Source organism: Nonomuraea helvata (genome assembly GCF_039535785.1).
GTDB classification, from domain to species: Bacteria; Actinomycetota; Actinomycetes; order Streptosporangiales; family Streptosporangiaceae; genus Nonomuraea; species Nonomuraea helvata.
This window is the reverse complement of record NZ_BAAAXV010000012.1, coordinates 112,291-167,185: the sequence shown is the minus strand read 5'-3', so window position 1 is coordinate 167,185 and position 54,895 is coordinate 112,291. Positions and strand designations below refer to the sequence as shown.

Here is a 54,895-nt window from a genome sequence, read left to right as displayed (position 1 = left end):
GCAGCTGGAACTGGGAGAACTTCGCCGTGGTGTTCGAGAAGTCGATGCTGCTGCGGTGGACGGCCAACACCCTCATGTACGCGGTGCTGGGGACGGTCTTCACCGTCGTGTCGTCCGTTCCCGTGGCGTACGCGCTGGCCCGGTTCCGCTTTCCCGGCAGGCGCCTGGCGTTCCTGCTGGTGATCACCGCGATGATGCTGCCGCCGCAGGTCATCGCGGTGCCGATCTACCTGGTCTGGGCGCGGCTGGGGCTGACCGACAGCCTGTGGCCGCTGATCCTGCCGCTGCTGTTCGGGGACGCGTTCTCGATCTTCCTGCTCCGGCAGTTCCTGGTCACGATCCCGCGCGACTACACCGACGCGGCCAGGGTGGACGGCTGCTCGGACCTCAAGACCCTGGTCAGGGTGATCCTACCGATGGCCCGCCCGGCTGTCGCGGCGGTCGCCCTGTTCCAGTTCTTCTACTGCTGGAACGACTACTACGGGCCGCTGCTGTACGCCGGCGTCGAGCAGGACCACCTGACGCTGTCGCTCGGCCTGGCCACGTTCAAGGCGTTCCACAGCGTGCAGTGGAACCTCACCATGGCCGCCACACTGCTGGTGACGGCACCGGTGATCATCGTGTTCTTCTTCGCCCAGCGAGTGTTCATCGAGGGCGTGACTTTGACGGGGGTGAAGGGTTGAAAATCGCCGTGGTCGGGGGCGGCTCGACGTACACGCCTGAGCTGGTGGACGGGTTCGCGCGGCTGCGCGAGGAGCTGCCGGTGACCGAGATCGCGCTGATAGATCCGGACGCGACGCGCCTGGAGCTGGTGGCGGGCGTGTCGCGCCGGATGCTGGCGCACGCGGGGCACCCGGCGCGGGTGCTGGCCACGTCCTCGGTCGAGGAGGGGGTGGCGGAGGCCGTGGCGGTGCTCTTCCAGCTCAGGGTGGGCGGGCAGGCCGCCCGGGAGGTGGACGAGACGCTGCCGCCGCGCTGCGGGTGCGTGGGGCAGGAGACGACCGGCGCGGGCGGGCTGGCCAAGGCGCTGCGCACGGTTCCGGTCGTGCTGGAGATCGCCTCCGTCGTACGCTCGCTGGCACCGCAGGCGTGGATCGTCGACTTCACGAACCCCGTCGGCATCGTCACCCGGGCCCTCCTCGACGCCGGTCACCGGGCGATCGGGCTGTGCAACGTGGCGATCGGCTTCCAGCGCACCTTCGCCGCCGGGCTCGGGGTGGCGCCCTCGCGGATCTCGCTCGGCCACGTCGGGCTCAACCACCTGACCTGGGAGCGGGCCGTCTACCTGGACGGCGAGGATGTCCTGCCCTCCATCCTGCGCACGCACGGCCAGGAGATCGCCGACAGCCTCGGGCTGCGGCCGGGGCTGCTGGAGCGGCTCCGCGCGATCCCCTCGTACTACCTGCGCTACTTCTACGCGCACGACGAGGTGGTGCGCGAGCAGCGCTCGAAGCCGTCGCGGGCGGCGGAGGTGGCGGCTCTGGAGCGGCGGCTGCTGGAGATGTACGCCGACCCGGCCGTGGTGACGAAGCCGGAGCTGCTGTCGGAGCGGGGCGGGGCGTTCTACTCGGAGGCGGCCGTGGCGCTGATCGCGTCCCTGCTCGGGGACCGGGGCGACACCCAGATTGTTAACGTTCGCAACGCGGGCACGCTGCCGTTCCTCGACGACTCGGCGGTGATCGAGGTGCCGGCGGCCGTCGGGGCGGGCGGGGCGGCGCCGCTGCCGGTGCCCGCCGTCGAGCCGCTGTACGCGGGACTGATCGCGCACGTGTCCGCGTACGAGACGCTCGCCCTGGAGGCGGCCCTGCACGGCGGGGCGGACCGGGTGCGGGACGCGCTGCTCGCCCATCCCCTGGTCGGGCAGGACGAGATCGCCGAGGAGCTGACGGGCCTGCTGCTGGAGGCCAATCGCGCGCACCTGCCGTGGACGGTGGGCCGGTGACGCGGCTGGTGCTCGCCGTGGACGGCGGCAACAGCAAGACCGACGTCGCGGTGGTGGCGGAGGACGGCGAGGTGCTCGCCACGGGCCGCGCGGGCGGGTTCGCGCCGCAGCGCGACGGCGTGGCGGCGGCCGTCAGTGTGGTGGAGCAGGCGCTCGCGACGCTGCCGCGGCCCGCGGGCGGGTTCGACCATGTGTCGGCCTGCCTGGCGGGGGCGGACCTGCCCGTCGAGGAGGAGGCGCTGGCGCGCGAGCTCGCGGCCAGGGGGCTCGGCGGGGACGTGGTGGTGCGTAACGACACGTTCGCGCTGCTGCGTGCCGGCGCGTCGGCCGCGTGGGGGGTGGCGGTGGTGTGCGGAGCCGGCATCAACGCGGTCGGCGTCTCCCCCGCCGGCGCGGTGGCCCGCTTCCCCGCGCTCGGCCGCATCAGCGGCGACTGGGGCGGCGGGCAGGGCCTGGCGGAGGAGGCGCTGTGGTACGCGGCCCGCGCCGAGGACGGGCGGGGCGTACCGACCGCGCTGACCGGCCTGATCACCGCCCACTTCGGCACGGCGACGGTCGAGGAGCTCGTGCTGGAGGTGCACTTCGGCCGCCTGTCCGAGGACCGGCTGCACGAGCTCTCGCCGGGCGTGCTCGCCGTGGCCGCGGACGGTGACGCCGTGGCCAGGGCGCTGGTGGAGCGGCAGGCGGAGGAGGTGACGGTGCTGGCCGAGGTCTGCCTGCGCCGCCTCGGCCTGCTGGAGACGCCGGTCGAGGTGGTGCTGGGCGGGGGCATGCTGACGGCCAGGGACCCGCTGCTGATGTCGCTGCTGGACTCGGCCTTCGCGGTACGGGCGCCGCGGGCCAAACTCGTGCTGGCCGACGTGCCCCCGATCGTGGGCGCGGCGCTGCTCGGCCTGGAGCACCTCGGGGCCGCGGAGACCGCCAAGACGCGCCTGCGCGCCCGCTACGCGCCGGCCGGGGGCTGAGTCCTTGGCTCGGGGGCTCAGCCGGTGGCGGTGGTGCGGGGCAGCAGCCGGACCAGGGCGGCGATGAGCACCAGCAGCGCCGCCAGGGCGGCTGCCCGCGTCAGGCCGCCCAGGGCGATCAAGTACGCGGCCATGCCCCTGGTCAAGGCGGGCTGGGTGAGCACAACACCGCCGGGTGTTGTTCCAAGTCGACGGCCCTGGTGAGGCGTCCGACACGTCGGCAGGCCGACGGCAGCCAGGAGACCGCCGGTCTGCCGCGTCGCGTCTGCTCGACGTGCACTCTGTCCCACCGGCTGTCCCACCGGCGTTGGGGTGCCGGCCGGTGGGACGTCTCAGGCTGTCATCGATGAAGCGGCCACGAAGTCAGTGGGGAACTGGCGTGCGGCCGCCAGGTACGACTCGTCCGGGAACGGGGCGTTGTACGCAGCCAGCACCGCGGAGTCGACATCGCCCACGGCGTTGCGGGCGACCGTCGCGCCCGGCTCGAACGGGTGGGCGCGCTGGCTGAGCTGCAACCACTTGACGAAGAACGGGCCCATCGCCGCCCTGGTCACCGTCATCTGCCTGGCCCTGCTCATCTTCTGCCTCATAGAACGCCAGGTCAGACACAGCCTCGCCGGACAAGGCCACACCAAGATCGAGGGCCTGTACGCCGGACGGCCCGCGATCCCCAAACGCCGCCGGCGCCAGTCACAAGGCTCGCGGCTCAGCGTCCAGTTCTGCCTGCCTCGGCGAGGATCTGCACGATCTCCCTTCCGTCGGCGGTCGCGAAGTTGGTGACCAGCTCGGCGGTGATCATCGGCGTGGTGGTGAGCTTGACGCCCTCGCTCTCCAGCCGCCGCAGCACGATGTCGTGGTAGAACTCGGTCAGCGTGCCGCAGGCGTCGGCGGCGAACTGCACCTCGTACCCTTCCTGCCGGGCGCCGCGTGCGGTGTTGAGCCCGCAGACCTCGGAGCCGATCGCGGCCATCACCAGATGAGTGCGGCCGGTGGCCCGGACCGCTGCCGACACCCGGGGATCATCGAAGGCGTTGACGGTGCCCTGCCGCTCGACGCGCTGGTGATACTCGTCGGGAGCCGCCTTCTCCAGTTCGGGAATCAGAATGCCGTTGTCCTGTTCGATGTTGCAGCTGAGCACGATCGGTACGCCGAGCCGCCGCGCGGCACGCGCCAGCGCGACCGTATTCGCCTTGACGTCCTCCAGCGGAGGTACCTTGACCAGCCGCTCCATCACGGCAGTCTGGTGATCGACCAGCAACAGGACCGTGTTGTCCCTGGTGGACGAGGTGGTCATGCCTTTCTCCTTCTCATGGTGAATGAACCGGGATGTTCTCGGAGCCGGCCCAGGCTCGTGTCTGCCGCTGGAGCGTGCGCCTCGGTCATCGCAGGTTGGCGAAGAACGCCCGTACGTCGGCGGCGAGCAGGTCAGGAGCCTCCAGCGCGGCGAAGTGGCCCCCGCGGTCGAACTCCGTCCAATGCGTGACGGTGTAGGCCTGCTCGACGACGGCACGCACGGGGAGGACGACCTCGTGCGGAAAGACGGCCACGCCCAGCGGTGGCGTACAGGTTGGCGGTGGTCCGGCGTTCTCGCGGTGGAGACGAGCCGAGGAGCCTCCGGTGCCGGTGAGCCAGTAGATCGCCACGTTGGTGAGTATGCGATCGACGGCGATCTCGGATCGCGGGTCGGCCCACTCGCCGAACTTCTCGGCGATCCACGCGAGTTGACCGACCGGCGAGTCGGTCAGTGCGTACGCCAAGGTCTGCGGCCGGGTGCTCTGCAGGAGGCGATGTGCCGACGGCTGAGTGAGGAAGCGCTTGGCCCGTTCCAGCCGGGCCAGATCCTCAGCGGGCAGCCCGTCCTCGGTGTAGCCGGCGGGCAGCGGGGACAGGAAGTTGACATGGATGCCCGCCACGTGGCCGGGGTCGGCGGCGCCCAGCGCGAGGGAGATCCCCGATCCCCAGTCGCCGCCCTGGGCGCCGTAGCGGTCGTAGCCGAGGCGGCGCATCAGCTCGGCCCAGGCGCGGGCGATGCGGTGAATGTCCCAGCCGCGATCGTGCGTGGGACCCGAGAATCCGAAGCCGGGGATCGACGGGATCACCAGGTGGAATTCCTCCGACAGCGGACCGATCACGTCGAGGAACTCCACGATGGAGCCGGGCCAGCCGTGGGTGAGGATCAGGGGGAGCGCGTCCGGCCGGGGTGAGCGAACGTGCAGGAAGTGGATGTTCTGCCCGTCGATCTCGGTGGTGAACTGCGGATAGGCGTTGAGCTCGGCTTCGTGCTCGCGCCAGTGGTAGCCGGTGCGCCAGTAGTTGGCCAGTTCGCGTACCCGGCCGAGCGGGATGCCGTGATCCCAGCCCACGCCGGGCAACTCGTCGGGCCAACGGGCCTGGCCCAGCCGGACGGCCAGGTCATCCAGCTCTGCCTGGGGAACCTCGATACGGAAGGTCTTGATCACGGTTGCCTCCTGGCGTCATCGACATTGGTCGTGCTACCTGCGGGGGGCCGGATTCACCGCCGACGTGGCCACGTCCGGCATATGCCGTCGGAGGGCCCTCACGGGTTCTGCCGCTGCACGTCACTTGGGCCGATGATCAAGAAGACCGCGGCCGTGGCCAGGGCGAGGAAGCCCGCCGCCGCGAGGCCGGCCACGTTGAAGCCGTGGACGGTCGCGGCGGCGGCGGACGCCGGATGTGCGCGGAGGTAGTCGGCGGTGGACGTGCCGGCGATCGTGCCGAGCAGGGCAGTGCCGAGGGACCCGCCGATCTGCTGGGAGGTCTGGACCATGGCGCCTGCCACGGCCGTGTCGGCCCCCGCTCCGAGGGTGGCGGTGCTGTTGGCGGTGACCAGCACCCAGCCGGTGCCGAGGCCGACCAAGGCGAACACGGGCAGCACGTGCAGCCAGTAGCCGCTGTCGACCTGGACAAGGCCGAGCAGCGCGAGCCCGGCCGTGATGGTCAGGAGCCCGGGTGCCAGCAGCAGGCGCACCGGCGTGCGGGCGATGAGAGGGCTCACCAGGCGTACGCCCAGCATGAGCCCGCCGGTGAGGGGCAGGAAGCCGAGACCCGCCATGACCGGCGAGTAGCCGAGCACGTCCTGCAGATAGAAGGTGAGGAAGAACAGCGCGGCGAACATGCCTGTCGCCAGGCTGAACACCGCCAGGTAGGACCCGCCCCGACGCCGGTCGAGGACCACCCGCAGGGGCAGCAGCGGCCCTGTGCTCCGGCGCTGGACCCAGACGAACGCGACCAGCACGAGGACACCGCCCACCAGCGCCCCGGCGCTGGTGGGCGCGCTCCAGCCGTCGGGTTCGGCATGAGCGAACCCGAAGACCAGGGCCATCAGGCCAGTGGTGGCGAGCAGGGCGCCGATGACGTCGACCCGTACCCCGGGGGCGCGAGGCGCGGGACGGACCGCGTACAGCACTCCGGCTGCCGCCGCGATCGCGAGGGGGAGGTTCACGTACATGCACCAGCGCCAGTCCAGGTAGTCGGTGAGCACTCCGCCGAGCGCCACGCCGAGGCCGGAAGCGCTGCCCAGGACGGTGCCGTAGATCCCGAACGCCTTGCCGCGCTCGGCGGGCCGCGGGAAGGCGACCGCGAGCGTCCCGAGCACGGACGGAGTGACCAGCGCTCCGAAGATGCCTTGCAGTGCCCGCGCGGTCAGCAGCATCGCCGGATCGACGGCCGCACCGCCGAACGCGGAGGCCAGCGCGAATCCGGACAGCCCGATCAGCAAGCTGCGCCTGCGGCCCATGAGGTCCGACATCCGCCCGCCCAGGAGCAGGAAGCCGCCGTACCCCAGAGCGAAGATGGTGATCACCCATTGGCGAGCGGGATCCGACATCTCCAGCGATCTCTGCGCGGAGGGTAGCGCGATGTTCATGATCGTCGAGTCGAGACCGATCAGCAGCTGTGCCGTCGCAACGGCGACCAGCGCCCACCAGCGCCTGGGGTCAGGGATGGTGGGCTCGTATGGGAGCCGGTGGGAGCCGACTGATGTGGTCATGGCATGCCTCAGAGATTCGATCGGCCGACAGTCAGAACATGCCGTTCTCGTTCTCGGCCTTCTCCGGAATGTCCTGCATGACGTCCCAGTGCTCGATGAGCTTTCCGTTCTCGTCGAGCCGGAAGATGTCGACGATGGCCGTCCCCCGCTGGCCGGGCACCCGTACGCCGTGAACGTGCGCGATGACGAAGTCGCCGTCGGCGAAGATGTTCTTCACCTCCGCGCGCAACTGCGGAAAGGTCTCCTTGATGAAGTCGACGCGGCTCTTGAAGCCTTCTACGCCGTCGGCGATGGCGGGATTGTGCTGCACGTAGCGCTCGCCGATGAGTTTCGTGGCGGCGTCGAAATCCTTGCTGTTGATGCCGGCCTCGTAGAAGGCCAGGACGTTTCGCTTGTTCCGGTCAAGCTTCGAACCCGTGCTCATCATGCACATCCTTATGTGAACGCCTGTTGTGTTACGACCGTAGCGCAACAGGCGTTCACATACAACTCGGCTCAGGCCGTCAGGCCGCCGTCGACGGCGATCCTCTGGCCGATGACCCAACGGGCCTGGTCAGAGGCGAGGAAGGCGACGACGTCCGCGATGTCCTCGGGCTCGCCGATCCTGCCCAAAGGAGTCCGCCTGATGGCGTCCGCCAGCATGTCCATGACGTCCTGTACCGAGTCGGTGTTGGTCGGGCCGGGCAGGACGGCGTTGACCGTGATCCTCCGCGGGGCCACCTCGCGGGAGAAGGCCCGTACCAGTTGCTCGCCCGCCGCCTTGCTCGCCGAATAGAGGGGCTCGGACGGGCTGCTCGCGCGGGTGGCACTGGAGGAGATGTAGACGATCCTGCCGTCGTCGCGCATGCGCCCGGCCACCTCACGGAACGCGACGAACGTGGCCTGGGAATTGGCCGTGAAGGTGTGCGCGTAATCCTCGTCGGCGGCCCGGGCGAGCGGGCCGTGCGCGAACCCGTAGGCGTTGTGCACGAATACGTCGAGGCCGCCGTACTCGCGTTCGGCCGCGTCGAAGAGGGAACGCAGCTGGGCGGGGTCGGTCACGTCCGCTTTCACCACCGTGGCCCCGCGACCTGGCCGGTGGCGGCGTCCTGTCCTTCGACATCGACGTCGACCAGCGGCTCTTCCCCGCCGTCGCCCCATGGACCCGTGCCGTGGCTGTCCGTCGAACCCGCGGCGCTCGAAACGGTCGGCAACGCCCTCGCCCAGCATCCCGAAGTCGGCTACGCCGCGGCCGCCACCGGCCCCACCAACCTCTACGCCAGCGTCGCGGGCCCCGGCGCGGCCGCCCTGTACACCTATTTGACCCGCCGCATCGCCCCTCTTCCCGGTATCCGGCTCATGGAGACCGCACCCGTGCTGCGCAACATCAAGGGGATTTACTAGGGCTTCAATCCCACGCTGGTGGGGGCGCAGATTCACGTCCGTGCATCCATGGACAGCTGTAGCCGAACGGTCATAGCGCTACGAGTAGCGCAACGTATGTTCCAATACGATGACGCTCATGGACACGACCACCCCGGCCCAACGTGGCGCCCGCGGCCGCAACCGGCGGGGCCAGGGCGAACGGCTGCGCGAGGAGATCATCGAGGCCGCTCTGCGGCTGCTCGACGAGTTGGCCGACGACCAGGCGCTGTCGCTGCGGGCCGTGGCACGCGAGATCGGCATCGCCGCCACGTCCGTCTACATCCACTTCGCCGACCGGGACGCCCTCGTGCTGGCGGCGATGGAGCGCTGCCACACGGACCTGATCGACTCCATCGACCGGGCCGAAGCCGAGTCCGAGGACCCGGCGGCCAAGCTGCGCGCCCGGGTGCTGCTGCAGGGCAAGTGGGCCTACGAGCACGCAGGGCTGTACAAGGTGCTCCACGAGAGCACGCTCAACCAGCGCACGCGGATGCCGTTCAAGACGGTGCTCGGCGAGCGCACCACGGCGGCGATCCAGCGCTGCATGGACGCCGGACTCGCCCCCGCCGGCGACGCCGCCGCGGTCTCCCTGGACCTGCGGGCGGCCGTCCACGGCGCGGTCTCGATGCGCCTCAACTCAGCCGACCTGCCGATGCCGCCACTGGAGGAGCAGGTCGACCGGTTCCTCGTCAAGTTGGTCGGCCTCTCCCCAACGACGGGATAGCCGCAGCGCGTCACCGGATCGTACTCGCCGAACGTGTTGAGACGGGGTCTCCAGCCGGTCCAACACGACCCGGGCGTCACAGTTCGGCGAGATGGCCTCGTCCCGTCCGGACAGAGGTACGAGCAGCGAGAACTGCCGCGCGCCCGCGAGATACGATCTCGCCGGGGAAGGGCGCGTCAGAGCTGGGGGCGGACCTGTCGGTGTTCCCGCACGATCCTGCTCGGCGGCCCCCGCCCTGGCCTGGTGGAGCAGGCTCGATGCGAGTCCGTCAGCCGGTCACGACCACACCCCAGTCCTGCTCATCACCGTTGGTGGCGGGCCACTGGATGACCTTGGCGCCCGCGGTGAAGCTGCCGGCCGCGACAGCCATATACATGCGGCTGTGGTCGTTCTGCAGCCGGAAACCGCTGCCAAGAATCCAGTACTGGTCGTCGTTCTGGTTGCACGTGTAGATGATCAGCTGCTTGCCTTCGGTGGTGCTGCTCGCCGGATCGGCCAGGCACTTGCCGGACTTCTTGTTGATGAGGTAGCCACGCGCTCCCACCTCGATATCACCCGTCCAAGACCATTTCTGGTCGTCACCGCTGCCGCAGTACCACTGGATGGTCGGCGCCGAGTTGGCGGTGCTGCCGCCCGCAACGGTCAGGCATTGGGCGCTGCGGGAGTTGACCCACATGTGAGCCATCTCACACGCTGGTCAAAAGACCGAGCGGCCAAGGGCGCTGAGGCCACGCCGGTGCCCTTGAAAGCCACAACGCACCGGCGGAGTCGCGGGCGATCAAGTCGGGCTTGCCGTCACCGCTGTTGTCGCCGGTGGAGACCAGCGCGGTGTAGGCGCCCCAGCCGGTGCCCTTCGCAGGCCGGTCAGCTCGGTCGGCCGGGACAGGATCCTGAATGATCTGAGTGCCCGATCAAGGTGGTCAGGTGTCCTGGCCGGAGGGTCCCTCGCCGGCCACCTCGGGGGCGCGGTGCTCGTACGGCGTGCTCAGCACGACCGTCGTGCGAGTCGAGACGTTGGCCGAGGCGCGGATCTGCTGCAGCAGGTCCTCCAGCGCCGCCGGTGAGGCCACGCGTACCTTGAGGATGTAGCTCTCGTCGCCCGCCACACTGTGGCACGCCTCGATGGCCGTCAGGTGGGCCAGCCGCTCGGGGGCGTCGTCGGGGGCGGCCGGGTCGATCGGTTTGATCGACACGAACGCGGTCAGCGGCAGCCCCACCGCGTCATGGTCGATGATCGCGGCGTATCCGCGCACGACTCCGCGCTTTTCCAGGCGGCGTACGCGCTGGTGCACCGCTGAGACCGAGAGCCCGGTCTCCCTGGCCAGGTCCGTGAAGCTCATGCGGCCGTCGCGCGCCAGCAGCGTGACGATCCGGCGATCGATCTCCTCCATCGGCCAAAGGTTAGCCGGTCATGGTCACGACATGGTCCCGACGGGCGAGGCGCCCATGCGCATCGCGTGCTCCATCAGGGTGATGAGCACCTGTCTGCCCGAGTCGCGCCTGCGGGCGTCGCAGAGCACGATGGGGATCTCCGGCTCCAGGCCGATCGCCGAGCGGACCTCGCCCACGGTGAACGGCCGGGTGCCGTCGAAGCAGTTGAGCGCCACGATGAACGGCTGCTCACGCTTCTCGAAGTAGTCGACGGCCGGGAAGCAGGCGTCGAGGCGGCGGGTGTCGGCCAGCACGACGGCGCCGAGCGCGCCCAGAGCCAGCTCGTCCCACACGAACCAGAAGCGCTCCTGGCCGGGCGTGCCGAACAGGTAGAGCATGTAGTCGTTGGCGATGGTGATCCGCCCGAAGTCCATGGCGACGGTGGTCGTGAACTTCCTCTCGACGCCTGACAGGTCGTCGACGTTGGCGCCCAACTGAGTGAGCGCCTCTTCCGTGCGTAGCGGCCGGGTCTCGGAGACGGCGCCGACCATGGTGGTCTTGCCCGCGCCGAACCCGCCGGCGATCAAGATCTTGATCGCCGTCGGCAGCCGCCAATGGTCAGAGCGACCGAATTCCATCCAGCACCGCCTGTACATCTCCCGCGCATGCACAACCCGCCCCTGAGGTGCCGTGGTCAGTGGTACCTGTCAAGGTGTGTTGAGAAGGTCGCTCCACATGCCTGGCATCGAGACACCCTAGCAACGCCACATTTTCCACTCAAGCCGCACTCTTTTACAAGAAACCAAATGTCACGGTTTGTCGCTTAGCGCACCCTTATTCGTCTGACCCACCGGCACTCTGTCAAGGAAGCCTGTCATGGAATCCGACACGTCCCTTAGCATGCCGGCCCACGGCCCGAAATACCGAAGAAACCGGCGTTGAATCCGAGCCGTCCTCGCAGGTAGACGGCCGTGCGGGGGCTGCGGGCCCGTACCGGCTCGATGAGGGCGGCCGCCTCGCGCGCCAGCTCGGCCATCGCCTCGGTCACCTCGGCGCGGCTGACACCGAGCGCCAGCACGTTCAGGTCGCCCCAGCTCATGTCCTTGCGGTACGACGCCACGTCGCCGAGCAGGTGCAGGTAGCGCTGGACCTGCCGGCTGACCGCCCGCAGCTCCTCCAGGTGAGCCTTCGCCCAGTCGTCGGCCGTGTAGATCCAGTGCGACACGTCCACGAAGCACGAGCCGCGGCTGTCGGCGTTGTCCAGGTAGCCGTCCAGCGTCAGAACGGTACGTGTGTCACGCCACACCCACGCCCTGGCCATGCCCGCCAGCATCCTGGCGAGCTGGTCCCGCCAGAGCCGGCGCAGGTCGTCGAACCCCTTGACGGTGGCCAGCTCGTCGCGGAGGTCGGCAAGGAACCGCGTGACCGCCGACCGGGGCACGGCGCCGTCGGCGACGGACAGGCATTCGCCGGCCAGGCGGTTCACCTGCTCGCGGGTGGTCGCGGTGTGGTCCACGAGCCGGTCGACGGCCAGGACCCACAGGGCGGCCCGGTTGGCGACCTTGAGGCGCGCGGCGGTGGCCCAGGGGGCGCTGAAGGCCGTGGAGAGGGTCAGGGCGCTGTAGTCATCGGCGCTGAAGGCCGTCGCGGGGAAGAGTCCGCTGTACATCTGGGCGCAGCGCCGCAGGTCCCTGCCGCACTCCGCGGCCAGCGCGCACGTCCTGCCCAGCTCGAACGCCTCGTCCACCTCATGGTCGGGCATCCTAGGGCCGCTCGATGAGCTCGCGGATCATGGGCGACCGTCCCCGATAGACGCAGCTGTCAGCGAATTGTTTCATGATCGCGTACTTACGATCCAGGTATCAGCAGCGTGGCCGATCAGCCTGCTCCGATGGCTATGAACGACACGTCGTCGCCCCTGGCCCGGCAGAGCGCCTCGGCCAGGCCGAGGCCGCGGCGCAGGCCGTCGTGCAGGCCGACCATGACGGGCACGGCCGTCTCGTCGTTCACGGGGACGACGCTGGCGACGATCGCGGCGGTGCCGAGCCGGAGCAGGGCGGTGGCCAGGCCCAGCAGCTCGTCGGCGCCGACGGGGGCCATCTGGCCGGAGTCGCAGCTGGACAGGACGAGGTGGTGGGGGGCGCGGCGCAGGCGTTCGAGGTCGTAGCCGGTCAGGGGGCCGTCGTCGAGGTGGAGGGAGGAGAACAGCGGGCTGTCGGCCCGGAACGTGCCGTGCGCGGCCAGGTGGGCGAGCGGGCTGCCGTCGATGGCGGCCAGCACGCCGGGCGCGGTGGCCCGGCCTCCTGCCAGGACGGTGACGTCGCCGTCGCCGCCCGCCCCGATCTCGGCGGGTTCCCCGTACAGGCGGGCGATCTGACGTATCTCGCCGTCGGCGTGGGGGACGCCGGGGCCGCGTACGAGGACGATGCGGCCGGCGTCGGGACGGCGGGCGGCCCTGGCTCGCAGCCATGCCCCCGCGGAGGGAGCGACCGTGAAGGGGCGGCGGCGCAGGGAGGGCAGCAGGGCCCAGGGGGTGGTGTGCAGGGTGCTCGGCGGCACGACGACCAGCGGCCCGTCGCCCAGCCGGTCGGCGGTCGGGCCGAGGAGCGCCTGCTGCAGGCGGGCGCCGAGGTCGTGGAGCTCGCGCTGGTCGGGGTGGCGTTCGTAGGCGAGGCGGCGGAGCCTGGAGCGGGCGAACTCGACCTCGGCGACCGCCCGGTCCATCGGCCCCGCGACATGACGGCGCACGGTGCCGTCGCCGCAGACCAGCACGTGCAGGGTGCCGTCGATCACGACCAGCTCGGCCAGCCGCCCCTCGTCCAGGTCCGCCAGGAGCCGCTCCGTCCGGTCGTCGTCGCGTTCCCTGCGCTCGCGGCCGCCGCGGGTGCGCAGCGTCGTCGCCCGTACGCGGGACTCCAGGCGGCTCCTGTCACGCTCGAGGGCCGGGGCCGAGGCGGCGCCGTCCTGGCGGGCCTGGGCCAGCAGGTGTTCGGCCTGCCGCAGGGCGGCGAGCTGGGCGAGGAGCCGGTCGTCCTCGGGCGGGCTCACGGCGGGCACGGCGAGTTCGGTGGCCCGCCACCGCTCCGTCCAGGCCAGCAGGCGGCGCGGGCGGCCGGCGCGCAGGAGGTGCCGCTGGGCGAGCGTCACCAGCTCCGCGCCCTGGGCGGTGGCGAGCGCGCGTAACTCGGAGGAGCCGAACGTGAGGCGATGCTCCTCGATGAGCGCCAGCCCGGCGCGGCACGCGTGCAGCAGGCGGCGCGGCTCCCCTGCCGCCTCGGCCCTGAGCGCCTCCGCCAGCCAGCCGCCCACCCGGGTCGTGGCGGGCCCCTTGTGCCTGACGTCCGCCGCCCTGGCCAGGTGCCGCTCCGCCACGCCCGGCTTGCCCAGGACGAGCGCGACGCGGCCCGCCAGCAGCTGCGCCTGCCAGACCTCCGGCGACCCCAGCGCCGCCAGCCGCCCGGCCAGCCGCCGGGCCTCCCCCAGCGACCTCTGCCACGCGGCACCGCCTCCGGCCTGCTCATCCTTCGAAGCGGCCGCGCCTTCCGTCAGGGTGGCGTGCTCGGCTTGGAAGAGGATGAGGCGGGCGTGCTCGGACCACCAGGTACGGTGCTGGCGGGCGAACAGCCGCCGCGCCTCCCCCGCCCGTTCCATGGCCGTGACCGGGTCGGCGCTCTGGAGAGCGGCTCGGGCGGCGATGAGCAGGAGCTCCGCCCGCCGGGTCGCCTGCCCGCGCAGCCGCGCCAGCAGGCGCAGCCCGCCGTCCGCCTGCTCCAGGGCGTCCCGGGCGAGCCCTGCGGCGAGCAGGACCGCGCACCGGTCGGCGATCAGATCGAACATCGGCGTGCCCAGCGCGCTGAAGCGCCGCTCCGCCTCCTCCAGCAGGTCCAGCGCCGCGGGCAGATCCCCGGTGCGGAAGGCCGCCACCCCGCGGTTCTGCACGGCCACGGCCGAGTCGTGCTCCTGCCGGGTCGTGCCCAGCATGTCGTGAGCCGTACGGAAGTCCGCCTCGGCCGGGGCGACGGAGCCCAGGGCCAGCTGGACGTGCCCGCGCAGGGTCAGCGCCCGCGCCGCCCACACCGTGTCGCGCGCCGTCAGCAGGGCGGGCACCGCGTCCCGCAGGTCCTCGAGCGCCTCCGCGTGCCGCCCCAGGATCCAGCGGGCCCCCGCGCGGCGGAACAGCACCCGCGCCCGCGTCGCCCCGCCGGACCGCGCCGCCGCCGAGTCGAGCGCCGACAGCCCGGCTCTGGTGCGCCCGGCGTGCAGCAGCGCGATGCCCAGCGTGGCCAGCACGTCGGCCTCGCGGTCGGCCGAGCCGGAGCGCCGCGCCAGGCGGACGGCGTGGCGCAGCTCCCCGATCGCGGCCTCGAGGTCGCCGAACTCGCGGTGCAGGATCCCGAGCGCCTGCCTGGCGATCGAGGACTCGTACGGCCCGCGCCCCTCGGCCAGCACCTCCTTGGCGGCGGCCAGGGCCTCCCGGGGTCTCGCGAAGACCATGGCCAGCAGGTCATGCGGATCTTCACGGGACACGAGTCGATCGTAGTCCCGCGCGGTATCAACCGGCTCTGTATCAACCGGCCCGGTGGCCGCTCATACACACGTACACGCGAAGAGAGACGGAGAACATGGCCACCTCGGACACCCGATTCTGGGAGCAGCTGGAGATCCTCAACGCCGCCCTGCCGCACGGCATGCGGGCGGCGGCGGGCCCGGAGGGGGCCGCGCCCGGCTCCGGGGTCCAGCCGCGCTTCGCCCACCTCGACGGCCACGTCCTGGTACGCGACGCCGACGCGGACCGGGCCGTCGCGGCCGTCCAGGACCTGCTGCCGGGCCCCGACGCGGTCCGCGTGACCGGAGCGAGGCACGCGGGCCGCGGCTCCGTACGCAGGCTCGCCGTCGGCTCCAGGGACCTCCACCGCACCGTCGAGCACCTGGCCGGCGAGAACATCGCGTCGAGCCTCGTCCACTTCGTGTCCGTCGCGGGCGTCAACCTCTGTCCGGGCGACGAGCCGGTCCCGAGCGCGGGGCCGCTCAACCCGCCCCTGTCCGGCCGCGACCGGGGCGAGAACGTGACAGTGGCCGTCCTCGACACCGGCCTCGTCCACGACTACCTCGACCACCAGTGGCTGGCCCAGAGCTCGGGCGTGCCCGACATCCCCCTGGTGACCGGCGACGTCACCGCCGCCGGCGACGAGCTGGACGCCGACGGCCTGATCAAGCCGTACGTGGGCCACGGCACGTTCATCGCGGGCGTGCTGCGCTGCGTGGCCCCCGCCGCCGACGTGCGCGTCCACAACGTCTTCCCGTACGCGGGCGCCGCCCTGGAGGACGAGCTGGGCCAGACCCTGCTGCGGATCATGGACACCCACGGCTGGCCCGACATCATCTCCCTGTCCGCCGGCACCAGGACCGGGAACGCCGGCGAGCTGCTCGGCCTGGCCGCCTTCATGGACGAGCTGGCCGCCCACCCGGGCACCCTCCTGGTGGCCGCGGCGGGCAACGACGGCGAGACGCTGCCGTTCTGGCCGGCCGCGTACGCCGCGGAGCCGGTCAACGTCTCCGGCGACGTGGTGATCTCGGTGGGCGCGCTGCGCGAGGACGGGCTCGGCCGGGCCTGCTTCAGCAACCACGGAAACTGGGTCACGGTGTACGCGCCGGGCGAGCGCCTGGTCAACGCCTTCACCTCCGGCCCCTACCAGTACGGCTACCCGCACCGCACCACCTGCCGCTTCTCCGACCAGGGCCTCTACCCGGGCTGCAGCTGCCTGGCGACGCTGCAGGACGGCGACAAGGCGACGTTCACCGGGCTGGCGGAGTGGAGCGGCACGTCGTTCGCCACGCCGATCGTGGCCGGGCTGGTCGCGGCGCGCATGTCGCAGGAGAAGGTGTCGTCGCGGGCGGCCGCGGCGGACCTCATGGCGGGGCGGCTGGCCGTACCGGATCTGAGCGGTTTGCTCAGATGACGGCGAGTTCGCGCTCTGGTGGCGGCGGGCCAAATATATTGGGCATCCGCCCGAACCCAGGGAGCCGCCGCCGTGGACGACACCGCAGCTCTGGTCGTCGCTGCCGCGGACGGCGACGCGGGCGCGTGGAAGGAGCTCTACCAGCGCTTCAGCGGGCTGGTGTGGGCCGTGGCGCGGAGCTACCTCGTGAACGCCGCCGACGCGCAGGACGTGTGCCAGACGACCTGGTACCGCTTCGCCGAGCACCTGACCAGGCTCAGGGATCCCGCGCGGGCCGGTTCCTGGCTGGCCAGCACCGCCAGGCACGAGGCGCTGCGGGTCCTGCGCACCAGCGGCCGGGCCCTGCCGGTCGGCGACCTGGAGCTGCTCGGGATGGACGTCGACGAGCGCTCGCCCGAGCTGCTCCTGCTGGAGGCCGAGGAGGAGGACGAGCGGGCCGCGCGGGAGCGGGCACTGTGGAGCGCGTTCGAGGAGCTGCCGGAGCGCTGCCGGCGGCTGCTGCGCGTCCTCATCGCCTCGCCGCGGCCGAGCTATCAGGAGATCGCGGACGGGCTGGACATGGCGGTCGGCAGCATCGGGCCCAACCGGGGGCGGTGCCTCAAGCGGCTGGCCGCGCTGATGAACCGGCGCGGCGTGAGCGACATCCGGGGGTGAACGGCATGGACTCCATGGACGACCGCGAAATGGAGCTCGAGGAACGCCTCCGGGCGGCCGCCGAGCGGCTCGACCCGGTCCCGGCGGAGCTGTTCGAGGAGGCGATGCGGGCGTACGCGCTCAGGTCCCTGGACGCGGAGCTGGCCGAGCTGACGTTCGACTCGTGGGACGAGCTGTCGGCGACCCGGGTCCGGGGCGGGGGGCGGGCGCGGCTGCTGACGTTCGCGGCGGGCGAGGTGGTGGTCGAGCTGGAGGTCGCCGGGGGGCGGCTGGTGGGGCGGCTGTCGGGTGGCGGGGCCGCGGACATCGTGGTGCAGCGGCGCGACGGCGGTACGCGCGTGCGCGCCGACGAACTGGGCCGGTTCACGACGGGTGAGCTGGCACCGGGGCCGCTGCGGCTGCGGGTCAGCCCCGAGGGCGGCGGCCCGGTCGTGACCACCTGGATCCTGGTCTGATCCGTGGCTAAAGGCTCTATCTGCCGGTTCGTCAGGCCGCCAGCCACGAGCGTGGCGGTGCTGAGCTCCTGCGGCGTGAGGCCGAGCCGTACCGTGGCCGGGGGTTCCAGCCCGCAGGCCTCCAGCTCGTGCGCGGACGCTTCACGGCTGTGCCGCCTGTCCGGCGTTGTCGCGTGTCCGATGGGAACGTGTCGCCCGCGAGGGTGGGCTCGGCACCGAGGAAGGCCAGGGCCAGGTCCGCCTGACGGCGTTGGGCGCGGCGGCGAGCTCGGCGGCGCGGAGCACATCGCCCCCGATGAGGACGTGCTCCAGCACCGCCGTACGCAGCTCGTCGCGGCGCGCGGCCGACTCCGTGAGCCCGGCGGCCAGGTCGAGGTGGGCGGCGGCCTCCTGCCACTGCCCGTGTTGCGCGGCCTTGGCGGCGACGAGCCGGCCGGCGGCGGGGGTGCAGGCGCATCGCGACCGCAGCCGCCGTCACATGTGGCCGACCCGCCCCCAGGCGGCGGTGGCGTCGTCATGCCGTTTGCCGCGTACCGGTCCCCGGGTCCTCTCGAGCTCCCGTACCGCCCGGATCACCGCCTCCGGCCCCTTCCCCTCCAGCGCCGCCACGAGGTCGCTCCAGCTCCACCCGTACCACTCGACGAGCCGCGACACCCCATCGGTGAGCAGCCCCACCCCGCGCACGTCCGTCACGGCGCCGCACACCCCTTGCCGGGCCGCCTCGGGGCGGCTGCCCGCCACCCAGAACCCGCCGGGTGCGTTGCGCATCCGCCGCACCAGCTCCACCGTGTACGGCCGTCCGCCCGGCAGCCCCTCGAGCCGGTCGTCACTCACCACCCGGACCCCGCCGTCCGCCAGTGCGAAGACGACCGGCGAGTCCCCCAGCACGAGGTACTCCACACGACCTTCGACGCTGCGCACCATGGCCACCGTCGCGGACGGCGAGTCGGGATTGCCGAGATCGCAGGCATCGGAGTGCGCCGCGATGACCGTCTCGATGGCCGCCTCCAGAATGCCGGAGAGCGACGTCTCCGACCGCGACAGCTCAGCCGCCAGCGCGCCCCCGAGCCTCGCCACCAACCACGGCACATCATGCACGCACCCGCTGTCCACCCCAGTCGCCGCCGTGGCACCGTCGAGCACGACGATCCACGACGGCCCCGCGATCATCAGGTCCTCGTTGGGGCGTTCGGATCCTGGCCTGCTGGCGTGGGCGACCTCCGCGAACATGACAGCGACTGTGCCACACCAGCACCAGCCTCCGCAGCCCTCGTCCCCGTACGTCCGCTCTCACGACCTGGCCGCGCGCCGCGTGACCACGCGTTGGTCCCTTTAGGAATGCCACGTCTGCCACACGATCACCGAGGGCTCCCGCGAGAGCCAGTCCCGGTTCGTGTGCAAGAACACAGCATGCGGGTGGATCGGCAACGCCGACATCAACGCCGCCCGCACCCAGATGTACCGGTACACCTCAGCCGCCGGACAGGCGGTCACTGGACGTGGAGGCCCTGCACCACTGGGGCCGGTGAAGCGTCAAGCATCTCATGGCGGGACTACCCGTGCCGCCCCGTATGGGGTGGCCGGGTAGCGGCCACGAGAATCCTCCCCATGAATGAATGGGGAAGAGCATGTCAAACGATGACGAGGTCGCGGGGCGTGTTGTTGAGGCGTTCCGCGCCCCCGTCCGTGCACACCACGATGTCCTCGATCCGGGCCCCGTGCCGGCCGGGCAGGTAGATCCCCGGCTCCACCGAGAACGCGAAGCCCGGCTCCAGAGGCGCCCCGTTGCCCGAGACGATGTACGGCTCCTCGTGCGTCTCGATCCCGATCCCGTGCCCGGTCCGGTGGATGAAGTGGTCGCCGTAGCCCGCCTCCGCGATGATGTCGCGGGCGGCCGCGTCGATCGACTCGCACGACACGCCCGGCCGCACCGCCGCACAGGCCGCGTCCTGCGCCCGGCGCAGCACCTCGTAGTACTCGGCGAAGTCCGCGGGCGGCTCCCCGACGCTGTACGTGCGCGTCGAGTCCGAGCAGTAGCCGTTGTGCAGCTGGCCGCCGATGTCGACCACGACCGGCTCGCCCGCCTGGATCACCCGGTCGGACACGTCGTGGTGCGGGCTGGCGCTGTTCGGCCCCGAGGCGACGATGACGAAGTCGACCGTCGCGTGGCCCGTCGCCAGGATCGCCTCGGCGATGTCCCTGCCCACCTCGCGCTCCGTGCGCCCGGCCCGCAGGAACTCCGGCACGCGCCGGTGCACCGCGTCGATCGCCTCCCCGGCCCCGCGCAGCGCCGCCACCTCCACGGCCGACTTGCGCATGCGCAGCTCGCGCAGCACGGTGCCGGCCAGCACCTGCTCGGCCTCCGGCAGCACCTCGCGGAAGCGGAGCGACGACATGGCCCACATCCGGTCGGCCAGGCCCACCTTGCCGACCTTCCCGAGGCGGGCGGCCACGACGGCGTAAGGGTCGTCGGTCTCGTCCCACGCCACGAACTCCAGCCCCAGCCGCGAGGCGGGCGACGCCTCCGCGGCGGGCAGCTCCAGGCGGGGCACCATCATGTACGCGTCGCCGGAGGCGGGCACCACGAGACACGTCAGCCGCTCCAGCGGCTTGGCCTCATATCCGCTCACATAACGCAGATCGGGCCCGGGGGTCAGCAGCAGGGCGTCGACACCGGCCTTGGCGGTGGCCTCCTGAACGGCGGCGAGACGGGACACGGGATACAAGTCTGAGGACGTCACAGCCCATAATCTACTCGGACCCCGGCCCCTAAAATCCGCGAAAAGCTCTCACAACACAGCAGCCCATCGCTACACTCCGTTCATAGTTGATCACGTAGTGTGGGGTCAATTGTCCAGTTCGACTGCACTTGAGAGTGAGACCATGGTCGACGTCATAGGCGCGGCCGAGCTGCTCAGCCACGACAACCCCGCCAGCCGCGACAGCGACGCCGAAAAGCTCGCCGCCCGGCTGGCGCACGCCCAGCGGCTCGGCAACATGGGCTGGGCGGAGTGGCACATGCACTCCGGCGAGACGATCTGGTCCGACCAGGTGTACCTGATCTTCGGCCGCGACCCCGCCGACGGCCCGATCGCCCTGCCCGACCTGGCCAAACACGTCGAACACGACGACGTCGGCACGCTCAGCCGGCTCCTGTGGTCGGCCGTGGAAGGCGTCGAGCCGGTCCAGGCGGAGTTCCGCATCCGGCGCGGGGGCGAGCTGCGCGACCTGCGCGTCGTGCTCGAGCCGCTCATGGCCCCCGGCGGCCCCGTGGGCCTGCACGGCGTCATCCAGGACATCACCGGCCGCCGCCGCGCCGAGCGCATGATGTCGGAGTCGCGCCGCCAGCTCCTCGAGGCCCGCGAGCAGGCCGCCGAGGAACGCCACGTCATGCTCGCCCTGCGCGAGGCCATCCTCCCCGACTCCGCCGGAGGCCTCCACCTGCCGCACGCCAACGTCGCGGTCCGGTACGTGCCCGCCGAGAAGACCGCGAGCCTGGGCGGCGACTGGTTCGAGGCCGCCCCGGCCCCCGACGGACGGCTGCTGCTGGCCATCGGCGACGTCTCCGGCCACGGCCTGCCCGCCATCGCGCACATGGCCCAGCTGCGCCACGCCCTCGTCGGCCTGGCCATGACCGGCCAGCCCGCGCACCGGCTTCTGGCCTGGCTGAACGACCTCGTCCTGCACCAGCTCAAGGAGACCACCGCCACCGCGATCATCGGCCACCTCGACCCGGAGACGCGCGTGCTCGCCTGGGGCCAGGCGGGCAACCTGGCCCCCATCCTCGTGCGCGACGGGGTCGCCAGCCAGCTCGCCCAGCCCCGCGGCGTGCTGCTCGGCGCCGCCTCCGAGCGCCCGTACGAGCTCGCGACCACCCGGCTGCTGCCCGGGGACCTGCTGCTGATGTTCACCGACGGGCTGGTCGAGCGGCGCACCCGCGACATCGACGTCGGCCTCGACCTGGCCCTGGCGGCCGCCCGCGGCGTGCCCGCCCGCGACCTGGACGCCGGGCTCGACCGCCTCCTCGCCGACATCGGCGGACCGAACCCCGAGGACGACGCCTGCCTGCTGGCAGTGGCCGTACCCGGGCAGATCATGTAAGGGCTGTCAGGGGTACGACCACAGGATCGCGCTGATGCTCCGCGATATCCCAGCACGGCTGGCACCCCCGAAGACGCCGGGCGGTGAGCGGAAGCGCAGGGCGCGCCTGCTGTCCGGCGGACTGCTGCGGTGCTCTACCTGCGGCGGGAAGCGGAACTGTTGGCCCACCTCCGCGCGCTCAAGGTACGGCGCAAGCAGTTTCTGTCCCAGCCGAGCGAGCCCGTCGTCGAGTATGTCCGACTGGGCCAGACCTTCACTGAAGCGTGGGAGGCTCGCGACACGGACGGCCGCCGCTTACTGCTGGAAAGCGCCATCGCCCACATCGTCGTCCGGCCGGGTACGCGAGGCCGCCGAGGTATCGACCCTCAGAGGCTCGACATTCTCTGGCGGAACCAGTACGGCCAGGACATCGGCGTGCCAGGCGCCGACGACCACATGGGCAGGCGGGTCGGCTGACAAGTGTGACATTCATGCGGCGCTCCTGGGAGCGTTGCAGGGCCGGGAACGCCCGCTCGGCCGTCTTGCGGGCTCCGCGCACCCCGCCCGATGCCGTCCGAACTCCCGGGCCTGACCTGTGCGAGTGCACCGACCATGCGCCGCGTGACGCGGGAGGAATGATCACAAGACCCCGGCCCGTCCGGTCGGACGAGTCCCGATACCCGTGCCGCTGAGCCAAGGCTGCCCGTCCACCTCTCGCCCCGTGGCAGGTGAGCGAGGCGTCGACATGACCCTGGCGGCATTCGTCGGACGCCCACCAGTGGCATGCTAAGCGCATGTCGACCCGCCCAAAAAAATGTCTTCTGCTTGATACTCCGTCGCTCTACTTCCGCGCCTTCTTCGGCGTGCCGGAGTCGGTCAAGGCCCCCGACGGCTCCCCCGTCAACGCCGTACGCGGCCTCATCGACATGATCGCCACCCTCGTCCGCCAGCACTCCCCCACCGCGCTCGCGGCCACCATGGACGCCGACTGGCGGCCGGCCTTCCGCGTCCAGGCGATCCCGACGTACAAGGCGCACCGTGTCGCCCAGGGCGACGCCGAAGAGGTGCCGGAGGCGCTCGTCCCCCAGATCGCGGTCATCCAGGACGTGCTCGACGCCGTCGGCATCGCCCGCCTGGAGTCGCCCGGCTACGAGGCCGACGACGTGATCGGCACCCTCACCCACCAGGCCACGGGCGCCGTCGACATCGTGACCGGCGACCGCGACCTGTTCCAGCTCGTCGACGACGCCCGCCCCGTACGCGTCCTCTACACCGCCCGCGGCATCCGCAACCTGCAGATCGTGGACGAGGCGTTCGTCACCGCCAAATACGGCATCCCCGGCCGCTCCTACGCCGACTTCGCCACCCTGCGCGGCGACCCCAGCGACGGCCTGCCCGGCGTCCCGGGCGTCGGCGAGAAGACCGCCGCCGCCCTCATCACCCGCTTCGGCTCGCTCGACGCCCTGCTCGAAGCCCTCGACGCGGGCGTCACCGACGGCTTTCCTGCGGGCAGCCGCACCCGGCTGGCCGCCGCCCGCGACTACCTGAGCGCCGCCCCCGCCGTCGTCGAGGTGGCCCCCGACGCGCCGCTGCCGCCGGTTGACCTCACCCTGCCCGCCAAGCCGCGCGACCCCGAGGCGCTGGTGCAGCTCGCCGACCGGTACGGCCTGGACAGCCCGCTCAATCGCCTCTTCGACGCGCTCGGCGCCACTTCCTGAGGATCCCCCCGAGGCCTAGCGGGCGGCGAGGAAGGCGTGGACGGCATCCTGCGCGGCCTCACGCAGGCGGGCGTGCACGATCGCGTTCTCCTCGCGGTCGGTGCGCACCTCCACCACGCGCGGCCCCTCCCCGCGCAGCGCCTTGGGCAGGTCGCTGACGTCCTCCAGGAGCCGGTACGGCGTGCCCGTCGCGGCCGCCACATAGGCGAGGTCCACCCCGTGCGGCGTGCCGAACACCCGCTCGAAGGGGTCGCGCACCGCCGCCTGGGGCAGCAGCGAGAAGATGCCGCCGCCGTCGTTGTTGACGACCACGAAGCACAGGTCGGGCCGGGGCTCGCGCGGCCCGAGGATCAGCCCGTTCTGGTCGTGCAGGAACGACAGGTCGCCGATCAGCGCGTACGAGGGCCCGTTGTGCGCCAGCGCCGCCCCCATCGCCGCGGACACCACCCCGTCGATGCCCGAGGCGCCCCGGCCGGCCATCAGCCTGATGCCGCGCCGCGGCCGCATCGCCTGGTCCAGGTCGCGGATCGGCATCGACGAGCCACAGAACAGCAGCGCGCCGTTCGGCAGCGAGTCGGCCAGGTCCCTGGCCAGGCGCGGTTCGCTCGTGCCGGACACGTCCAGCACCGCGTCCATCACCGACCTGACCGCCAGGTCGGCCTGCCGCCAGGCGTGCAGCCACGAGTCGTCGCCGGCGGCGACCGGGATCTCCACGGCCTGCGCCACCTGCGTGGCCGAGCGGGTCGGGTCGGGCCAGCGGCCCAGGTCGGGCGAGACCACGATGTGCTCTTCCGCCCGCTTCAGCCACGACAGCAGTGGCCTGGACAGCCCCGGCCGCCCGAGCGTCACGACCACGTCGGGCCGGTGCGTGTCGGCGAACTCCGGCGTGCCCAGCAGGTAGTGGTAGGTCGAGATGGCGTGGTCGCCGTAGCGGCCGCCGCCGTTGGGCTCCGACAGCACCGGCCAGCCCGCCATGCCGGCCGCGGCCACGTACCGGCGCACGTTGGGCGCGCCGTCGCCGACGACCAGCACGCCGCGCCTGGTCGGCGGGAGGTGCAGGGCGACCGGCGGGGGCGCGACCCTGACCCGCGCCCACGGGCCGTTCGCGCCGCCGTCGAGCGGCTCGCACCACGAGGTGTCGCCGTCGGGGATCAGCGGCTCCCTGAAGGCCAGGTTCAGGTGGACGGGGCCGGGGTCGGACGGGCCCATGGCGCGCTGGTAGGCGCGGCAGGCCAGCGAACGCCAGTAGGCCACCTGCCCGGGACGGTCCTCGGGCACCCCCACCTCGGCGAACCACCGGGCCGCGGTGCCGAACAGCTTGATCTGGTCGATCGTCTGGTTCGCGCCGGTGCCGCGCAGCTCGGGCGGCCGGTCGGCGGTCAGCACCAGCAGCGGGACGCCCGACTCGCCCGCCTCGATCACGGCCGGGTGGAAGTTCGCCACGGCCGTGCCGGACGAGCAGATCAGCGCCACGGGCCGCTCGGAGCGCTTGGCCAGCCCCAGCGCCAGGAACGACGCCGACCGTTCGTCGATGCGCACGTGCAGGCGCACCCGCGACTCGGCGTGCAGGGCCAGTGCCAGGGGGGCGGAGCGCGAGCCCGGCGCCAGCACCACGTCGGTCAGGCCGCAGCGCACCAGCTCGTCGACCAGCACCGTGGCCAGCGCGGTAGCGGGGTTCAAAGTGACGCCTCCTGCATCCGGCGAAGCCACTGGGGAGATTCAATCTCAAAAGCTGACAAATGGTGAAAACTGACCGAGGGGCGCCGGACGGCCAGAAATCCGTCAACGGGTGTCAGCGAATCGTCCACGACGTCGCCCGCCAGCAACGCCATCGTGCCGAGACCGCACGCGTACGGCAACGACGGCAGCGCCGCCGCCAGCGCCAGCCCCGCCGCCAGCCCCACGGACGTCTCCACGGCGCTGGAGACCACGGCGGGCAGCCCGCACGCCTCCACCACCCGCAGCGCGCTGCGCACGCCGCCGAGCGGCTGCACCTTGACCACCGCGATGTCGGCCGCCTCCGCCGCCCGCACCCGCAGCGGGTCCTCGGCCCTGCGGATGGACTCGTCGGCCGCGATCGGCACGTCGCACGCCCGCCGCACCGCCGCCAGCTCCTCCAGCGTGGCGCACGGCTGCTCGGCGTACTCCAGGTCGAACCGGTCGAGCCGCTTCAGCCGCCGCACCGCCTCGTCGACGTCCCACGCGCCGTTGGCGTCGACCCGCAGCCGCCCGCCCGGCCCCAGCGCGTCGCGCACGGCCTCCACCCTGGCCACGTCGTCGTCGAACGTCTGACCGCGCTCGGCCACCTTCACCTTGGCCGTGCCGCACCCCGATCGCCGGACGATCTCGTACGCCTGCTCGGGCCCCACCGCGGGCACGGTCGCGTTGACGGGGACGCTGTCGCGCACCGGCGCGGGCCACCCCTCGAACGCCGCCTCACGGGCGCAGGCCAGCCATCGGGCGCACTCGCGCGGGCCGTACTCCGGGAACGGCGAGAACTCCCCCCACCCTGCGGGACCGTGCAGCAGCACGCCTTCCCTGACGGTCTGCCCACGGAATCGAGTGCGCATGGGGATGCGGAAGACCACGGGAGAACGCGTCACGACCCTCCCTGCGCCTCAATCCGACCTGTCGCCACTAACCTTACGAGCATGTGGAGGAACCCGTCGCATCCGGACCGTCCGCTGCATGCCATTGTGCAGCCTCCCGGCCCCGCCCTGTTCAGGGCCGTCCGCGACGCGCTGTCGGGCGAGGGCCCGGCCGTCCTCCCCCTGACGCCCGGCCACTCCGAGGCCGCCGTCGCCGCGCTGCGTCCCACCCACGTCGAGGGCGCGCCCCAGAGCGACGGCGCGGGTGTCCCCGACGACGTGGCGGTCGTGATCGCCACCAGCGGCAGCACCGGCGCGCCCAAGGGTGTGCTGCTCTCGGCCACCGCGCTGCGCGCCTCCGCCGCGGCCTCCCTGCGCCGCCTCGAGGCCTCCAAGGGCGAGCGCTGGCTGTGCTGCCTGCCCGTCTCCCACGTCTCCGGCCTCCAGGTCCTGGTACGCGCCCTGCTGTCGGACACCCAGCCGATCATCCACGCCAGGTTCGACCCGCACGAGGTCCTCCGCTCGGGAGCCCACCACGTCTCCCTCGTCCCCACCCAGCTCCACCGGCTGGTCGAGCTGGGGGCGGACCTGTCGGTGTTCCGCACGATCCTGCTCGGCGGCGCCGCTCCCCGCCCTGGCCTGCTGGAGCAGGCCCGTGACCTCGGCGCCCGGGTCGTGACGACGTACGGGATGAGCGAGACGAGCGGCGGCTGCGTGTACGACGGCCGGCCCCTTTACAATGTAGATCTCAAGATCGGCGAGGACGGCCTGATCAGGATCGCCGGGCCCGTGCTGTTCTCGGGCTACCGCTTCGGCGATCTGGATGATGCTCCGTTCGACGGCGACTGGTTCCGCACCTCCGACCTGGGCGAGCTGACCGGCGGCCGGCTCCGCGTGCTGGGCAGGGCCGACGACGTGATCAACACCGGCGGCGAGAAGGTCGTGGCCGCCGCCGTGGCCACAGTGCTCGGTACCCACCCCGAGGTGGCCGACGCCGCCGTGATCGGCACGCCGGACCCGGAATGGGGCGAGCTGGTCACGGCCGTCGTGGTCCCTGCCAACCCCGACACACCCCCGACGCTTCCGCAATTGCGGGCGTTCTGCCGCGATAGGCTCCCCCCTCACGCCGCTCCCCGCGATCTTCGCCTGGTACCCCAGCTCCCGCTGCTACCGAACGGTAAGACCGATTTGGTACGGCTTCGGGCAGGAACCTGATGAGTTGCGGCTGCGTCAAATTGGGGAGAAGGAGGGAGCCTTCATGGACCAGACCCGCAAGATGTGGGCATCCGCGGCAGTCGTCGGCGTGATTGTCGCCGGAGGCGCCTCGATCGCGGCGGCCGCCTCCGCGGGCAAGCTCGACCAGGTCGCGAAGGAGACCAGAGCCGTGGTGGAGAAGGCGTCACCGTCCCCGACGACCAGCGAGGACGACATCGTGGTCTCCCACGACGTCAACCCCGACCCGCGCGCCGTCATCGACTACTGGACGGACCAGCGCATGCAGGACGCCCAGCCGATGCCCATGCCCGTGGTCTCGGCCGGAGAGGTCGAGGTTCGGGAGTAAGACTCAGGGGGAGGGGCGGTTCGGCCCGATGGGCGATCCGCCCCTTTTTCGTCCCCCCGGGAACAAATGACGGCGATTGGCGTTATTGATACTGGTGCGCCGTGCGGACAGCCAGAGGCCGCCCCACCACAACCTGCCTGATCGCTTCGACTCCGTACGGAGGAGGTGTCCTCATGCCCAGAACCGCCGTAGCGACCCCACCTGCGACTCTCGACCAGCTCATTGAACGAGGGCGAGCCCAGGGTCACCTTTCTCTGGCGGAGCTGCGTGACGCGTTCACTGAGGCCGGCATCAGCCCTTCCGAAGGCCGCACGATCCTGCGCGAGCTTTCGGAGAGCGGCGTGAGCCTGGCCGCCGAGAACGAGCCGTCTCTCAGCAAGACCGCCCCCAAGAAGGCCTCCAGGAAGCCTGCGCGTGCAAAGACTACCGGCCGCAAGGCAGCCGAGGCAAAAACCGTCACCGCAGCCGCCGCCAGGGCCGTGACCCCGTCCGAGCCCAAGCCGGAGCACGAGGAGGACGTCCCCGACGACCTCGCGATGAGCGCCGAGGAAGTCGATCTCGACAACGAGCAGATCGACCTGGACGACACCCAGTCGGTCATGGGCGACTCCGTGCACACCTACCTCAAGTCCATCGGCCGGCGCACGCTGCTCACGGCGGCGCAGGAGGTGGAGCTGGCCCGGCGCATCGAGGCGGGCCTGTACGCCGAGTACAAGCTGGAGACCGACCCGGACCTGTCCCCCTCCTACCGGGAGGACCTGCTCCTCGTGGTCGAGGACGGCAAGCAGGCCAAGGACCACATGCTGGAGGCCAACCTCCGGCTCGTGGTGTCGGTCGCCAAGAAGTACACCGACCGCGGCATGTCGCTGCTGGACGTAGTCCAGGAGGGCAACCTGGGCCTGATCAGGGCCGTGGAGAAGTTCGACTACACCAAGGGCTTCAAGTTCTCCACCTATGCCATGTGGTGGATCAGGCAGGCCATCCAGCGCGGCTTCGCCGACTCGGCCCGTACGATCCGGCTGCCCGTGCACGTGCTGGAGATGCTGTCCAAGCTGTCGCGCATCGAGCGTGACATGCACCAGCGGCTGGGCCGCGAACCCACGCCCGAGGAACTGGCCGTCGAGCTCGACAAGACGCCGGACCAGATCGAGGAGCTGCTGCGGACGAGCCGCCAGCCGATCTCGCTCAACGCGACGATCGGCGAGGACGGGGAGACCACCATCGGCGACCTCATCGAGGACGTGGACTCGCCGGAGGCCTCGGAGATCGTCGACCGCCAGCTGCTGGGGGACCAGCTGCGAGGCGTCCTCGACAACCTCTCGCCCCGGGAGTCGAAGATCATGGCTCTCCGCTTCGGCCTGGTGGACGGCAAGCCGCACACACTGGACGAGATCGGCAAGCACCTGGGGCTGACCCGGGAGCGGATCCGCCAGCTGGAGAAGGAGTCACTCTCCAAGCTCCGCCACCCGAGCAACACCCGTCCGCTGCTCGACTGGGCCAGCTGACAACCTGGGAAAGCCCCGGCACAACGAGGGAGGATGTGCCGGGGCTTCGCCTTGCGTTGTGAACCTCCGGGTCAGTGGCTCGCGGGCACCGGCCGGGGCACGCGCGGGATCCCCCACATCCGGTTGTCCTCGCGCAGCGTGCGCAGCCGATCGACCTCCGCCGTCCACATGGCCCCGTCAGGCGTCGCCTTGGCCTTGCGGCGCGCGATCCGGTTGTCGTACGCCTTCACCCCGAACGTGGCCCGCTGCCCCGCCTCGGCGGCCCGCAGCGCGTCCGTCAGCGTCCGGTCGAACTCCCGCCCCGCCGCCAGCAGCTCGATCTCGTCGACCGCGGCGGCCCGCAGCTCGCGCAGCGTCTGCTCGGCCTGACGGGCCTTCTCGAGCAACTCGGGGAAGCTCTTGGAGATCTCCTGGTCCGCGTGGTAGCGAACCTCGGCCTCACGGCTCACCCGCGGACGGAAAAACGCCATCGACCCTGCCCCTTCACCAGCCGGTACTCATACAACCGCCAAGGGTACGCCGTCCCGCGACACGGCGGGAAATCGGCCCGGCGCAGCGCCCTTTACGAAGTAAGATGATCTCCATGCCCGCCAAGAGACCGCCCGTACCGCTCTCCCGCGAGCGCATCATCGAGGCCGCGCTCCATATCGCCGACAGCCAGGGCCTGCGCAGGCTCACCATGCGGCGCCTGGGCGACGCCCTGGAGGTGGAGGCCATGGCCATCTACCACCACCTGCCCAGGGGCAAGGAGGCGCTGATGGACGCCCTGGCCGAGCACGTGACCACGGTCCACGTCGAGCAGCAGCCCACGTGGCAGGAGACGGCCAAGGCCTGGTGCAGGGCGGAGCGGGAGCTCCTGCGCGACCATCCGGGCGTACTCGCACTAGCCCTGACGAAGCCCCCTAAAGGCGCCACAACCCTCGCCATCCGGGAGCAGACCGAGCAACTCACCGAAGGCGGCCTGCCTGAGGCCGCGGAGGCCGTACGGGCGCTGCGGGCCTTCGTCTTCGGGAGCGTGGCCGTCGAGGTGCAGCAGTCAGGCTGGGCCGATCCAGAAGTTGACGAGTGGGTCAGGCGTGACGAAAGAGCCGATGTGGATTTCGAGCGCGGACTCGACGCTCTGCTCAAGGGATTGCAAACGTAGTGCGCGTGTCGCGCTTGGCCCGTTATTCTGCATAAGGCACGCTGTGTCGAAGGTCACACGACCGGGCAAATCACCCGTAACGGGTCCCAACGGGCTATGCCCGAGAGTGTGACGGATGTCGCACAATTGCCAGAACAACTACCCGAGCCGGCTCCCGACCCTCCAAACGGGAGCGTCCCACGAGATATCGGAGGCACGCCGATGTGCCCGCACGACCCGGCCTGTCCGGACGCCGAGGCGCCTGACCGCGAGAAGGCACGCACTCTCGCCTGCCACCCCGAGCAGGGGTGGAGCTTGCTCTGCAACGGCGTCGTCCTGTTCGAGGACACCGGGGAGCTTCTTCCCAGCGGCGCCACCATCGAACCGCACCGGCCCGTCGTCGGCGCCGCGTGACCTACGCGTAGTGGACGATCCACTCCGCCACGACCTCGCCCACCCGGGCGGGGTCCTTTTTCAGATCATGGCCCTCCCCCGGCAGCACCACCAGGCGCGCGGCGTCCGCGGCGTCCGGCACGCCGAACGGGTCCCGATCCCCGTTGACCACCAGCACGTCCACCCCGGCGCCGCGTAGCTCGTCGGCCCTGGAGCGTTCCGGCTTCCCCGGCGGGTGCAGCGGAAAGGCCAGCGCCACCGCCGCGGCCGCGCCCACCGCCCTGGCCGTGCGGCAGGCCACCCGCGCCCCGTTGCTCCGCCCGCCCTGCACGACGGGCAGCCCGGGCCAGCGCGTACGCAGCTCCTTCAGGACGATCTCCCAGGCCTCGTCCTGCCTGGCCGCCGATCCCGGCGCCCGCGCCCCCGCCACCCTGAACGCCTGCGTCACCCTGGCCACGGTGGCCCCCGTCTTCAGGGCGGCATCCCGTACGGCCAGCAGGTCGACAGCGTCCACTCCCCCGGACGACCCGTGGGTGAGCACCAGCAGCAGCCGCGGATCCGCGACCTCGTCCATCTGGACGAGCGCCGGCCCTCGCGGGGTCATGACCTCCATGCCAGCACCGTACCTGGGGAGGATCCCGCGATAGCCCTCAGGTTGGATGACGGCGCGCCGAACGCGATGAATGATTACTCTCATGCCAGACACGCGCCCAATCCGGGATGAGCTGCGGGCCACCCTGGAGGCCCGCCGGGATCTCGGGCCCGAGTACGAAACCGCGCTCGTCGAGTCGTTCGTGGAGCGCCTCGACGCCACCATCTCCGCCCGCGTACGGGCCGAGCTGGACCACCACGGCGCCGCCCCGCGCAAGAAGAGCACCCCGGGCGGCGCGATGATCCCGATCGCGCTGGGCTCGATGGGCATCGGCATCCCGCTGACGGCCATCGCGGCGAGCTACGCTGGGCTGACGGGGCTGACCATCACGTGGATCGCGATCGTGATCATCAACGTGGCCGCCGCCGGGGCGGTCATGCGCCGCAACTGATCGGCGGGGCCCACGGAGCGCCGCCACCCGCGGTGCTCCGCACCTTGGGCCAGGCGTGTCTCCGCGCCGCGCTGCGCTCGCGGCGCGGAGACACGCCTGAGGCTGCTCCCAGGCATGGCGGGAAAGTCCGGCCCTCGCCCCAAAGGCGACACGCGGGGCACCTCGCTCGACCCTGCCGCCATCGCGGGCGCGGCAACGGCATCAAGGCCTGACCTAGGTTGGAGGCCGATGAGCGGCCACGACCTTCCGGGCCGGAAGGCGAAGCCGCGACGGGGAAGCCGCGACGGGGAAGGCGGGTCGCGGACCCGGCGGATCAGGCGTCGCGGTCGAAGCGGAGGCGGACCTCGCCGGCCAGGGTCTCGTCCTCGTGCTCCAGCCCGTACGACCACACCCGCTCCGCGTCGTCGTCGCGCCCCCGCAGCGGCAGGGTCCGGGCCAGGAGCTCGATGGCTAAGGCGCTGGTCTGCGGGTCCGCACCGGACTCGACGCTCTCCGCGAACTCCGCGCAGGCCAGATCCAGGTGCGCGATCCCGAGCTGCACCCGCAGCCCCGGCACCTCCTCGGCCGGAGCGACCTCGAGGGCGTCCATGAGCACGTCGGCCGCCGCCCCTGGCTCCCCCTGCTCCAGCAGCAGACCGGCCAGCTGCTGGGCGGCGTGGGCGCCCACGTGCGGATCAACGCCCTCCATGGCGGCGCGCAGCTCGTCCTCGGCCTCGGCCGGGTTGCCGGAGTCCGCGGCCAGCCGGGCCAGCGCCAGGTGGGCCAGCGGCACGTACGTGGCCGTACCGACCCCCAGAACGGCCTGCCAGGCGGCCCTGGCCTGCTCGGCCCGGCCCTCCCGTTCGAACCCCTGAGCGAGGTGGCAGGCGGCCTGCGCGGCGTACTCGGGGTGTCCGGTGGCCAGCGCGGTCCTGGCGGCGGTCCTGGCGGCCTCCACGTCGCCGCGCTCCTCCAGCACCACGGCGAGCCCGACGGCCGCCTGCGCCCTGTCGGGTCCGTCGGGGTCGGCGGCCAGCTCGGCGAGTATGGCGGCGGCGCCGTCGAGGTCGCCGCTCTCGGCCAGGCGGCGGGCGGTGTCGAGAGGCGGGGTCTCCAGCTCTGAGGACGTCAAGGGAGCTCCTTGTGGCGACGGTCGCACCGAGCCTAACGACTTCTGGCGATCATGTCTGCTCAGTTGACGCGGAAGGATTGACCGGCTTCGGACCTTGACGCAACAGCAGGCGCGGCAGCCCCGTCAGCACAACGGGACTGCCGCGCCTTAGAGCTGCCTAGTCCTCGTAAGCCTCGAGGGGCGGGCAGGAGCACACCAGGTTCCGGTCCCCGTACGCCTGGTCGATCCGCCGCACCGGCACCCAGTACTTCCCGTCCCGCAGCGACGGCACCGGATAGGCCGCCTCGCTCCGCGAGTAGGGGTGCGGCCACTCGTCCGCGCTGACCGACTCGGCCGTGTGCGGGGCGTTGCGCAGGGGGTTGTCCGTCTTGTCGTACTCCCCGGATGCCACCTTGGAGATCTCCCCGCGAATGGCGATCATCGCGTCCGCGAACCGGTCGAGCTCCCCGAGGTCCTCGCTCTCGGTCGGCTCGATCATCAGCGTCCCGGCGACGGGGAACGACATGGTCGGCGCGTGGAAGCCGTAGTCGATGAGCCGCTTGGCCACGTCGTCCACGGTGACCCCGGTCTCCTTGGTGATCTGCCGCAGGTCGATGATGCACTCGTGGGCCACCAGCCCGCCGCGGCCGGTGTAGAGCACGGGGTAGTGCGGGGCGAGCCGCCTGGCCAGGTAGTTCGCCGACAGGATGGCCTGCTCGGTGGCCGCCGTGAGCCCTTCCGAGCCCATCATCCTGACGTACGCCCACGAGATCGGCAGGATCCCCGCCGACCCGTACGGCGCCGCCGAGACCGGCCCGACCGGCGTCCCGTTGTGCAGCGGGTGGCCGGGCAGGTAGGCCGCCAGGTGGCCGCGTACCGCGACGGGGCCGACGCCGGGACCGCCGCCCCCGTGCGGGATGCAGAACGTCTTGTGCAGGTTCAGGTGGGACACGTCGGCCCCGAACTCGCCCGGCTTGGCCAGCCCGACGAGCGCGTTGAGGTTGGCCCCGTCCACGTACACCTGGCCGCCGGCCTCGTGCACCTTGGCGCAGACCTCGGTGATCGACTCCTCGTACACCCCGTGCGTCGAGGGGTACGTGACCATGATCGCGGCCAGCCGGTCGCGGTGCTTGTCGATCTTGGCGTCGAGATCGGCCAAGTCCACGTTGCCGTCGGAGTCGCAGGCCACGACCACGACCCGCATGCCGGCCATGACGGCGCTGGCCGCGTTGGTGCCGTGGGCCGAGGACGGGATGAGGCAGACGTCGCGGCTGTCCTGGCCGCCCGCGCGGTGGTAGGCGCGGATGGCCAGCAGCCCGGCGAACTCGCCCTGCGAGCCCGCGTTCGGCTGGATGGAGACGCGGTCGTAGCCGGTCACCTCGGCCAGCCAGTCCTCCAGCGTCCCGATCAGCTCCCGGTAGCCCCCGACCTGGTCGTCAGGCGCGTACGGGTGGATCCCGGCGAACTCGGGCCAGGTGATCGGCTCCATCTCGGTGGTCGCGTTCAGCTTCATCGTGCAGGAGCCGAGCGGGATCATCGAGCGGTCGAGCGCGATGTCCTTGTCCTGGAGCTTGCGCAGGTAGCGCAGCATCGCGGTCTCGGAGCGGTGGCTGTGGAAGACCGGGTGGGTCAGGTACGCCGACTCGCGCAGCAGCGAGGCGGGCAGCGCGTCGGAGTCGAGATCCGCGCCGGTGCGGTCGATCCCGAACGCGGCCCACACCTTGGCCAGCTCGGCGGCCCCGGTCTTCTCGTCGCAGGAGACGGAGACGTGGTCCTCGCCGGCCTGCCAGATGTTGACGCCCCGCTCGGCGGCGGCGGTCACCACGGCGGCGGCCCCGCCGGGAACGCTGCCGGGAACGCGGACGAGCACGGTGTCGAAGAACTCCTGGTGCACGACCTCCAGCCCCGCCTCGCGCAGCCCGTCGGCGAGGGCCACCGCGTGCCGGTGGACCCGGTGGGCGATCCGGCGCAGCCCCTCGGGGCCGTGGTAGACGGCGTACATGCCGGCGATGACGGCGAGCAGGACCTGCGCGGTGCAGATGTTGCTGGTGGCCTTCTCGCGGCGGATGTGCTGCTCGCGGGTCTGCAGGGCCAGCCGGTACGCGGGGTCGCCGTCGGCGTCCACCGACACGCCGACGAGCCGCCCGGGGAGCTGGCGCTGCAGGCCCTCGCGTACGGACATGTACGCGGCGTGCGGCCCGCCGAACCCGAACGGCACGCCGAACCGCTGCGAGGACCCGATCGCGATGTCGGCGCCCAGCTCGCCGGGGGCGGCCACGAGCGTCAGGGCCAGCAGGTCGGCGGCGGCCACCACGAGCGCGCCCGCCTCGTGCGCGGCGGCGGCCACGGCGCGGAAGTCACGCAGGCGGCCGGACGCACCCGGGTACTGCACCAGCAGGCCGAAGCATTCGGGCAGCTCACCGTCGAGGGAGTGCTCCACCAGCTCGATGCCGAGGGGCTCGGCGCGGGTGGCGAGCACGGCCTTGGTCTGCGGCAGCGCGTCGGCGTCGACCACGAACACGTTGCTCGTGGACCTGCCGGCCCGGCGGGCCAGCGTCATCGCCTCGGCGGCGGCCGTGGCCTCGTCGAGGAGGGAGGCGCCCGCGACGGGCAGGCCGGTCAGGTCGGTGACGACGGTCTGGAAGTTCAGCAGCGCCTCGAGGCGGCCCTGCGAGATCTCCGGCTGGTACGGGGTGTAGGCGGTGTACCAGCCCGGGTTCTCCAGCAGGTTGCGGCGGATGACCGCGGGCGTGATCGTGTCGTGGTAGCCCAGGCCGATCATCGAGGTGAGCACACGGTTGCGCCCGGCGAGGGCGCGCAGCTCGGCGATGGCCTCGTCCTCCCCGACGGCGGCGGGCAGCTTGAGCCGGTCCTTGGCCCTGATGGCCTCGGGGACGGCCACCGCCACCAGGTCAGCCACGGACTCGAAGCCCACGGCCTCGAGCATGCGCTGCTGCTCGGCTTCCGACGGGCCGATGTGCCTGGACGAGAACGGCGGAGCTGACAGGTCGGTCATGGAAAGTGCCTCCCGAGGCTATGGAGACCGGCGCCAGGGCGCGGGCGAGTGCCGGATCTCCCCCTCTGTCAGCGCGGCGGGACCGCGACCTGAGAGCTTCACCCCGGTAACGGGGCTTGCACCGTCGGTGAGACGCGCCTGGCGGGTGCGCCTGCTTTCCAGAGTTGCCTCGCCCGAGCGGTACGGGGTGCCTGAGAGATTCCGGGGAGGGTTGCTCCTTCGGCGCCCGGGGACCCATGGATCCCAGGGACTCTCCCGCACGGGGTCGTCAGCCTTGCTGTCCTAGGTTACAACCCTATCCGTTACGGGCGAATTTCCACGAAACAGAGCAATCAGAACTTTCCCGGTATGTTCCCCGGGCCCACCACAAGCGGCGGCGGGCCACTCAGGCAACGGGGCGTGTGATCAGCCCATGCGCCGGGCGCGGCGGCGGCGGGCGAGTTCGTCAGCGGGGTGGTCGGCCGGGACGCTGTCCTCGACCGCTGCCCGTTCCCCCGGCAGCTCCGCGAGGGAGCCCTCGACCTCGCGCCAGACCCGGCCGAGCGCGATGCCGAACACGCCCTGGCCGCCCTGGAGCAGGTCGATCACCTCGTCGGCCGAGGTGCACTCGTAGACGCTGACGCCGTCGCTCATCAGCGTGATCTGCGCGAGGTCGGCCACCCCGCGGTCACGCAGGTGCTGCACGGCCGTGCGGATCTGCTGGAGCGAGACCCCGGTGTCGAGGAGCCGCTTGACGACTTTGAGCACCAGGATGTCGCGGAAGCTGTAGAGCCGCTGGGAGCCAGAGCCCTGCGCGGCTCTTATCGTGGGCTCCACGAGGCCCGTGCGCGCCCAGTAGTCGAGCTGCCTGTAGGTGATGCCGGCCGCGGCGCAGGCCGTCGGCCCGCGGTATCCGATGTCTGCCGGCAGCGCCGTCGGCTGCTCGTCGAAGAGCAGACCCTGCTCCCCGGCACGCTGCCGCGCACTCTCGCGCCGTACCGGATCTTCCTGGCCGGCCGTCTTTCCCTCGCCGCTGCTGACCGCCACGCGGACCTCCGGCTTTCTCTCATCCCGTGGTCTGATCTGGGGGTTCGTAAAGGGCGACCACGGGTTTCACTTGCACCGTAGGACCGTGACCATGCTCAGTCAACGATCCGGCTCGGCGCGTCGTGAAGCGTAAATGCACCGAAATACCTACCCCGCCCTGCCGAAGTCTTCGGGCGTGATCGTGTCAAGGAACTCCCTGAACTTCTCCACCTCGTCTTCCTGGTCGTCCGGGATGATGACACCGGCCTCCTGGACGACCTCCTCGCTGGCGAAGATGCGCGCTCCGGTGCGCAGGGCGAGCGCGATCGAGTCGGACGGCCGCGCGCTCACCTCCACGCCGTTGGAGAACACCAGGTCGGCGAAGAAGATGCCGTCGCGCAGGGCGACGATGTTGACCGCTCGCAGGCCTACACCCAGAGCGCTCAGCACGTCTCGGAAGAGGTCGTGGGTGAGCGGCCGCGGCGGGGGCTCCTCCGCTTGGGCCAGGGCGATGGCTGTCGCCTCGGTCATGCCAATCCATATAGGAAGGAACCGCTCCCCGTGTGCCTCCTTGAGCAAGACGATCGGCTGATTTGTGGGCATTTCTACGCGAACGCCCACGACCTCCATCTGCAACACGGGCTGCTCCGTATTCCTGACCGGTCACCCGGCACAGCTATTTGGCTCGTCGCTTCTGCTGACTGGCTACTGCAATTCAACGTAACACCCGGCGGGCCTGAAGTGCTCCTCCACCTCCCGGCCCGAAGCCCCCTCAGCGCCCCAGGACGGAGCGGATCCCCGACCGCACAAGGGATGCGTGCAAATCGAGCAGCAGGGAGGAAAGCTCCCTCGCGACCTCGTCGGCCTCCCCGATGGCGCCGGGAGCCCGCCGCTTGAGTATGGGGGCGACGGCCTGCTCGACCAGTCCGCACTCGCGCTCGGCCGCCGCCTTGACCGCGCGCAGGTGGCGGGCGTGCAGGCCGAAGCGGGCCAGGGAGCCGACGCTGCGGGCCACGTTGAGCGCCTCCTCGTCGTAGCGCCTGGCCACCGGGGCGAGCAGCCCGTAGTCCTCCAGCTCGGTGAGCGTCTCCTCGTCGATCCCGGCCGCCTCGAGCAGCTCGGCCCGGCTGAGCCGGATCTCCTGCTTGTCCTGCACGGCGCGCGGGCGGCCGAAGCTCTCCGCCATCCTGTCCTTGATCACCCGCAGCGGCAGGTAGTGGTCGCGCTGCTCGGTCAAGATGAAGCGGAGCTGCTCCACGTGCAGGTGGGTGAACTTGCGGTAGCCGGACGGGCTGCGCTCGGGCTCGATCAGCCCCTCACCCTCCAAGAACCGGATCTTGGAGATCGTCACATCGGGGAACTCGCCCTGCAGCAGCGTGAGCACCTCCCCGATGCTCATGTGCGAGCGGGCCGCCTGCGCGCTCATGCGGCCTCCCTCGGCGGCCCCATGAGCTCACAGGAGGCTGTGCTTGTCGGTCGCTCGCTTCGCTCGCTCATGTGCCGGCGGTGGTCCTCATCAGGAAGAGGAGGCGGAACTTGCCGATCTGCACCTCGTCTCCGGAGTGCAGGGGGACCTCCTCGATGCGCTCCCTGTTGACGTAGGTGCCGTTGAGGCTGCCCACGTCGCGCACGGAGAACTGGCCACCGCGGTGCCGGTAGAACTCGACGTGGCGGCGGGAGACCGTGATGTCGTCGAGGAAGATGTCGCTCTCCGGATGGCGCCCGGTCGTGGTGAGGTCCTTGTCGAGCCGGAATCGGCTCCCCTGGTTGGGACCCCTGGTCACCGTGAGCAACGCCGTGCCGGGCGGCAGCTGCTCGACGAGCGCCCGCTCGGCCAGGAGCATGTCGCCTGTCTCAGCCTCGTACGCCTCGATTCCCGCGATGGAGATCGTCGATGTGGTGTCCCCGGAGACCTCGGGTCTGGTCAGCGGTGACCCACAACGGGAACAGAAACGGGCATCCTCGGGGTTGGCGTGCCCGCACTGCGTGCAGTAGACGCTCGGCATCGATCGGCTCGGCCTCCTACCGCGAAGACGCGGCGACGGTGGTCATGGACGCGCCTCGCTTCGCTTTTTCAAGTTTGCGAATGCCGCAACATACGCTGATCAGCGGCAAAGGTCAAGGCGGGGCACTGGACTGTTGGTTTGGACGCAGACAAAGTTACCGCCGCCCCCGCCCCGTGGTCCATGCCGCCGCGCGTTTCTACATTACGATCTTGCGGCACTCTGTGCGCACACCGAAGGACGTATTCGGGGACTGACTGTGAGCGGCGGGCGTCCGCACCCGTCATCCCACCACCTCCCTCACCCTCCGTGAGCGCCGGTCAACAGCGCCGGATCCACTGGCTCGATCAACTGGCGGCCTGCTCGACGATGCGGGCCCACCGCTCGAGCAGTGCCTGGGCGCTGTCCATGTCGTTCGCCTCGGCCCACAGGTCGGTGACGGGCTCGGCGGCGGCGGGCAGCACCAGCACCCAGCTCCCGTCCTGGTGGGCCAGGCGGACGCCGTCGGTGGTGTCGATGCGGCCGCCGTCCTGCTCGGCCTCGGCCGTCTCGATGACCGAACGCATGACGGCGCCCTTGGCCGCCCACGGGGTGGGCACGGTGCGCTTGAGCATCTTCACCTCGGGGATCCTGGCGTCGATCTGGCTGAGCGACAGGCGGGTCCGCGCCACCAGGCCGAGCATGCGCATGAACGCGGCCAGCCCGTCGATGGCCGGGCTGAACTCCGGCACCACGAAGCCGCCGCGCCCGTCGGCGGCGAAGATCATGTCGGGGCCGGCGGCGGCCGAGGTGAGGGCGTCGAGCGAGGTGGAGGTCCACTGCACCTCCACGCCGTGGAAGCGGCAGACCTGCTCGGCGACCCTGGTCGTGGTGACCGGCAGCGCCACCTGGCCGCCCCTGCGCTCGGCGGCGACGAGGTCGAGCACGACGAGCAGCGCGCGCTCCTCGCTGATGAGGTGGCCCATCTCGTCCACCAGCGCGATGCGCTCCCCGACCGGGTCGAACCGGACGCCGAACGCCGCCCGGGACGAACTGACCAGCTCCGACAGTCGCTGCAGGTCGCGGCGGCGCTCGGCGAGCGTCTCGGTGGGCGAGACGTCGTCGAGGCGGGCGTTGACGGTGAGCACCTCGACGCCGATCCGGCCGAGCAGCTTGGGCAGCACCAGCGAGGACGTCCCACCGGCGCAGTCCACGACGACCTTCATGTCCCTGACGTCGTCCACGTAGACGTGGCCCAGCAGCTCGTTGGTGTAGTCCTCGACGGTCCTGGCCGGGTAGGTCAGCGAGGCGATCTCGCCGGGGAAGGCCCGGCGGTACTCCTGGCGGGAGACGACCCGCTCCAGCTTGCGCTGGGCGGCCGGGGGCAGGTCGGCGCCGCGGCCATCCATGATCACGATGTCCACGCTCTGCGGGTCGCCCGGCGTGGTGCGCAGCGCGATGCCCCCCGCTGCCGACTCCCGTGCCGCGTGGAAGCGGGCGACGGGCAGCGGGGCGGCCTCGAGGTCCAGTACGTTGATCGCGCCCGCGGTGAGCGCGCCGATGACGGCCCGCTTCAGCGCCCTGGCCGCCAGGGAGCAGTCGCGGGAGGTGACGACGTACTCGCCCTTCTTGAGCGTGGTGGCGTACGCGCTGGCCAGGCGGACGCAGAGCTCGGCGGTGATCTCGACGTTGACCAGGCCGCTGACGCCCCTGGGGCCGAACAGGTTGCGCTGGCCGCGCGACTCCCAGATGACGCTGGTGTTGACGACCGCGCCGGCCTCGATGGTCTTGAACGGGTAGACCTTGACGCCGCTGGAGACGTACGCCTCGGCCTCGATGACGCACTCGTCGCCGATGACGGCGTTCTCCTCGATGCGGGCGCCCGCCATGATGTCGGTGCTCTTGCCGATGACGCAGCCGCGCAGGTGGGCGCCGGGGCCGAGGTAGACGTTGTCGTGGACGACCGCGCGGTGCAGGACGGCGCCCTCGCGGACGACGGCGTTGTTGCCGAGCACGGTGTACTCGCGCAGCTCGGCGCCGGCCTCGACCTTGGCGTAGTCGCCGATGAGCAGCGGGCCCTTGAGCACGGCCTCGGGGTCCACGGAGGCCGAGTCGGCGACCCAGACCCCCGGCGAGAGCTCGAAGCCCCCGATGTCCAGGTCGACCTTGCCCGACAGGGCGTCGGCCTGGGCCTTGAGATAGCTGTCGTGGGTGCCGACGTCCTCCCAGTAGCCGTCGGCCACGTAGCCGTAGATGGCGGCGCCGCGGTCGAGGAGCGCGGGGAAGACGTCGGAGGACCAGTCGACGGGCTCGTCCGGGGCCACCTCGTCGAGGACCTCGGGCTCCATGACGTAGATGCCGGTGTTGACGGTGTCGGAGAAGACCTGGCCCCAGGTGGGCTTCTCGAGGAACCGCTGAACGCGCCCCTCGTCGTCCACGATGATGATCCCGAACTCGAGGGGGTTCGGCACGCGCTTCAGGCCGATTGTCACAAGTGCCGAATTTTCACGATGAAATCGGATCATGTCCGATAAATCGATATCAGTCAGGGCGTCGCCGGAGATGACCAGGAAGCGGTCGTCGCGGAGGCGGTCGGCGGCGTTCTTGACGCTGCCCGCCGTGCCGAGGGGCACGGCCTCGGTGGCGTACTCGAGGCTCATGCCCAGCTCGTCGCCGTCGCCGAAGTAGGTGCGCACCAGGGCGGCCAGGAACTGCAGCGTGACCACCGTCTCGGTGACGCCGTGCCGCTTGAGCAGGCGCAGCACGTGCTCCATGATCGGACGGTTGGCCACGGGAAGCAATGGTTTGGGCTGGTTGGCGGTCATGGGACGCAGCCGCGTGCCCTCTCCTCCTGCCATGACGACCGCCTTCACCCGATCACTCCTTTTTGGCCGAGGTTACGAGTTGGAGCACCTGCACCACATACAGCACGCCCGCCCACCAGTACAGTCCCGTTCCCCATAGCGCGAACGCCCACCCGACAATTCGCGCTATATCGGCATACCACCCCGTGTGGGAGGCAAGGAAGAGGAGGGGGAAGGCGTACATGAGGTTGAACATGGCGGCCTTGCCCAGGAAATGCACCTGAAGTGCCTTGTAGCCATGTTTGCGAAGTACTGGGATGAAACTTCCGACGAAGAGCTCGCGCCCCAGGATGATCAGCACCAGCCACCACGGGATGACCTCACGGAGCAGCAGGCCGACGATGGTGGCGAAGACGTAGAGCTTGTCCGCCGCGGGGTCGATGATCCGGCCGAGCCTGCTGGTCTGGTTGAACGCCCGAGCGATCTTCCCGTCGAGCCAGTCGGTGAACCCGGCCACCGCGAGGATCCCGATGGCCCACCCGTCGGCCTTGGGCCCGAGAACCAGCCAGAGGAACACGGGGACGCCCAGGAGGCGCAGGAAGCTCAGGACGTTGGGAATCGTCCAGATTCGGTCCTCGGCGGAAGTTTCGCTCACGGAGCAGACCCTACTGCGTGGAACTCCGACACAGCGGCCCCACCTTGAGCGCTTGCAACGCCACCGAGCGACGCCGCCATCCAGCGCTTGCGGTGCCGCTCATGGGGCCCTGGCGGGACGCCACACCCCCACAGCCCGGGGCGAGGCCGCACACCCGCTGGTCAGCGCTCGACGCTCGGCCCACGGACGGCGCCTGGCGCAGGGCCCGAGGCGTAAGCGCGGCGGGACCCCGGGAACTGTCGGTGCCCGGTGCTTGAGTGGGGGGCATGCGTTACGGCATCGACGTCGCGATCATCGGTGACCTCGCGGAGCCGGCACGCCTGGTCACCCTCGCCTGTGAGGCCGAGGCCGCCGGGTGGGACGCCGTGCTGGTGTGGGACCATTTGGCCTTCGCCTGGGGCATACCGTCGGCCGACCCGTGGGTGGCGCTGGCCGCCGCGGCGCAGGCGACCTCGCGCATCAGGCTGGGCACGGCGGTGACGGCCGTGGCCCGGCACCGCCCGGAACGGCTGGCCCAGACTGTGGCGACACTCGACAGGCTGAGCGGCGGCCGCGCGATCCTGGGCGCCGGGCTGGGCGGCGTGACGGAGGAGTTCACCGCCTTCGGTTCGGCGCGTCCCGGCGGGGCCGTGCTCGACGAAGCACTCGACGTGATGACCTCGCTCTGGTCCGGCGACGAGGTGCACCACCGGGGCGCGCATCACACCGTCGACGGGGTGCGGCTCGCGCCGCTGCCCCTCCAGCGGCCCCGGGTCCCGGTGTGGGTCGGCGGCACGGCTCCGGGCGCCCTTCGGCGTGCCGCCCGCTGGGACGGCTGGATCGTCGCCGGCGACGACCAGGAGGGCCGCATGACGCTTTCGCCCGACTCTCTGGCCGCTCAGGTCGGCGAGCTGCGCCGGCACCGGGGCCGGCACCGGGCTACCGCGGGTGACCTCGATGTGGTGGTCATCGGGGTGAGCGAGCCCGGCTCGCCGGTGCAGGCCTACGCCGAGGCGGGCGCCACGTGGTGGCTGGAGCACCTCCACGGCTACCGAGGGCCGGTGGAACAGTTGGTGCAGCGCGTCAAGGCGGGCCCGCCGGTGTGAAGCACCTGCGGTTCTTCCGAACGTCGCCTCAGCCGCCAAGTAGCTCAGCGATAGATCACGACAGCGGCTCGGATCGTCGCCGGGCCGAAGGGCATCGAGGTCAGGTGCGGAGGAAGGCGTGGGTGCGGCCCAGCTCCACGAAGCCGAGCTTGGCGTAGAAGTCCTTGGGCCAGTCGGACGCGTCGGCCACCAGGAAGATCAGCTCGGCGTCGGCGGCCTGAGCGAGCAGTGCCGTCATCAGGGCGCGCGCATAGCCCATGCCCCGATGCGGCTCACCGGTGAAGACGCTCTCGATCTGGGCGACGCCTCCGTGCACATACAGGTCGGCCCTGGCGGCGATCTGCCCGTCCGGGGCGCGTACCCCCCAGAAGCTCACCGCGTCGGCGCCACGCAGGCGGACCTCCACGCGCCGGGCGAGCCGGTCGATCGCCTCCTCCGGCGCCTGGGGCAGCGTCGCCCGCCAGTCACGCCGCACCACGGGCAGCAGCTCGGTCAGCGAGAGCCGCTCAGCCTCCGGTAAGCCGGGCAGGCCGGGCGGGAGCTCGCCGCGGAAGGCCATGATCAGGTTGGTCTCCTGCTCGTAGCCCGCAGCGGCGAACGCGGGCGCGAGGGCGGTCCCGAGCCGGTCGTCGTCCACGCACACCAGCCGGTGGTCCCGCCCCTCGAGCACCTCGTCTGCCGCCCGCAGCAGCCCCGAGGCCGCCTCCGGCGCAGCAACGGACGCCCCCGGCGCGACAGCAGGACCGGGCGCCCCCAGCGCAGCACCGCCGGGCGGCTCCGGCGCGGCACCGCCGGACGCCTCAGAGCCGGGGCCGACGATCAGCTTGTTGTCGTCGTACGAGCCGGGAAACCGGTCGTCCAGCACCGCGAACCCGCCGGGCACCGCCACGACCCGGGGCGCCTTGCGGCGGGCGAAGGCGTGCTGGAACTCCACCGCCCGAGCCAGATCCCCCGCCGCCGAAGCCGCCCGATGCAGCGGGAGATCAGCCGACAACGCGGACCTCCCGCAGGAACTCCCGGATGAGGGCCGAGTCCTTGACCCCGGGCGAGGTCTCGACGCCGCTGGACACGTCGACCCCCCACGGGTCGGCGGCCGCGATCGCCTCCGTCACGTTAGCGGGTGTGAGGCCTCCCGCCAGCAGCCACTGGCCGGTGGGCCGGCCGCGGACCGCGGCCCAGTCCCACGGCTGCCCGGAGCCGGCGTGCGGCGCGTCCACGAGGAGCAGGTCCTCGTCGAAGGCACCGCACCGCAGGTCGGCCTCCGCGTCGACGGCCCTGATCAGCCGGAGGCCGAGGTCCTTGAGTGCGGTGAAGTCGCCGTGCGGGTGCCTGCCGTGGAGCTGGATGGCCCGCACCCCGGACGCCAGCGCCGCCTCCCGCACCGCGTCCGGGTCCTCCCCGCGGAACACCCCGACGGTCAGCACGTGGCCGGGCACCGCCGCGGCCAGCTCCGCCGCCCGCTCGGGCGTGATCCTGCGGGGGCTCCGGGTCATGACGAACCCGATCGCGTCCGCGCCCGCCTCGACGGCGGTGGCCACGTGCTCGGGCTCGCTCAACCCGCAGATCTTCACATACACCACACCCATGACCCTAGCGGCGGCGGGAGGCTGCCGGTGACCATGCCCAGACGAGTACGGCGACGATCAGCCCGAACAGGAGCACCCCGTTGGGCAGGTGCGCCCCCAGCCACAGCCAGGTGAAGTGCTGGGCGAGCCCCACGACGAACAGCGCGACGCTGGCCAGCGCGGGCCAGCCCGCCCCGCGCCCGGGGCGCCAGACGAGGACGGCCAGGACGATCTGGACGAGAGCCACGAGGTGGACGACCATGCCGGCCATGACGTGGGTCTCGACCATGGAGTCGGACTCCACGGCCTGGCCGGCGAACGAGGCGGCCACGAGCAGCGCGGCGGCCTGGGCGGTGGCGGCGACGCGCAGGCCGTAGAGCAGGCCCGGGGAGGTCCGTCCGGCCGTCTTGGGGGGCTGGACCATGGTTTCCCGCATGGTGATCAGAGGTCCTTCCTGGAGAGGAGCGAGGTGAAGGACCCATGTTCGGGGTGGAGATCGTGAGTGGTCGTCAGCCTGCGGGATGACCCGGGTCCGCCGCCGGGCGGACCCGGGCGCCGCTCAGGAGGGCGGGCGCGGCCGGCGTACCGGACGGAAGGAGGCGTCGACCAGCCCCGTGCGGTGGGCCACGACCGCGGCCTGGATGCGGTTGCGCAGCCCCAGCTTGTCCATGGCGGCCCCGATGTGGGTCTTGACCGTCGTCACCCCCACGTGCAGCTCGTCGGCGATCTCCGCGTTGGACAGCCCGGTGCCGACCAGGGCGAGCACCTCGAGCTCGCGTTCGGTCAGCCCGGCCGGCGGGGGCGCGGCGGCCTGCTCCTCGGCCGACAGGAACCGCTCCACGACCCGCCGCAGCACGGACGGCGCCAGGAGCGGCTCCCCCGTGGCCGCCCGGCGGACGGCGTCCACCATGCGTTCGGGCTCGTCGTCCTTGACCAGGAAGCCGACCGCGCCGGCCCGCAGTGCGGCGTAGACGTCGGCGTCCTCGGCGAACGTCGTCAGCACCACGATCCGGATGCCCGGCCGGGCGGCGAGCACGCGCTTGATCGCCTCCAGCCCGTCCACCCTGGGCATGCGCAGGTCCATGAGGATCACGTCGGGCAGGTGGCGCTCGGCCAGGCGCACCGCCTCGGCGCCGTCCTCCGCCTCGCCCACGACCTCCATGTCGCCCGCGGCCTGCAGCAGCATCCGCACGCCCGCCCGTACGAGCGCCTGGTCGTCGGCCACCAGCACCCGGATCACGCGGCGCTCCTCGACGGCAGGCTGGCGGCCAGCAGCCAGCCGCCCTCGCCGTCCGGCCCGGCGCTGAGGGTGCCTCCGAGGGTGCGGACGCGTTCGCGCATGCCGGCCAGGCCGCGCCCGGACGAGGGCAGGCGTTCGACGACGCTGGGCGGGCGGCCGTTGCGGATCTGCACCGACAGCCCCTGCTCCGACGGGGCGACGGTGACGCGGACCCGGGTGCCGGGGCCGGCGTGTTTGAGCACGTTGGTGAGTCCTTCCTGGACGATGCGGGCGGCGGAGGCCCGGGCGATGAGCGGAGCCTGGTCGGTGGCGGGGTCGAGGTCGAGGTCCACGACGAGTCCGGCGGCGGCCATGCGCTCGGCGGACTCGCGGACCACGTCGGAGGGGTTGGCCAGCAGGTCGGGCTGGCGTTCGGGGTCGCGCATCAGGTCGAGCAGGTCGCGCAGGTCCTGCAGCACCTGGTGGCCCGTCTCGCGGATGTCGGCGAGAGCCTCGGCGACGGGGCCGTCGGGCGCGGTGAAGCGGGCGGCGGAGGCCCGCAGCACCATCGCCCCCACGTGGTGGGCCACGATGTCGTGCACGTCGCGGGCGATACGCTCGCGCTCGGCGAGCTGGTCGGCGCGTACCTGGGCGACGGCCGCCCGGGCGGACTCCTCGGAGCGCAGCCGCTCGGCGGCGGCGGCGGCCTGGCGCATGCCGAGGTAGCGGCCGATCGCGATGGGCGTGGCCACCAGTGTCATGAGGGTCCCGACGCGGAGCCCGGTGATCTCGGTGTCCGGGCCGACGACGGCGATGGCGGTCAGCACGCAGCCCGCGAAGTACGCGACCACCGTCCAGGCCCACGAGTCCACCCGCATGGCGAACACGCCGATCGCGATCAGCGTGAGGATCACACAGGTGGTCACGGCGTCGTTCAGGTAGGTGTCGGTGACGACGAGCAGGACGCCCTGCGCCAGGAACACCAGTCCCGGCAGCCGCCTGGCGACGCCCAGCGACAGGCCGCCGACCACGGCGAGCAGCCCCACCATCCAGACGGGCTGGCTGCCCGAGTCCCAGCTGGTCCAGGTGCTGAGCACGGTGATCGCCACCCCGCCGGCCGCCAGCAGGGCGTCCGGTGTGACGTCCCGCTCCTCCAGCCGCCCCGCCGAGCTGCGCAGGTACGCCCCGAGCAGGACGGGGAAGGCCGGCAGGAAGACCGAGTACACCAAGCCGTTCGTGGTGAGCGCGCTACCAGGATCCACCAGGTTGACCGCTGTCGCCGCGGTCGTGGCGGCGGCAGCGACCGCGACGGCCCGCCACCCGGATCGGTAGGCCGCCGCCCCGAGCGCCACGCAGACGAGCATCTGCGCCGTGTTGGCGGTGAACGAGCCGAGCTGGTCGGTCAGGATCAGGAACCCGGCCAGGTAGAGGGTGACCGGCACCGGCCGGCGCCGGACGAACCCCATGGGCAGGCCCACCAGGAGCGCCATCGGGATGTTCATCTCGGCGGGCAGGTACTCGGTGTCGCCGGCATGTGCCGTCGTCAACAGATCCAGGCCCACGCCCGAGGCCGCAAGCAGGACATCTAGCGGCAAACCACGCCAACGCATGTCCCTCACGGTATCCGTCCAGGCCCGCGACCTGATCCTCCGCGCGGAGGACCCCGCCTCCTCCATCTGGCCGGAGGTCCGCCCCGATGAGGGAGCGCCCGGGGGCGATACCGGCCCTAACTTTCCGGACATGTCCCACGACACCGCACTTTTCCTCGGCCAGTTTCTCCGCACCCCAGCCACGATCGGGGCGGTCGCGCCCAGCTCGCGGCGGCTCGCCTCGGCCGTCTGCGCGCCCATCCCCGAGCGCGGCGAGCCTACGGTGGTGGAGCTCGGCCCCGGCACGGGCCCGTTCACGGCGGAGATCCAGCAGCGGCTGGGCGGGCGCGGCCACCACCTGGCCGTGGAGGTCAACGAGCCGATGGCGCGGCTGCTGGCGGCCCGCTTCCCGGCCGTGGACGTGGTGCACGCCGACGCGGCCCGGCTGGGCGAGCTGCTGGACGAGCGCGGGCTGCTGCAGGCGGACGTGGTGGTGAGCGGGCTGCCGTGGGCGGCGTTCCCGCAGAGGTTGCAGCACTCGCTGCTGGACGCGGTGACGTCGGCGATGAGCCCGGGGGCGGCGTTCACGACGTTCTCCTACATTCACGCCATCCCGCTGAGCTCGGCCCGGCGTTTCCGCGCACTGCTGGCCGAGCGGTTCGAGGAGGTCGTGCCGGGACGTACGGTGTGGCGCAACGCTCCCCCGGCCTTCGTCTTCCATGCGCGCAGGCCGCGGACTTAAGGTTAGGGGAGGCGGCCATGGTGCGCGCGGGCCGGGGTGAGTCTCCGCCTCGTCCCCGGAGCAACGTTCTCGGCCTCGGTGAACAGGCCCTCGACATCCGCGCGACCACAGGCCGCCCCGTCCTCCCCCCGCTACCCGAGCCCGGGGGAAGCACACCCCCGATTCAGCCGAACGACTCAGCCGAACGACGGGGGCCGCTTCTCCCGCAGCGCGCGCACGCCCTCGGCCACGTCCGGTCCGGTGAATCCGAGGAACTCCATGGCCAGGGAGGCGTCGAAGGCCGGCCCGGCCAGGCGCAGCCAGTTGTTGAGCGAGTATTTGGTCAGCGTCTTCGACTCCCTGTGTTTACCTTGAGTAAAACGGACATCAGCGTAGCCTCGTCGCTTGCCGACCGAGGCCGGGAAGCGATCCGGTGGAAGCTGATGCCGCGTCCGTCCGGCGAGCCGGGCGGACCGTGGCTGAGAACCGCGTTGTCGGGGCCTGACTCCGCATTCCTGGAGGGAGTGCGGCTCTTGGGCCACCGCCCCGCCGGACGCTGTCCCGTTGGTGCGGACACCAATGGGGGCGGGGACCGGGCGCCAGTCAGGCACCCGGCTGTGACTGAACATTACCATCTGATTACCTTAGGTCGCAGTCGATCGGCCCCAGCAAGCCAATAACAGCTCTTCGGGCAACTACAGGTTCACGTAGCGAGCGTTGGCAAAGTTCATACCCTGGACGGCTCGCTGATCGTGACCCGCAGCACGCCGTCGGCCGGAGTGTCGATCTTGAGCTTGGTGTACGTCAAAAGGGCTCCCCCAGCGTCAGAACGACTCCCGCAGCCGCTCGGCGACATATTCGCGGGCCTCGAGCGCCTGGTCGAACAGGCCCGGCACGCCGAAGAAGCCGTGCACCGCGCCGTCGAACCTGCGCAGCTCGGCCGGCACGCCCGCGTCCGTCAGGAGGAGCGCGTACCGCTCCCCCTCGTCCCTGAGCACGTCGCACTCGGCGGTCACGACCGTCGCGGGCGCGAGGCCGGTGGCGTCGGGCAGGCGCAGCGGCGACAGCCGCGGGTCCTCCGGGTCGGCGCCCGGCGCGTACTGCTGGACGAACCACGCCATCTCCTCGGCGTCCAGCCCGAACCCCCTGGCGAACTCGCGGTAGCTCGGCGTGTCCATGCCCACGTCGAGGATGGGATAGACGAGCGCCTGGTGGGCGATGGTCAGCCCGGCGTCGCGGGCCTGCCAGGCGGCGACGGCCGCGAGGTTGCCGCCCGCGCTGTCGCCGATGACGGCCACGCTGCCGTTGCTCTGGTAGAAGGCGGGGCGGGCGAAGATGTCGCGCACCACCGTCCAGGCGTCCTCGGCGGCGGCCGGGAACGGATGCTCCGGCGCCAGCCGGTAGTCGACGGAGACCACCACGGCGCCGGTGCGGATGGCCAGGTCGCGCCCGGCCGCGTCGTTGCGCTTGACGCTGCCGAAGACCCAGCCGCCGCCGTGGAAGTAGACCACGACCGGCAGCAGGCCGTCGCCCGGGTCGGCGCGGTAGATCCGGATGGGCACGCCCTCGGCCAGCTCGTCCCGGACGAACGGCAGTTTCGTCAGCGGCCCCCGGTGGGCGGCCAGGCCGTCCTGTGCGCGCAGCTCCTGGATGCCGGCCAGGTCGAGCGGGGCCGGATCGGTGTCCGGATCCGACGCGTAGCGGGCGAGGTACTCCCGGGCCTGGGGGTGCAGCGGCATGATCGCACCCTATCGGGCTGCCTCGATGAACGCATCGAAGAGCCGGCCGTCGCCGTCGCGTTCGGGGTGCCACTGGACGCCCACGCCGAACCGGTGGCCCTGCAGCTCGATGCCCTCGACGATCTGGTCCTCGGCCCAGGCCACGGCCAGCAGGCCGCTGCCGAGGCGGCGTACGGACTGCTGGTGGGGCGCGGAGACCTCGACCCGGTCGCCGACGGCCTTGCCGAGCTTGCTGGAGACGCTGACCTGGATCGTGTGGCCGGCGCCCGGCTCGCCGTGGCGGTCGTTGTCGAGCACCTCGGGCAGCCAGGGGATCAGCGTGCCGCCCTGGGCGACGTTGAGCACGTGCATGCCCCTGGCGATGGCCAGGATGGGCACGTCGGCCCGGACGGCGGCCCTGACCAGGGCCAGCTCGAACCGGTCGCGGTGCTGCTGCGGCTCGGCGACGCGCTCGTCGTGCTCGCCGCCGTAGGTGTCCGCGCCGAGCTCCGCGCCCCCGGCCAGCACGATGCCCTGGAGGCCGCGTACGTAGTCGTCGACGGCGGGCGTGGCGATCGGCGGCAGCATCACGGGCGCGCCCCCGGCCCGTCCGACCGCCCTGGCGTAGGAGGGAGGCGACAGCACGGCCTCGCGCACGTAGTCACTCCAGCGGGCGGCCTCGAAGTAGGAGGTGATTCCGATCAGCGGTCGGGACATGCGATCTCCTGGGGGCATGGGAGCCGTGCCGCCATCAGCCTGTCGAGGTGACGGCCACATGCCCCATCATGGCGCAGACTCTTTCCGATATGTCACCTCTCCCAAAGATCTACTACTTCTGTCCCCGCGGGGTGATGTGCCGCCGTCGTTCCAGGGCCTTCAGGCGGCACGGCGTCAGGGCATGCGGCATCGGCGACCTGGCCCCCGATGGCGCTGTGCCGGAGTGGCAGGTCGTCGACAAGCCCGCACGAGATGCGGCGGGGCTCAGGCCAGCGCGGGCGTGACGTAGACCTCGGCGCCCGGGGGCAGGGCGCAGTCGAGGTCGCCGAACCCCGTGGCGTTCTCGCCGCACACGATCATGCTGATGTGCCTGCGGATGCGCCCGTACTCGTCGCGCAGCCGCTCCTCCAGCAGCGGGTGCGTACGCCGGAGCATGTCGAGCGCGGACCCCAGGGTGGGCGCGGAGCCGCGCTCGGCGGCGACGGCGAAGACCTTGACCTCCGCTCGCCCGCTCACCCACCGCCGCAGCATGACCGGGAGCACGAAGACCACCATCGTCACCATCATCTAGAGCACCGCCGCGCGCACCGTGAGCACGTCGGGCAGGTGGCGGCCGACCAGCGACCAGGTCTCGCCGTCGTCGCGGGAGCAGTAGACCTCGCCGTCGCGCGTGCCGAAGAACAGCCCGGCCTCCGACGCGGTCATCGCGTCACGCAGCACGCTGCCGTGCACGGGCCCCTCGGGCAGCCCCTCGCCGAACGGCCGCCACGTCTCGCCCGCGTCGTCGCTGCGGAAGACGCGGTAGCGGTGATCGACCGGGGTGCGGTCCATGTCGGCCGTCAGCGGCAGCACGAAGACCGTGCCGGACCGAGACGGGTGCGCCGCGATCGGGAAACCGAAGTCCGACGGCAGCTCCGAGCCGATGTCGTGCCAGCTCCCGCCGAAGTCGTCGCTGCGGTAGACGCCGAAGTGGTGCTGCAGGTAGAGCCGCTCCGGCCGGGCCGGGTCCATGGTGACCTTGTGCACGCACTGCCCGAACTCCGGGTACTGCTGCCCCTCCGGCATGAACGGGGCCCGGATGTTCTTGTTGGCGGCCTCCCACGACAGGCCGCCGTCGGTGGAGCGGTAGAAGCCGCCGGTGGAGATCGCGACGCCGATGCGCCGGGGGTCGCTCGGGTGCAGGACGATCGTGTGCAGGCACAGGCCGCCGCCGCCCGGCTGCCACTGCGGCCGGTGCGGGTGCTCCCACAGCCCCTCGACCAGCTGGTAGGTGATGCCGCCGTCCTCGGAGCGGAACAGCGCGCCCGGCTCGACGCCCGCCCACACCACGCCGGGCTCGGACGGCGAGGCCGCGAGCTGCCACACCTTGGTCAGGGTCGTCTCCGTCTTCTCAGGGAAGGCGATGGGCGGCTGCTCGGCCTCGCCCCACGTCTTCCCGAGGTCGTCCGAATAGACGGCGGATGGACCGAAATGACCGTATTCGATGCCGGCCAGGAGCCGGGGTGTGGCGCCGCGGGTGTCGATCGCCACCGAGGGCACCGCGACCGTGGAGAACTGGATCGGCTCGATCTCGAACGGGCCGCCGCCGGTCGAGCGGGCGAGGAACAGGCCCTTACGGGTGCCGATCGCGAGGACTGCGTCACTCATGGCTAGGCTCCTTGTCGTCGTGCGGCCATCGTGCCACGCCAGACCGACAGGTTCTGAGGACTGGGAGTTTTCCTCCCACAGGAGCCGCATTACCTGGGAGGTAATCGAGACGCTTCCCTCCAGGCGATAGCGTGCCGGATATGGGAGCCGTAGCCATATATGAAGAGTCTTTTGGTGATCTGTTGCGTTCCTGGCGGCAGCGCCGGCGGGTGAGCCAGCTGGACCTGGCCATCGAGGCCGACGTTTCGGCCCGCCACATCAGCTTCCTGGAGACCGGGCGCGCCCGGCCGAGCCGCGAGATGGTGATCAAACTGGCCGAGGAGCTGGAGGTGCCGCTGCGGCACCGCAACAGGCTGCTGGTGTCTGCCGGGTTCGCGCCGATCTATCCAGAAAGAGAGGTACGCGCCCCCGAGTTCGGGCTGGTGCGCCAGGCGCTGGACAAGATCCTGGCGGGGCACGAGCCGTACCCGGCGGTCGTGGTGGACGCGGCGTGGAACCTGGTGGCGGCCAACTCGGCGGCCTCGATGTTCATGGAGGGGGTGCCGGAGGAGCTGCTGAAGGAGCCGATCAACGTGATGCGGCTGTCGCTGCACCCGCAGGCGATGGGCGGCCGGCTGCTGAACCTGGCCGAGGTCCGGGCCCACCTGCTGCACCAGCTGCGCAGGCAGGCCGAGGTGTCCGGCGACGGGCGGCTGGCCGAGCTGCACGACGAGCTGGCCTCGTACACGTACGAGGGCGTGGACCTGAACGTGGCGCACGTGCCCGGCCCCGCGGACATCCTGGTCCCGCTGCGGATCGCGGCCGGTGACCGGGTGCTGTCGATGTTCACCACGATCGCGACGTTCGGCACGCCGGTGGACGTGACGGTCTCCGAACTGGCCATCGAGACGTTCTGGCCGAACGACGAGGAGACGGCGGCCGCGTTCCAGACCGGGTAGCTCGGCTGGGCCCTTCCGGGAGGGGTCAGCGGGCCGTGGCGGGCAGGTCGGGCGCCGCCTCGCCCGCCGCGACGGGTGCCTCGATCGCGAGCGTGGCGCGGCCGCCGCCGGTGATCGGCAGGCCGCCCGTGACGGTGTAGGTGCGCACGTCGTACGCGCCTCCCGAAGGGGCGGCCGCGGCCGTGAAGGCCACGTAGGCGTTGCCCCCGGGGATGACCGAGGTGGACAGGTAGTCGCCCGCCATGCGGCCGTGCGCGCTGTTGGCGAACCAGCCGAGGTCCATCGGTCCCTGCAGCTCGGCGGGGCGCGACCAGCTCCCGCCGCCGTTGCCCGAGGTGGTGTAGCCGACCGTCAGCCGGCACGTGGCGGCCGTGCAGTCGGCGGCGGGGTAGCGGTAGTAGGCGAGTGCCAGCCGGGCGGCGCCGCCCGAGCTGTCGCGGTCGACGCCGAGGCCGGGGATGAAGTGGTCGCCGCCGTCGTCCGTGACGCGCGTGACGTGGCCCCACTCCTCGCCGGTGGCCGAGGTGCTCATGACGATGTCGTTGCCGCCGCAGCTCATCTGGAAGCGGCAGTCGTGCCAGGCCACGTACACGGTGCCGCGCGCGTCGCTCTCCGCCGACGGCAGCGGTAAGGCCCGCAGGCCGCCGGCGACCAGGTGCCGCCGCACGGTCGCGACGAGCACGTCGGCGTCCCAGCTCGTGCCGCCGTCGCCGGAGCGCATGGAGCGGATCTGCTGCTCCCTGCTCAGGTACGCCACCACGACGGCGCCGTCGGGCCGCACCACCGGCTGCGCGCCGAGGCCGGTCGCGGACGTGGTGGTCTCCTGCCAGGTCAGGCCGCCGTCGGAGGAGCGGGACACCTTGATCGCGTTGCCCGCGGCGGCGTCGTCGTAGACCGTGTAGCAGCGGCCGTAGAAGGGGCTGCGCGGGGCGTTGTCGCAGGCGGTCCAGCTCTTGTCCAGGTCGCCCCCGCCCGCGACGGCGGTCGTGACCGGCTCTGCCCAGGTCAGGCCGCCGTCGGTGGAGCGACTGGTGACCACGGCCGCCCCGACGATCCCGCCCGTGTCGGTGAGCGCCAGCGAGGAGACCAGCCAGACGCCGTGCCTGGCGTCGAAGGCCACCGAGGGGTCGCTCACCCGGTTGAAGGGCCCGCCGCCGAACGTGGTGATCCCCGGCAGGACGCCCTTGGTCCACGTGGCGCCGTTGTCGCTGGAGGTGGCGAACGCGATGCCGGATGCCCCTCCGTCGAAGAAGCGGCCCGCCTGCTGCGCGGCCACGACGGTCGTGCCTGTCTGGAAGGTGTCGGGGCCGGCCTGGGTGCCGTGCTGGCTGGTGGCGTTCGCGTACGAGTCGGCTCCGAGCTCCGTCAGCGGGACGGTCTCGGCCGCCAGGGCCGGGACGGGGGTCAGGAGGAGCATGATGATCAGCAGCCCGCCGATTCCTCGGCGCCTGGCGGGGGATGGCACAGTCCACCTCCACGTTGGCGTGTCACCCCCTACCTCGCACCTTTCGACCCGACCTGTCAAGATCTGTCAGCGTTCGGCCTGGATGACGTCCCGGTGGATGCGCGACAGGGGCACGCCGTCGATCTGGAGGCGGCGGACCGTCTCGTTGACCATGGAGGTCGGGCCGCACACGTACACGTCGTGC

Annotated in this window: 58 protein-coding genes and 2 riboswitches (2 of these 60 running past the window's edge); of the genes, 20 read left to right on the top strand and 38 right to left on the bottom strand. The window is 71.6% G+C overall.

Annotation, left to right across the window (positions count from 1 at the left end; all coding sequences use genetic code 11):
• The 3 genes in view from ABD830_RS50855 to ABD830_RS50845 are tightly spaced (each overlapping or abutting the next) and all read left to right on the top strand, a layout consistent with a single transcriptional unit that may run on beyond the window.
• Positions 1-683, top strand: the 3' portion of a protein-coding gene (locus tag ABD830_RS50855; RefSeq protein ID WP_345002828.1) for a carbohydrate ABC transporter permease. 211 nt of this gene lie to the left of the window's left edge; the window shows 683 of its 894 coding nt (coding positions 212-894); the start codon falls outside the window, past its left edge; it ends in the stop codon at positions 681-683.
• Positions 680-1,942 carry a family 4 glycosyl hydrolase gene (locus ABD830_RS50850; protein ID WP_345002827.1) on the top strand — a complete coding sequence of 421 codons (1,263 nt, stop codon included), beginning with the start codon at positions 680-682 and terminating at the stop codon, positions 1,940-1,942. The genes ABD830_RS50855 and ABD830_RS50850 overlap by 4 nt, the downstream gene beginning before the upstream one ends.
• Positions 1,939-2,907, top strand: coding sequence for an N-acetylglucosamine kinase (locus ABD830_RS50845; protein ID WP_345002826.1), 969 nt, complete (start codon positions 1,939-1,941; stop codon positions 2,905-2,907). The genes ABD830_RS50850 and ABD830_RS50845 overlap by 4 nt, the downstream gene beginning before the upstream one ends.
• Positions 2,908-2,924: 17 nt before the next feature.
• Here the strand turns inward: ABD830_RS50845 and ABD830_RS50840 are convergent, their stop codons facing one another.
• The 7 genes from ABD830_RS50840 to ABD830_RS50810 form a co-directional block, all read right to left on the bottom strand.
• Positions 2,925-3,053 (bottom strand): hypothetical protein, encoded by a 129-nt coding sequence (locus ABD830_RS50840; RefSeq protein ID WP_345002825.1) that lies wholly within the window; start codon positions 3,051-3,053, stop codon positions 2,925-2,927.
• A gap of 186 nt (positions 3,054-3,239) precedes the next feature.
• Entirely contained in the window at positions 3,240-3,497 is a 258-nt protein-coding gene (locus ABD830_RS50835; RefSeq protein WP_345002824.1) for a hypothetical protein, read from the bottom strand.
• Between the two features lie 116 nt (positions 3,498-3,613).
• Positions 3,614-4,201: an isochorismatase family protein gene (locus ABD830_RS50830; protein WP_345002823.1), complete on the bottom strand. Its 588-nt coding sequence runs from the start codon at positions 4,199-4,201 to the stop codon at positions 3,614-3,616.
• An 85-nt stretch (positions 4,202-4,286) separates the two neighbouring features.
• Positions 4,287-5,366: an epoxide hydrolase family protein gene (locus ABD830_RS50825; RefSeq protein ID WP_345002822.1), complete on the bottom strand. Its 1,080-nt coding sequence runs from the start codon at positions 5,364-5,366 to the stop codon at positions 4,287-4,289.
• A 98-nt stretch (positions 5,367-5,464) separates the two neighbouring features.
• Complete coding sequence (locus ABD830_RS50820; protein WP_345002821.1) at positions 5,465-6,916, bottom strand: MFS transporter; 1,452 nt, start codon at positions 6,914-6,916, stop codon at positions 5,465-5,467.
• 31 nt (positions 6,917-6,947) lie between these two features.
• Positions 6,948-7,340, bottom strand: a complete 393-nt coding sequence (locus ABD830_RS50815; protein ID WP_345002820.1) for a nuclear transport factor 2 family protein — start codon at positions 7,338-7,340, stop codon at positions 6,948-6,950.
• Positions 7,341-7,411: 71 nt separating this feature from the next.
• Complete coding sequence (locus tag ABD830_RS50810; RefSeq protein WP_345002819.1) at positions 7,412-8,125, bottom strand: SDR family NAD(P)-dependent oxidoreductase; 714 nt, start codon at positions 8,123-8,125, stop codon at positions 7,412-7,414.
• Here ABD830_RS50810 and ABD830_RS50805 point away from each other — a divergent pair.
• The gene (locus tag ABD830_RS50805; RefSeq protein ID WP_345002818.1) at positions 8,063-8,299 is read left to right on the top strand and encodes an Lrp/AsnC family transcriptional regulator; all 237 of its coding nucleotides are present in this window, start codon (positions 8,063-8,065) and stop codon (positions 8,297-8,299) included. The genes ABD830_RS50810 and ABD830_RS50805 overlap by 63 nt on opposite strands.
• 118 nt (positions 8,300-8,417) lie before the next feature.
• Complete coding sequence (locus ABD830_RS50800) at positions 8,418-9,044, top strand: TetR/AcrR family transcriptional regulator (RefSeq protein WP_345002817.1); 627 nt, start codon at positions 8,418-8,420, stop codon at positions 9,042-9,044.
• A gap of 268 nt (positions 9,045-9,312) precedes the next feature.
• On the opposite strand, the gene ABD830_RS50795 is transcribed toward ABD830_RS50800, so the two are convergent.
• The 5 genes from ABD830_RS50795 to ABD830_RS50775 form a co-directional block, all read right to left on the bottom strand.
• Positions 9,313-9,720, bottom strand: coding sequence for an RICIN domain-containing protein (locus tag ABD830_RS50795; RefSeq protein ID WP_345002816.1), 408 nt, complete (start codon positions 9,718-9,720; stop codon positions 9,313-9,315).
• A gap of 244 nt (positions 9,721-9,964) precedes the next feature.
• On the bottom strand, positions 9,965-10,435 hold the full coding sequence (locus ABD830_RS50790; protein ID WP_345002815.1) for an Lrp/AsnC family transcriptional regulator: 471 nt from the start codon (positions 10,433-10,435) through the stop codon (positions 9,965-9,967).
• Between the two features lie 24 nt (positions 10,436-10,459).
• Positions 10,460-11,053 carry a GTP-binding protein gene (locus tag ABD830_RS50785; protein ID WP_345002814.1) on the bottom strand — a complete coding sequence of 198 codons (594 nt, stop codon included), beginning with the start codon at positions 11,051-11,053 and terminating at the stop codon, positions 10,460-10,462.
• Positions 11,054-11,310: 257 nt separating this feature from the next.
• A complete protein-coding gene (locus tag ABD830_RS50780) occupies positions 11,311-12,177 on the bottom strand; it encodes a terpene synthase family protein (RefSeq protein WP_345002813.1) in 867 nt (288 codons plus the stop codon).
• A 116-nt stretch (positions 12,178-12,293) separates the two neighbouring features.
• Positions 12,294-14,942 (bottom strand): CHAT domain-containing protein, encoded by a 2,649-nt coding sequence (locus ABD830_RS50775; RefSeq protein ID WP_345002812.1) that lies wholly within the window; start codon positions 14,940-14,942, stop codon positions 12,294-12,296.
• Between the two features lie 95 nt (positions 14,943-15,037).
• On the opposite strand from ABD830_RS50775, the gene ABD830_RS50770 reads away from it, so the two are divergent.
• The 3 genes from ABD830_RS50770 (at position 15,038) to ABD830_RS50760 (ending at position 17,484) form a co-directional block, all read left to right on the top strand.
• Positions 15,038-16,375, top strand: a complete 1,338-nt coding sequence (locus tag ABD830_RS50770; RefSeq protein ID WP_345002811.1) for a S8 family peptidase — start codon at positions 15,038-15,040, stop codon at positions 16,373-16,375.
• A 72-nt stretch (positions 16,376-16,447) separates the two neighbouring features.
• Positions 16,448-17,029 carry an RNA polymerase sigma factor gene (locus ABD830_RS50765; RefSeq protein WP_345002810.1) on the top strand — a complete coding sequence of 194 codons (582 nt, stop codon included), beginning with the start codon at positions 16,448-16,450 and terminating at the stop codon, positions 17,027-17,029.
• Between the two features lie 5 nt (positions 17,030-17,034).
• The gene (locus ABD830_RS50760) at positions 17,035-17,484 is read left to right on the top strand and encodes a carboxypeptidase-like regulatory domain-containing protein (protein ID WP_345002809.1); all 450 of its coding nucleotides are present in this window, start codon (positions 17,035-17,037) and stop codon (positions 17,482-17,484) included.
• A 474-nt stretch (positions 17,485-17,958) separates the two neighbouring features.
• Here ABD830_RS50760 and ABD830_RS50755 read toward each other — a convergent pair whose 3' ends face one another.
• On the bottom strand, positions 17,959-18,714 hold the full coding sequence (locus ABD830_RS50755) for a protein phosphatase 2C domain-containing protein (RefSeq protein ID WP_345002808.1): 756 nt from the start codon (positions 18,712-18,714) through the stop codon (positions 17,959-17,961).
• A gap of 401 nt (positions 18,715-19,115) precedes the next feature.
• Positions 19,116-20,210: a M24 family metallopeptidase gene (locus ABD830_RS50750; RefSeq protein WP_345003458.1), complete on the bottom strand. Its 1,095-nt coding sequence runs from the start codon at positions 20,208-20,210 to the stop codon at positions 19,116-19,118.
• 157 nt (positions 20,211-20,367) lie between these two features.
• Here ABD830_RS50750 and ABD830_RS50745 point away from each other — a divergent pair, with 157 nt between their 5' ends.
• From ABD830_RS50745 to ABD830_RS50735, 3 genes are all read left to right on the top strand, one after another.
• The gene (locus ABD830_RS50745) at positions 20,368-21,585 is read left to right on the top strand and encodes a PP2C family protein-serine/threonine phosphatase (protein WP_345002807.1); all 1,218 of its coding nucleotides are present in this window, start codon (positions 20,368-20,370) and stop codon (positions 21,583-21,585) included.
• Between the two features lie 129 nt (positions 21,586-21,714).
• Positions 21,715-22,041 (top strand): hypothetical protein, encoded by a 327-nt coding sequence (locus tag ABD830_RS50740; protein ID WP_345002806.1) that lies wholly within the window; start codon positions 21,715-21,717, stop codon positions 22,039-22,041.
• Positions 22,042-22,358: 317 nt separating this feature from the next.
• The gene (locus tag ABD830_RS50735) at positions 22,359-23,282 is read left to right on the top strand and encodes a 5'-3' exonuclease (RefSeq protein ID WP_345002805.1); all 924 of its coding nucleotides are present in this window, start codon (positions 22,359-22,361) and stop codon (positions 23,280-23,282) included.
• A 15-nt stretch (positions 23,283-23,297) separates the two neighbouring features.
• Here the strand turns inward: ABD830_RS50735 and menD are convergent, their stop codons facing one another.
• Together menD and ABD830_RS50725 are read right to left on the bottom strand one after the other, a co-directional pair.
• On the bottom strand, positions 23,298-24,962 hold the full coding sequence (gene menD, locus ABD830_RS50730) for a 2-succinyl-5-enolpyruvyl-6-hydroxy-3-cyclohexene-1-carboxylic-acid synthase (protein ID WP_345002804.1): 1,665 nt from the start codon (positions 24,960-24,962) through the stop codon (positions 23,298-23,300).
• The gene (locus tag ABD830_RS50725) at positions 24,959-25,852 is read right to left on the bottom strand and encodes an o-succinylbenzoate synthase (RefSeq protein WP_378521078.1); all 894 of its coding nucleotides are present in this window, start codon (positions 25,850-25,852) and stop codon (positions 24,959-24,961) included. The genes menD and ABD830_RS50725 overlap by 4 nt, the downstream gene beginning before the upstream one ends.
• An 81-nt stretch (positions 25,853-25,933) precedes the next feature.
• On the opposite strand from ABD830_RS50725, the gene ABD830_RS50720 reads away from it, so the two are divergent.
• The 3 genes from ABD830_RS50720 (at position 25,934) to ABD830_RS50710 (ending at position 28,936) form a co-directional block, all read left to right on the top strand.
• Positions 25,934-27,085, top strand: a complete 1,152-nt coding sequence (locus ABD830_RS50720) for an AMP-binding protein (RefSeq protein ID WP_345002802.1) — start codon at positions 25,934-25,936, stop codon at positions 27,083-27,085.
• 43 nt (positions 27,086-27,128) lie between these two features.
• Entirely contained in the window at positions 27,129-27,431 is a 303-nt protein-coding gene (locus ABD830_RS50715; RefSeq protein ID WP_345002801.1) for a hypothetical protein, read from the top strand.
• A gap of 173 nt (positions 27,432-27,604) precedes the next feature.
• A complete protein-coding gene (locus tag ABD830_RS50710; RefSeq protein ID WP_345002800.1) occupies positions 27,605-28,936 on the top strand; it encodes an RNA polymerase sigma factor in 1,332 nt (443 codons plus the stop codon).
• A gap of 71 nt (positions 28,937-29,007) precedes the next feature.
• Here the strand turns inward: ABD830_RS50710 and ABD830_RS50705 are convergent, their stop codons facing one another.
• Entirely contained in the window at positions 29,008-29,406 is a 399-nt protein-coding gene (locus ABD830_RS50705) for a hypothetical protein (RefSeq protein ID WP_345002799.1), read from the bottom strand.
• 113 nt (positions 29,407-29,519) lie between these two features.
• On the opposite strand from ABD830_RS50705, the gene ABD830_RS50700 reads away from it, so the two are divergent.
• Both ABD830_RS50700 and ABD830_RS50695 read left to right on the top strand, forming a co-directional pair.
• Positions 29,520-30,080: a TetR/AcrR family transcriptional regulator gene (locus ABD830_RS50700; protein WP_345002798.1), complete on the top strand. Its 561-nt coding sequence runs from the start codon at positions 29,520-29,522 to the stop codon at positions 30,078-30,080.
• Positions 30,081-30,281: 201 nt separating this feature from the next.
• On the top strand, positions 30,282-30,473 hold the full coding sequence (locus tag ABD830_RS50695; RefSeq protein WP_138669881.1) for a DUF5999 family protein: 192 nt from the start codon (positions 30,282-30,284) through the stop codon (positions 30,471-30,473).
• A 1-nt stretch (position 30,474) separates the two neighbouring features.
• On the opposite strand, the gene ABD830_RS50690 is transcribed toward ABD830_RS50695, so the two are convergent.
• The gene (locus ABD830_RS50690; protein ID WP_345002797.1) at positions 30,475-31,065 is read right to left on the bottom strand and encodes an alpha/beta hydrolase family protein; all 591 of its coding nucleotides are present in this window, start codon (positions 31,063-31,065) and stop codon (positions 30,475-30,477) included.
• 82 nt (positions 31,066-31,147) lie between these two features.
• On the opposite strand from ABD830_RS50690, the gene ABD830_RS50685 reads away from it, so the two are divergent.
• The gene (locus tag ABD830_RS50685) at positions 31,148-31,495 is read left to right on the top strand and encodes a hypothetical protein (protein ID WP_345002796.1); all 348 of its coding nucleotides are present in this window, start codon (positions 31,148-31,150) and stop codon (positions 31,493-31,495) included.
• Positions 31,496-31,808: 313 nt separating this feature from the next.
• On the opposite strand, the gene ABD830_RS50680 is transcribed toward ABD830_RS50685, so the two are convergent.
• The 8 genes from ABD830_RS50680 to clsA all read right to left on the bottom strand — a co-directional run bounded on the left by ABD830_RS50680 (position 31,809) and on the right by clsA (position 42,047).
• A complete protein-coding gene (locus ABD830_RS50680) occupies positions 31,809-32,606 on the bottom strand; it encodes a tetratricopeptide repeat protein (RefSeq protein ID WP_345002795.1) in 798 nt (265 codons plus the stop codon).
• 157 nt (positions 32,607-32,763) lie between these two features.
• Positions 32,764-35,601 (bottom strand): aminomethyl-transferring glycine dehydrogenase, encoded by a 2,838-nt coding sequence (gene gcvP / locus ABD830_RS50675; RefSeq protein ID WP_345002794.1) that lies wholly within the window; start codon positions 35,599-35,601, stop codon positions 32,764-32,766.
• A gap of 55 nt (positions 35,602-35,656) precedes the next feature.
• A riboswitch (glycine riboswitch) is annotated at positions 35,657-35,769 on the bottom strand.
• A riboswitch (glycine riboswitch) is annotated at positions 35,770-35,869 on the bottom strand.
• A 137-nt stretch (positions 35,870-36,006) separates the two neighbouring features.
• Positions 36,007-36,627 (bottom strand): MerR family transcriptional regulator, encoded by a 621-nt coding sequence (locus ABD830_RS50670; protein WP_345002793.1) that lies wholly within the window; start codon positions 36,625-36,627, stop codon positions 36,007-36,009.
• 147 nt (positions 36,628-36,774) lie between these two features.
• Positions 36,775-37,245, bottom strand: a complete 471-nt coding sequence (locus ABD830_RS50665) for a bifunctional nuclease family protein (RefSeq protein ID WP_090771501.1) — start codon at positions 37,243-37,245, stop codon at positions 36,775-36,777.
• 133 nt (positions 37,246-37,378) lie between these two features.
• On the bottom strand, positions 37,379-38,032 hold the full coding sequence (ftsR, locus tag ABD830_RS50660) for a transcriptional regulator FtsR (protein WP_345002792.1): 654 nt from the start codon (positions 38,030-38,032) through the stop codon (positions 37,379-37,381).
• A gap of 67 nt (positions 38,033-38,099) precedes the next feature.
• The gene (locus ABD830_RS50655) at positions 38,100-38,612 is read right to left on the bottom strand and encodes a double zinc ribbon and FHA domain-containing protein (protein ID WP_345002791.1); all 513 of its coding nucleotides are present in this window, start codon (positions 38,610-38,612) and stop codon (positions 38,100-38,102) included.
• 344 nt (positions 38,613-38,956) lie between these two features.
• Positions 38,957-41,461, bottom strand: coding sequence for a sugar phosphate nucleotidyltransferase (locus ABD830_RS50650; protein ID WP_345002790.1), 2,505 nt, complete (start codon positions 41,459-41,461; stop codon positions 38,957-38,959).
• A 4-nt stretch (positions 41,462-41,465) separates the two neighbouring features.
• Positions 41,466-42,047, bottom strand: coding sequence for a cardiolipin synthase ClsA (gene clsA, locus ABD830_RS50645; RefSeq protein WP_345002789.1), 582 nt, complete (start codon positions 42,045-42,047; stop codon positions 41,466-41,468).
• A gap of 266 nt (positions 42,048-42,313) precedes the next feature.
• Between clsA and ABD830_RS50640 the strand changes: the two genes are divergently transcribed.
• On the top strand, positions 42,314-43,132 hold the full coding sequence (locus ABD830_RS50640; RefSeq protein WP_345002788.1) for an LLM class flavin-dependent oxidoreductase: 819 nt from the start codon (positions 42,314-42,316) through the stop codon (positions 43,130-43,132).
• Between the two features lie 100 nt (positions 43,133-43,232).
• Here ABD830_RS50640 and ABD830_RS50635 read toward each other — a convergent pair whose 3' ends face one another.
• From ABD830_RS50635 to ABD830_RS50615, 5 genes are all read right to left on the bottom strand, one after another.
• On the bottom strand, positions 43,233-44,126 hold the full coding sequence (locus ABD830_RS50635) for a GNAT family N-acetyltransferase (protein WP_345002787.1): 894 nt from the start codon (positions 44,124-44,126) through the stop codon (positions 43,233-43,235).
• On the bottom strand, positions 44,116-44,718 hold the full coding sequence (locus ABD830_RS50630) for a phosphoribosylanthranilate isomerase (RefSeq protein ID WP_345002786.1): 603 nt from the start codon (positions 44,716-44,718) through the stop codon (positions 44,116-44,118). Before ABD830_RS50630 ends, ABD830_RS50635 begins: the two co-directional genes overlap by 11 nt.
• Positions 44,719-44,722: 4 nt before the next feature.
• Entirely contained in the window at positions 44,723-45,133 is a 411-nt protein-coding gene (locus ABD830_RS50625) for a hypothetical protein (RefSeq protein WP_345002785.1), read from the bottom strand.
• Between the two features lie 123 nt (positions 45,134-45,256).
• The gene (locus ABD830_RS50620; protein WP_345002784.1) at positions 45,257-45,937 is read right to left on the bottom strand and encodes a response regulator; all 681 of its coding nucleotides are present in this window, start codon (positions 45,935-45,937) and stop codon (positions 45,257-45,259) included.
• Entirely contained in the window at positions 45,934-47,526 is a 1,593-nt protein-coding gene (locus tag ABD830_RS50615; protein ID WP_345002783.1) for a sensor histidine kinase, read from the bottom strand. Before ABD830_RS50615 ends, ABD830_RS50620 begins: the two co-directional genes overlap by 4 nt.
• 130 nt (positions 47,527-47,656) lie before the next feature.
• Here ABD830_RS50615 and ABD830_RS50610 point away from each other — a divergent pair, with 130 nt between their 5' ends.
• Positions 47,657-48,247 (top strand): class I SAM-dependent methyltransferase, encoded by a 591-nt coding sequence (locus tag ABD830_RS50610; RefSeq protein ID WP_345002782.1) that lies wholly within the window; start codon positions 47,657-47,659, stop codon positions 48,245-48,247.
• 176 nt (positions 48,248-48,423) lie between these two features.
• Here ABD830_RS50610 and ABD830_RS50605 read toward each other — a convergent pair whose 3' ends face one another.
• The 5 genes from ABD830_RS50605 to ABD830_RS50585 form a co-directional block, all read right to left on the bottom strand.
• Positions 48,424-48,768 (bottom strand): hypothetical protein, encoded by a 345-nt coding sequence (locus ABD830_RS50605; protein WP_345002781.1) that lies wholly within the window; start codon positions 48,766-48,768, stop codon positions 48,424-48,426.
• Between the two features lie 282 nt (positions 48,769-49,050).
• Positions 49,051-49,965, bottom strand: coding sequence for an alpha/beta hydrolase (locus tag ABD830_RS50600; protein ID WP_345002780.1), 915 nt, complete (start codon positions 49,963-49,965; stop codon positions 49,051-49,053).
• Positions 49,966-49,974: 9 nt separating this feature from the next.
• Positions 49,975-50,661, bottom strand: a complete 687-nt coding sequence (locus tag ABD830_RS50595) for a gamma-glutamyl-gamma-aminobutyrate hydrolase family protein (protein ID WP_345002779.1) — start codon at positions 50,659-50,661, stop codon at positions 49,975-49,977.
• A gap of 264 nt (positions 50,662-50,925) precedes the next feature.
• Positions 50,926-51,228 (bottom strand): ubiquitin family protein, encoded by a 303-nt coding sequence (locus ABD830_RS50590; RefSeq protein ID WP_345002778.1) that lies wholly within the window; start codon positions 51,226-51,228, stop codon positions 50,926-50,928.
• Positions 51,229-52,308: a WD40/YVTN/BNR-like repeat-containing protein gene (locus ABD830_RS50585; RefSeq protein WP_345002777.1), complete on the bottom strand. Its 1,080-nt coding sequence runs from the start codon at positions 52,306-52,308 to the stop codon at positions 51,229-51,231.
• Positions 52,309-52,490: 182 nt separating this feature from the next.
• Between ABD830_RS50585 and ABD830_RS50580 the strand changes: the two genes are divergently transcribed.
• Positions 52,491-53,246: a helix-turn-helix domain-containing protein gene (locus tag ABD830_RS50580; protein WP_345002776.1), complete on the top strand. Its 756-nt coding sequence runs from the start codon at positions 52,491-52,493 to the stop codon at positions 53,244-53,246.
• 25 nt (positions 53,247-53,271) lie between these two features.
• Here the strand turns inward: ABD830_RS50580 and ABD830_RS50575 are convergent, their stop codons facing one another.
• Positions 53,272-54,711 (bottom strand): sialidase family protein, encoded by a 1,440-nt coding sequence (locus ABD830_RS50575; RefSeq protein ID WP_345002775.1) that lies wholly within the window; start codon positions 54,709-54,711, stop codon positions 53,272-53,274.
• Positions 54,712-54,777: 66 nt separating this feature from the next.
• A protein-coding gene (locus ABD830_RS50570; RefSeq protein WP_345002774.1) for a globin domain-containing protein crosses the window boundary here: on the bottom strand, positions 54,778-54,895 show its final stretch. The gene runs 1,001 nt beyond the window's last position; the window shows 118 of its 1,119 coding nt (coding positions 1,002-1,119); its start codon lies off the right edge, out of view; the stop codon is at positions 54,778-54,780.

Excerpts from the sequence above, each read along its gene's own strand:
- ABD830_RS50630 (WP_345002786.1), bottom strand. The coding sequence starts at position 44,718 with ATGGGTGTGGTGTATGTGAAGATCTGCGGGTTGAGCGAGCCCGAGCAC.
- ftsR (WP_345002792.1), bottom strand. The coding sequence starts at position 38,032 with ATGAGCGCGCAGGCGGCCCGCTCGCACATGAGCATCGGGGAGGTGCTC.
- ABD830_RS50820 (WP_345002821.1), bottom strand. The coding sequence starts at position 6,916 with ATGACCACATCAGTCGGCTCCCACCGGCTCCCATACGAGCCCACCATC.
- ABD830_RS50705 (WP_345002799.1), bottom strand. The coding sequence starts at position 29,406 with ATGGCGTTTTTCCGTCCGCGGGTGAGCCGTGAGGCCGAGGTTCGCTAC.
- ABD830_RS50770 (WP_345002811.1), top strand. The coding sequence starts at position 15,038 with ATGGCCACCTCGGACACCCGATTCTGGGAGCAGCTGGAGATCCTCAAC.
- ABD830_RS50725 (WP_378521078.1), bottom strand. The coding sequence starts at position 25,852 with ATGCGCACTCGATTCCGTGGGCAGACCGTCAGGGAAGGCGTGCTGCTG.
- ABD830_RS50700 (WP_345002798.1), top strand. The coding sequence starts at position 29,520 with ATGCCCGCCAAGAGACCGCCCGTACCGCTCTCCCGCGAGCGCATCATC.
- ABD830_RS50735 (WP_345002805.1), top strand. The coding sequence starts at position 22,359 with ATGTCGACCCGCCCAAAAAAATGTCTTCTGCTTGATACTCCGTCGCTC.
- ABD830_RS50785 (WP_345002814.1), bottom strand. The coding sequence starts at position 11,053 with ATGGAATTCGGTCGCTCTGACCATTGGCGGCTGCCGACGGCGATCAAG.
- ABD830_RS50830 (WP_345002823.1), bottom strand. The coding sequence starts at position 4,201 with ATGACCACCTCGTCCACCAGGGACAACACGGTCCTGTTGCTGGTCGAT.
- ABD830_RS50655 (WP_345002791.1), bottom strand. The coding sequence starts at position 38,612 with ATGCCGAGCGTCTACTGCACGCAGTGCGGGCACGCCAACCCCGAGGAT.
- ABD830_RS50610 (WP_345002782.1), top strand. The coding sequence starts at position 47,657 with ATGTCCCACGACACCGCACTTTTCCTCGGCCAGTTTCTCCGCACCCCA.
- ABD830_RS50615 (WP_345002783.1), bottom strand. The coding sequence starts at position 47,526 with ATGCGTTGGCGTGGTTTGCCGCTAGATGTCCTGCTTGCGGCCTCGGGC.
- ABD830_RS50695 (WP_138669881.1), top strand. The coding sequence starts at position 30,282 with ATGTGCCCGCACGACCCGGCCTGTCCGGACGCCGAGGCGCCTGACCGC.
- ABD830_RS50810 (WP_345002819.1), bottom strand. The coding sequence starts at position 8,125 with ATGCTGGGCGAGGGCGTTGCCGACCGTTTCGAGCGCCGCGGGTTCGAC.
- ABD830_RS50640 (WP_345002788.1), top strand. The coding sequence starts at position 42,314 with ATGCGTTACGGCATCGACGTCGCGATCATCGGTGACCTCGCGGAGCCG.
- ABD830_RS50760 (WP_345002809.1), top strand. The coding sequence starts at position 17,035 with ATGGACTCCATGGACGACCGCGAAATGGAGCTCGAGGAACGCCTCCGG.
- ABD830_RS50745 (WP_345002807.1), top strand. The coding sequence starts at position 20,368 with ATGGTCGACGTCATAGGCGCGGCCGAGCTGCTCAGCCACGACAACCCC.
- ABD830_RS50780 (WP_345002813.1), bottom strand. The coding sequence starts at position 12,177 with ATGCCCGACCATGAGGTGGACGAGGCGTTCGAGCTGGGCAGGACGTGC.
- ABD830_RS50795 (WP_345002816.1), bottom strand. The coding sequence starts at position 9,720 with ATGTGGGTCAACTCCCGCAGCGCCCAATGCCTGACCGTTGCGGGCGGC.
- ABD830_RS50800 (WP_345002817.1), top strand. The coding sequence starts at position 8,418 with ATGGACACGACCACCCCGGCCCAACGTGGCGCCCGCGGCCGCAACCGG.
- ABD830_RS50685 (WP_345002796.1), top strand. The coding sequence starts at position 31,148 with ATGCCAGACACGCGCCCAATCCGGGATGAGCTGCGGGCCACCCTGGAG.
- ABD830_RS50755 (WP_345002808.1), bottom strand. The coding sequence starts at position 18,714 with ATGTTCGCGGAGGTCGCCCACGCCAGCAGGCCAGGATCCGAACGCCCC.
- ABD830_RS50715 (WP_345002801.1), top strand. The coding sequence starts at position 27,129 with ATGGACCAGACCCGCAAGATGTGGGCATCCGCGGCAGTCGTCGGCGTG.
- ABD830_RS50710 (WP_345002800.1), top strand. The coding sequence starts at position 27,605 with ATGCCCAGAACCGCCGTAGCGACCCCACCTGCGACTCTCGACCAGCTC.
- ABD830_RS50720 (WP_345002802.1), top strand. The coding sequence starts at position 25,934 with ATGTGGAGGAACCCGTCGCATCCGGACCGTCCGCTGCATGCCATTGTG.
- ABD830_RS50690 (WP_345002797.1), bottom strand. The coding sequence starts at position 31,065 with ATGGAGGTCATGACCCCGCGAGGGCCGGCGCTCGTCCAGATGGACGAG.
- ABD830_RS50590 (WP_345002778.1), bottom strand. The coding sequence starts at position 51,228 with ATGATGGTGACGATGGTGGTCTTCGTGCTCCCGGTCATGCTGCGGCGG.
- ABD830_RS50835 (WP_345002824.1), bottom strand. The coding sequence starts at position 3,497 with ATGAGGCAGAAGATGAGCAGGGCCAGGCAGATGACGGTGACCAGGGCG.
- ABD830_RS50585 (WP_345002777.1), bottom strand. The coding sequence starts at position 52,308 with ATGAGTGACGCAGTCCTCGCGATCGGCACCCGTAAGGGCCTGTTCCTC.
- ABD830_RS50625 (WP_345002785.1), bottom strand. The coding sequence starts at position 45,133 with ATGCGGGAAACCATGGTCCAGCCCCCCAAGACGGCCGGACGGACCTCC.
- ABD830_RS50790 (WP_345002815.1), bottom strand. The coding sequence starts at position 10,435 with ATGGAGGAGATCGATCGCCGGATCGTCACGCTGCTGGCGCGCGACGGC.
- gcvP (WP_345002794.1), bottom strand. The coding sequence starts at position 35,601 with ATGACCGACCTGTCAGCTCCGCCGTTCTCGTCCAGGCACATCGGCCCG.
- ABD830_RS50600 (WP_345002780.1), bottom strand. The coding sequence starts at position 49,965 with ATGCCGCTGCACCCCCAGGCCCGGGAGTACCTCGCCCGCTACGCGTCG.
- ABD830_RS50815 (WP_345002820.1), bottom strand. The coding sequence starts at position 7,340 with ATGAGCACGGGTTCGAAGCTTGACCGGAACAAGCGAAACGTCCTGGCC.
- ABD830_RS50595 (WP_345002779.1), bottom strand. The coding sequence starts at position 50,661 with ATGTCCCGACCGCTGATCGGAATCACCTCCTACTTCGAGGCCGCCCGC.